This is a genomic window from Nocardiopsis salina YIM 90010 (assembly GCF_000341025.1).
GTDB classification, from domain to species: domain Bacteria; phylum Actinomycetota; class Actinomycetes; order Streptosporangiales; family Streptosporangiaceae; genus Nocardiopsis; species Nocardiopsis salina.
This window is the reverse complement of sequence record NZ_ANBF01000205.1, coordinates 1-57,671: the sequence shown is the minus strand read 5'-3', so window position 1 is coordinate 57,671 and position 57,671 is coordinate 1. Positions and strand designations below refer to the sequence as shown.

Genomic DNA, 57,671 nt, shown 5'->3' with positions numbered 1-57,671 from the left:
CCGGAGGCGCGGTCTGCTCCTCGTGGCCGTCCAGCCAGGCCCCGGGTACAGGCAGGCTGCGGGACAGCACGGCCCGGACCTGGTCTTCGCTAAAGTGCCCTTTGGGCAGCTCGCCCTCTGACGGGAGCCTCTCGGACAACGCGGAATCCAACCAGCACTCGCCATCGGAATCGGTGTAGCAGCACACCACCCGCGCTGAGTCGGCCCCGAATCGCGTGGCTACCTGTGCTTCATCGAGGTCGTGGTCGGTGAGTGCGTGGAGGCTGCGCGTCACACTGCCTGGACGAGGGATCGCTGCGTTGTCTCCGAGCTGGCGGTGTGCCATGTCCGTGGCCTGGCGATCCAGGTCTTGATCGGGTAGCTCAGGGTTCAGGTCAGCGTCGTCGATCATGCCGTCCACGAGTTCCTGGACGTCTTCGGGGACACGAACCGGTTGGCCTTCCCTTCGTCGCAACAGGTTATGGGTGCGTAGAAGCAGTGACGGGTGGTGGATGTAGCGCCACACACTGGGGAGGGCTTTCTCCGCGTCCACCTGGGCCGGGGCAAGCACCACCAGGCGCGGCACATCAGCCCACCGAGGGCGCTCGACAATGCCGCGGTGTTCGTGCCTCCAACACCGGCCGGCGCGCTGTAGTAGCAGGTGGACCGGGGCGAGATCGCTGATCATCAGATCGAGGTCGATGTCGATACTTTGTTCGATGATCGCCGTCGCCACGAGAATCGCGGACCGAGGACGGTCTCCTTCCCGGGCACCCTCCGCACCGAAACGCCGTATGACCCGCCGCGTGATACGTTCACGCTGGTCAGCGGGGAATCTGGCGTGCAGGAGGTGAATTTCCGGCGGCTCGACCCCGACCTCTTGCGCGTGACGTACGGACCATTCCGCCAGGTCCGAATAGGTGTGTTGGGCTTCTGCGACGGTCGTGCGAATAACCGCAGCGCACCCACCGTTCTCGACCAAGTCAGCAAGTTCTTCTCGGACTGCCGGATCAAGGCCTGAAGGCCCTTCAGCGACCAGTGGAACCTCACGGCACTGCACGGTGAGCGGTATGCGCGGTGTCGTCTCCAGCGGTTCGGGATTGAGGGTCACCGGATGAGGGGGCTCGGCGCCAGCGTAGACCCATCCCGGGTATCGCACGTGCGGGATAGGGTCACCGGATCTGCGCTTCCTCCCGGCCCCTTTGAGGTATGCCTCGGTGAGCACATGCGCCGTGCGGTGATGCAGTGTGGCCGACAGCAAGATCACCGGCACCTGGAGCCGACCGAGCCAGTTGAGCAACCTGGTGAGCAAGGCCAACATGTACGGGTCAGCGGCGTGGACCTCGTCGATGATGACGGTTTTTCCCGACAGACCGAGCAACCGGACCATGTTGTGCCGGCTGCGCAGCGCCGCCATGAGCGCTTGGTCAATGGTTCCTGCGCCGAAATCCGCGAACAGGCCGCGCTTGCGCCCCTGGAGCCACTCGCTGACCTCGACTGCACGGCGTGATTCCGTTGCGCCCTCTGTATGGGAGGCGCTCAGTTCTCCCGATGAGGTGCTGGCCGGCGACGCATAGTCCGGATTCATCCACGCCATGCCGTGTAGAAGAGTCATGGAGGAGGGCGCGGTGACACGGCGGTTCAGGTATTCGTTGACCCGGGTGTACATCTGGTCGGCCGTGGCCATGGTGGGAAGCGCCACGTAGAGCCCGGAGCGGCCCGCGGCTTCGCCCATGACTTCGGCAGCGTAGAGCGCGGCCTCGGTCTTTCCCTCACCGGTCGGGGCTGCTATGAGGAGCATGCCCGGGCCGTTGCACAATTCCGGCAGGTGCTTCACCAAGGATCGCTGCAGGCCGTTGGGGTGTTCGATCTGGGGAAAGGCGCGCGCGAACGAGGCGGGTCGCGGGGCCGGGCGACCGAGGCCGGCTTGCTGGAGCAGCCCGGGGGCCCGATCACGAGCACGATCCAAGAACCAGGGAAGATCTGCGCCCGTGGAAGGGATCCCTGCGGCGATCTGGCGTCCAACGAACGAGAGTTGGCTGGCCAACCAGTCCGCCTGGATCACTACGCCGCACACCAGTGCGGCCACGGCGCCATCGATGCGGCCTGGAGCGACGGGGGCGCCGAACAATTCGGTGAGCGTGGCCAGATGCAGCCCGCGCTGCTCTTCCCATGCGTCTTCTTCGTACCCCAGCGACCTCAAGGGTTGCGCATGAACGGTATCCGCGTGCTGATGAAAAATGCCGTGATGCCCGCCGAGCAGCTGGGAGACCATCGGAGCCGGTGCCCGAGCGCCTTCGGCTGCATATCCATAGTCAGGAAGAACGTGCTGGAGCCACTGTCCCGCCACGAGGTCATGTGCCCGGCGGAACCCCGATGACGGATATTCGCGTAGCGACGCAGCGGCATCCTGAGCCTGAAAACCATAAGTGAGCTTCCCGACGTCGTGGAGGGAAGCCCAGTATGGGATCAGTTTCCCCGCATGCTCGACCGTGGTGTCCAGGCCGTCAGCGATGGTCTGTCTGACACCGACTGCGACATGGTCCCGCCAGAGCACCTCGGCCACCGCGCCGACATCCAAAAGGTGACAAACCAGGGGGTAGCGCACTCCAGGGGGCAAACCTTCAGATTTGCCCCACAAGGACATATCCAAACCCTCGGGCACCTGGCCCTGCTCAGAAGGGTCTTCCATAGTCACCGTGAACCTCGCTGAACGGCTGTAGGTCGTTGATGCGGAAGCATATGATTCGCCTCTGACATTTTGAGATCTGGCACTGACCCACGCTTCAAGCTCAGGGAGCCCCAGCGCGATGCCGATGCGCGCGAGCATGCTCCGTCACAGGGTTTGCGGCACGCAGTGGACCGCCCCATCCCCACATGCGTAGGGATCGGCAATCGATTGTGCATCGTGAAGCACCCGCGGCCCCGCACGTGCGTGGGGCTCGGGGGTCATGCGTCTACCACGCCCGCCGGCCCGACGGCCCATCCCCACGTGCGTGGAGCTCGGTTCCACTCATGGGCGGGAACGCTCAGGTGCCCCGGTTCATCCCCACGTGCGTGGGGCTCGGGACGGTGGCGGGGTGGGGTATGCGGTGTCCGGCGGTTCATCCCCACGTGCGTGGGGCTCGGCCCAGACCGCAGCCTGGGATCCGACCGCAAGCCGGTTCATCCCCACGTGCGTGGGGCTCGGAGGACTCAGGCGTCGCCGCTGGTTATGGTCGGCGGTTCATCCCCACGTGCGTGGGGCTCGGGCCACGGCCCCCGACTCCGACAGCTGACACCCCCGGTTCATCCCCACGTGCGTGGGGCTCGGCCACGCGTGCAGAGCTTCAGGAACGGGCTCGCCGGTTCATCCCCACGTGCGTGGGGCTCGGGGGGTCACCGGCGAACCCGAGAGCGGTCAACGCGGTTCATCCCCACGTGCGTGGGGCTCGGCGTCCATGGTTGATGGCCACAAACGTTTCGCCCGGTTCATCCCCACGTGCGTGGGGCTCGGCTGCATGACGTGTGCGGATCCCTTGCTGAGCGCGGTTCATCCCCACGTGCGTGGGGCTCGGCCCCAGTCCCGGTGTGGTGAGAGCTTCGACAACGGTTCATCCCCACGTGCGTGGGGCTCGGACCAACATCCCCCGATTGCTGGAAGACGCGCCCGGTTCATCCCCACGTGCGTGGGGCTCGGCAAGCACTGGTCATGCGCATCGTGATGACGCTCGGTTCATCCACGTGCGTGGGGCTCGGGCAACCGACCTGGTGCGCACCGTGCGGGGGGCCGGTTCATCCCCACGTGCGTGGGGCTCGGCGCGAGGGCGAGCTGGTCGTCGTCGACCTCTGCGGTTCATCCCCACGTGCGTGGGGCTCGGGTCCTGCCTGGTGCAGGAGTACGGCGCCGACTCGGTTCATCCCCACGTGCGTGGGGCTCGGCACATCATCATCAACCAGGGGTTGCTGGAGTTCTGGTTCATCCCCACGTGCGTGGGGCTCGGCCGGCCATCTCAGCGCACACCCTGCGCCACACCGGTTCATCCCCACGTGCGTGGGGCTCGGCGGCGGAGCCATCGCGTTCAGCGCGGAGATGCCGGTTCATCCCCACGTGCGTGGGGCTCGGTCCACCGAGCTTGCAACACTCACTGCTATCTCCGGTTCATCCCCACGTGCGTGGGGCTCGGGAGCCCTTCCCCGGGGTGCCACACGAGGAGCACGGTTCATCCCCACGTGCGTGGGGCTCGGGGTGGAACGGCGAACAGTGGGAATTCCTCCTGAGGTTCATCCCCACGTGCGTGGGGCTCGGCCCGGTGCCTGATTCGAAGGGTGGTGACAACCCGGTTCATCCCCACGTGCGTGGGGCTCGGCTTCGCGTTTGTGGTGACTCTACGTGAGTAGACGGTTCATCCCCACGTGCGTGGGGCTCGGTCCACCCGCCGCTGCGCGTCCTCAGAACGGGCCGGTTCATCCCCACGTGCGTGGGGCTCGGGTCGGCCTCACGGCCACCAAGATTGAGGAGCGCGGTTCATCCCCACGTGCGTGGGGCTCGGACGTACAACGACAACCTGATGGAAGCGATCACCGGTTCATCCCCACGTGCGTGGGGCTCGGGCGCCGCAGCGTGCGCACCAACGGCGCAGGCAACGGTTCATCCCCACGTGCGTGGGGCTCGGGTCCCGAACTCCGTGGCAGTTCCCTCCCCGAGCGGTTCATCCCCACGTGCGTGGGGCTCGGTACGTGGCGGGCGAAATTCTGGAAGTCCATTACGGTTCATCCCCACGTGCGTGGGGCTCGGTTGCGTCACTGTTTTCCGGTGAGGCGTCGGCCCGGTTCATCCCCACGTGCGTGGGGCTCGGCGCGGGGTTGCATGTGCAACCCGGCGTTGCACCGGTTCATCCCCACGTGCGTGGGGCTCGGATGATGACGCCGACCGAGGTCTTGCAGCACTGCGGTTCATCCCCACGTGCGTGGGGCTCGGGCCCACCCCCTCGGTCTTGAACGAGCGCGGCTCGGTTCATCCCCACGTGCGTGGGGCTCGGCCAAGGGCGAGAGTGATCTGCTCTTCTCCCGGAGGTTCATCCCCACGTGCGTGGGGCTCGGCTCATGGACTACACCCTGCGGGTGGTCTCTGCCGGTTCATCCCCACGTGCGTGGGGCTCGGACTTCCCGACCTGCACAAACTTCCGCCGTTACCAATTCGAAATCGAAATTACCGCAGCAGCACGCTCGGCCGTAACAATATAAGCACACTCCGTGATCGACTCCCTGGCGGCAGATGCTCCTGCCCCGTACACGAGCCCCATGGTGCACCTCCCGCCAACTTGTCGTCCCGCACTGCTGAGCATCGCCGTGCTACTAAAACACGATCCGAACAAGGCTTCCAAACAACGCCAATTGCGAGGGCTCGAGAACCCAGCCAACGAGCGTAGAGGAATCCCTTTAGCAGTGTTCAGCAAGGGCATCGGCCTCGTGTTCAGCTGCACCCTTCCGTTGCCGGAGCCCTCGTTCCTTGACCAGTCGCCCCCAACGCTCCTTGCGCCCAAAGCACTCAGCGATCTGCGCGCCGGTCGGCAGCACTCCCACCTCACGCTCCTGGTCCACCGCCCACCGCCAGGCCTGATCCTGAAATGGGGTCAAGGGCTCCGCACGCGTGGTCCGAGTCCTGTCAGCGTCCTCAACGGCTCGCAGACCAGCGAACCGCTCGTCTTCCCGCGCAGCAGAGTCCGCAGGCCCATACGTCCCGGTCAAATCCTGCTCATCGTCCGCGAACGCAGTGCGTACGCACTGCGCAGAGCTACGGAACTCACGCATGAGCAACTCGTACGCACCGATCAGAGCGAAGCTGGGCCAGGCATGGATAATCCGCGACCACACGGTCGGATCGGCCACCGCGACGTTGGCCGCCAGGGAAGCGGCCGAGCCGATGATCAACAGCGCCCACGGCAACACCCCGCCCTTGGATCCCCGACGGGCGTCGCTGAGCAGCGTCATCGATGCGCCCACAATCATTCCGTCCACCGACAGCGGAAACAGCGACGCTCTCCACGCGGGCTCACCGTGGCGCAACGCGAGGTCGTACATGTGTGAGTAGGACACCACCGCGGCGATGCCGGCAAGCATGAGCACAGTGGCGATGGTCACCGCGCGTGACCTACGAGAAGGTTCCATCACGACCACGTCCTCCATGTCTGGTCGAGAGCCCTTCACCAGGCGGGTACCGGTGGTGGGAGACGGCCGTCTCCCACCACCCACTGGGAGATTTTTGGGAGATCCGAAGATCTCCCAACGGCTCCCAACCGCCGCGAAGGCCCCTCAACAGAACCCTCCGACCTGGTCGGATGCACTTTCGGCCAGGTCACCGGAGACCGGTGATAACCTTGACACGGTAGAGGTCACAGGTTCGAATCCTGTATCGCCCACCAGCATCACTGCAGGTCAGAGCCTTTCAGCTCTGGCCTGAGTCGTTTCCGGGCCCTTTCGGTGGGAGATTTCGGGAGATCATCTCCGAGCAGGGCTCCCCGGAACACCCCTGCCACATGCCCCGGAGCGCGGTCAGCGGCTCACCGCTCTCGAGAAACCCGTGGATCGGGAGCCCCGGGCTTCGGGCGCCCGGGTACCAGCCCTTCTCCTCAGACCGGGTCGAAGCCGAGGAGTTCAGGCATCACCACCGCTGACCAGCCGATCAGCACGATCACGAGCGTCGAGACCGCGGAAAGTGCGACGGGGCGACCTCCGACCTCGAGCAGAGCCTTGACGTGAACGTTCAGTCCCAGGGCGAACATCGCGGTGGAGAGTGCCAGCGTCTGCAGGAGGTGCGCGGCCTCCAACGCCGGTTCCGGCAGGACCCCGGTGCTCCTCAACGCCACACAGGCGATGAACCCCAGCACGAAGAGCGGGACGAGGGGCGGCCGTTTCTTCTGCTCCGCGCCTACGGCGGTGCCCGACGCAGCCTCACCCCTGCGTCGGCTCCAGGCGATCCCGGCCAGCACCGGAACCAAGAACAGCACGCGAGCCAGCTTCACCGTGACCGCCACCGCCAGCGCCCCGCTCCCCGCGATGCCCCCGGCTGCCACGACCTGTGCGACCTCGTGGGTGCTCAGCCCGATCAGGAGCCCGGTTTGCTCCGGCGTGAAGCCGGAGAGGGCCCCCAGCGCCGGCATCAGCGGGATCATGGCCGTGCCGAAGACGACGACCATGGCGACGGCCGTGGCCACTTCCCGCTCTTCGGAGTCCGTGACCGCGTCTGTGCCCGCGACCGCCGCGGCACCGCATATGGAGAACCCCGAGGCCACCAGAAGGCGCTGGTTCGGACTCAGTCCGAGTCGGCGCCCCACCGCCATCGTGGCCCAGAAGGTGAGGCCGACCGCAGCGGTCACCCCGACGATCACCCAGACGCCCAGCCCGCGAACGTCCCCGATCAACAGTTGCAGCCCCAACAGCACGATCCCGACGCGCAGCACCGGTTTGGCCGCCACTGCCACGCCCGGCGCCAGCGCCTGGGGCCACGGAGCGGAATTGCGCCACACGATCCCGACGACGATCGCGATGACGAGACCGCTCACTCCGTCGAACGGGACGGCGGCCGCCGTGCTGACTGCCCCGACGAGAAAACAGACGAGCAGCCCGGGGGCCAGCCGACCGAAAGCCTGACCTGGAGAAAGCGGGGGGTTCGACATGAGTCCCATGCTGTGACCGCTGCCGGACCTTCGGTAGTGAGCTATCGACCATGAGGGCATATGATGGTGATATGGATGAGCCATCGGCGGCAGCAGACTGGGTACAGATCCCCTCCCTACGGGTGCTCGCCGCTCTCGCCGAATCCGGATCCGTGGGAGCCGCGGCCCGACGTGTCGGCGTAGCCCAACCCAATGCCTCGCGCAGCATCGCCGTGTTGGAGCGGCGAACGGGGCTCAGGATGCTCGACCGTTCCCCCCGCGGCTCGACACTGACTCAGGAAGGGCGTCTGGCCGCTGCGTGGGCACAGGAGGTCCTGGATTCCCTCGAGCGATTCGCCGCAGGCACCCGTGCGCTGGCCCATGACGGAGCGGGGAAGCTCGCCGTCGGGGCCTCGCAGACCGTCGCGGAGCACCTCGCTCCCCTGTGGATCAGTCGGCTCAACCGCTCCCACCCCAGTACCAGCGTCGTGCTCGACATGCAGAACTCGGAACGGGTGATCGCCGGTGTGGCGTCCGGAGAGTACGGCATCGGTTTCGTCGAATCACCGACCGTTCCCGAGTACCTTCATCAGTCCGTCATCTGCGAGGACCCACTGGAGCTGGTCGTGGCACCGGACCATCCCTGGGCGGCGCACTCGGCCCGTGACGAGCCGGTCCACCTGCGGGAGTTGGCAAAGACACCCCTGGTCATCAGGGAGGCCGGATCAGGCACGCGGGCCTTGGTGGACGAGGTGCTGGAACCGTTCGGCCCGGTGCGCCCGGTCAGCGAGCTCAACAGCACGGCGGCCATCATCCGGGCGGTCCGGGCCGGGGCCGGCCCGGCGATCCTGAGCCGACTGGCGGCCGCGGACGAACTCGCCGACGGCCGCCTGGTCCCGGTCCCGGTCGCGGACGGCACACCACGACGCAAACTGCGGGCCGTCTGGACCGGTCCCGCCACGCCGGTCGGTTCCGCTGCCCGCATGTTGGAGACTGCGCTACGGACCGACCACTTCTGACCGCCGAACAGGAACGGCCGGTCGGGTCTGGGCCTGGACTGCGGTGATGAGCACCGTGTTGACGACGTCCTGCACGGTGCAGCCCCGGGAGAGATCGTTTATCGGCTGGTCCAGTCCTTGCAGGATCGGCCCGATGGCCACCGCGCCCGAACACTGCTGGACGGCCTTGTAACCGATGTTGCCCGCGTCCAGGCTGGGGAAGACCATCACGGTCGCCTCCCCTGCGACCTCGGATCCCGGGTACTTGCTCGCGGCGATGCCCGGGTTGACCGCCGCATCGTACTGCAGCGGGCCGTCCACGGTGAGTTCCGGGTGTTTCTCGCGCAGCAGTGCGACCGCCGTCCTGACCTTGTCCACACTCGCCCCCGCACCGGATGTTCCACTGGAGTAGGACAACAGGGCTACACGCTGTTCCACGCCGAACCTCCGAGCGGTGAGGGCCGAAGCGTAGGCGATGTCCACCAGGTGTTCGGCCGTCGGCTCGGGGTTGACAGCGCAGTCCCCGAAGACGAGCACCCGGTTGGCCACCAACATGAGGAACACGGACGAGACGATCGAGACCCCGGGATCGGTACGGACGACCTCCAAGGCCGGGCGTATCGTGTCGGCTGTGGTGTGTGCGGCCCCTGAGACCATCCCGTCGGCCTCCCCGAGATGGACCATCATGATGGTGCCGAAGTAGGCCCGGCGGCCCATGAGTTCCAGGCTGTGTTCGAGTCCCGCGCCCTTGTGGGCCCGGAGCACGGCATGGCGCCGGGCGTAGCGTTCCCTGCGCTCGCAATCCCCCGGGTCCACCACTTCGACCCCGTCGAGCTCCACCCCTTCTGCGGCAGCCAGCTGATGCACCTCGTTCCGGTTTCCCAGGAGCACCAGGTCACAGACGTCCATGCGACGCAGGGCGGACGTCGCACGCAGGATCCTCGGGTCCTCGCCTTCCGGGAGGACGATGCGGCGCCGACCGGACGCGGCCCGCGCAGCCAGGTCGTGGAGGAACCGCAGCGCTGTGGTTCCCGGCTGCTCACTCCCCAGCAGCGCTTCGACCGCACTCGCCAGGCCGGCGTCCGCACCGCGCACCGCCTTCTGCCCTGCTGCTCCATCCTCCGGAAGGACCGCTGGAAGCATCCGGACTGCTGCCAGTCCCCCGAGGGCGGGCGACGATCCGGCCTCGGCTTCCGAGAGCACCCCTGACGCACCTGTGAACAGCACCGCACCGACAACGGCACCGGCCCTGTGCAGATCCGAGACGACCGACTCCGCCCTGCTCAGCAACTCGTCGGGGCCACCGTCGGCATCTTCGACGTGCGCTGCGACGGAAAATCCCAGGTTCTGTGCCAGAGCGGCCGCAGTCTCCAGAGCCGTCGAGCCGACGCGGTCCTGCCTCCCCGGAACCTCGACGAGAACCACGGCCCCTTCCGCCACGAGGGGATCGACGAGGCGCATACACCTTCGCTGAACCTCGTCCTGAAAGCCCTCGGCGATGAGCCGGTCGGCCTCCGACACGCACAGCGCCGCCCGCGCTCGACGCGGGTCTCCCCCCAGGAGCTCCCGCATACGGCGCACCGCCGGATCGCTGTCCGGGTCGCTTCTCTCGAAGAACGGCCTGACGTAGGCGACCTTCCGTTCCTGCGCCAACATTGCGTGCGCCAGTTCGAGAACCGACTGCGACGGTCGGGGGTCCGACGCGGTGGTCGCCACCAGAATCCCTGCCACCATCGGTTCAGTCCCCCCGTCGCATGTGGGCGGGGCGCGGGCGGTTCAAAACGGCCCGGTCCATGTCCTCGTCGCGGACGGTCGTGCTGTGTCGGTAACGCATCAGATAGAAGACCAGCCCGACCATGATCCAGATGCCCATGGCGATCATGGAGGGGGTCGAGAGCTGGGCGGGTGAGCCCGGGGCGAGCAACAGGGCGATGAAGGCGACGGCGACGAGGACACCGGCCCCGGCCGTCAGCTTGCGCCAGGAGGAGCAGGACCCTTCGATTCCTTCGGGTTCCTCCTGGCCGCTCCAACGGAACGCCTTGTACGCACACAGGCAGGTGTACAGGAACGCGAAGGTGAAGCCGATCGAGGCCATGTCCACGATCCACTCCAGTGCGGTCCGGCCGGCCCAGGGGGCCACCAGGCAGAAGGCCAGGATGAACAGGATCCCCACATACGGGGTGCCGTGGCGAGGGTGCACGTACTGAAAGGCGCTCGGGACGATCTGCGCCCTCCCCATGGCCAGCAGCACCCGCGAACCCGCGACGAAGAAGCCGTTCAGGCCGGTTGCTATGCCCATGGACACGGCAACGCACAGCACGATCAGCCCGGTGATGCCCATCGAACCGGTGACGGCGTCCGCCGTCGCCCACACCCTGTTCTCACCCAGCAGTTCCTGCCAGGGCCGAGCCGATGCGGTGGCGAGGATCATCGCGCAGTACAGAGCCATCGCCGCGAGGAGCGACCAGATGATGAGGCGGCCGGCCTTCTTCTCCGGGAAATCGAACTCTTCGGCCGACTGCGGGATATTGTCGAACCCGATATAGGCCCAGGGGGCAATGGCCACGATCGCCAACACCCCTGCCACCGGAGCGGTTTCCGGCGCGAAGAGCGGATCGACGTTGCTCAACCCGCCTTGCGGGGACAGGAGAACCCCGATGAGGATGATCAGCACCGCCGAGACCATCACCACGCAGAAGACGAACTGGAAGCGCCCGGAGACGCTGGCCCCTCGAATATTGACAACTGCGAATACCAGCAGGGCGACCGAGGCCACGACGACCTCACCCAGATAGACACCCCAGCCGGCGACCTCGTAGAGATAGCCCTGTTCGACCACCCCGGGGAAGATCCGCCGTCCCAGGAGCGCCAGGGCCGAGGCGTTCAGAGCCACGATGGACGTGTATCCGAGGGTCATGAACCAGGCACAGACAAAGGCGTGGTTGCGTCCGAAACCGACCAGCGTGTAGGCGAAGGCACCCCCTGACACCGGGAACGTCCTGGTCAGGAATCCGTAGCTGACACCGATGAGGACCATCAGCAGGCCGCCGACGGCGAGCCCCAGCAGCGCTCCGAGCGGGCCCGCAGTGCCCATCCAGTCCACCGGGAGAACGAACGCACCCCAACCCACAGCGGATCCCAAGGCAATGGACATCACCCAGTGCGGTTTGAGGCTCTTCTGCAACCTGGCCGGTTCACCGGTGTTCCCGAATTTCGCCGGAGGGCGGTCAGTTGCGGACGGGGGACTGTTCACCGCGGAACGGGCCTCGAGATCTTGAGGATCCATCGGAACTCCCTGCTTCCAGCATGATGTGACGCAGATCATGTTCTTTCCGCGTCACGCTACTGACCCCACGCTGGGGATTGGAGATCCAGTTGATGTCTTGACGATGGGTCCACAATGCGCCCGGAAAGCACCGGTATTCATTGCTCAGCTCACACACCCCGAGAAGTCCGCTGGGCCAGTAAGGAGAGGACCGTCGAGAATCCCCGGCGCCCCCTCCGCTTCCACGTCGACCGTCCTGAAACGGCGGTAGAACGGACTCAGGTCGAGACCGAGACCGAGACCGAGGCCGGCGACCTCGAGCTCTCCCGTGGCGGACCAGCGGTCCACCTTCTGGCGCAGGTGCGCGCTCAAGTACTCCTCGTCGTTGGCTGCGGCCGTGGCGGACTCCGACGGCGAGCCGTCGGTCACCACCACGACCACACGCCGTCGAACGTCCTGCCGCGCAGCACGGGCACAGGCCCAGTCCAGTGCCTCCCCGTCCAGGCCTTCCCTGTACAGATCCCCCCTCAGCAGGGCCGCGAAGGAGCTGCGCCTGCTCCGATGGACCGCATCGAACGGCTTCACCACGATGTGCTCGCGCTCGGCGATCCGACCGACCCCCGGAGGCGAACCCGCGCTCTTCCACACCTTGCGCATCCAACCGCCGTTCCACGATCGGGTGGTGAAGCCGAGCACCTCGACCGGAACACCCACCAGGTCACACGATCGAGCGAACAGATCGGCGGCGCAGACCACCGGTACCTGGAAGCGGCGCATCGAACCGGAACAGTCCAGCAGCAACGTCAGAGCCAGGCTTGCCCGGGGGGAGTTCTCCTGAGAGCGAAAGATCGTGGCCGTCGACGCCGAGGTGACGAGTCGGGCCAAGCGTCCGGCGTCGACCACCCCCTCCTCCTGGTCCGGGCCCCAGTCGGCCGGCTTCGGTTCGGACACAAGACGTTCGAGCCGCCGGGCGAAGTTCCGGTGGTTCAGCCGGGCCTCCTGCTGCGCATCGTTGAGCTGGGCACGCAGCCCGCGCAGTTGGGAGGGACGGAACAGGTCCGCGGCCGCAACGGTCCGGTCCCATCCCGACAAGTACAGGATCCTCCTGATCTCGGACGAGGTGATCTGCTCCTTCGGGCGGCTGGGCCACTGGTTCGGCGAAGGCCTGACCGGCGTGGTGCCCGATCTGATCACCTTCGCCAAGGGCTCCACCTCGGGCTATGCGCCCCTGGGCGGCATGATCGCGAGGAGCCCGCTGGTAGAGGCCCTCTACGACTCCGAACAGGGCGGCGTCTTCACCCACGGAGCGACCTGGGGCGGGCATCCGGTCTCCACAGCCGTGGCGCATGCGAACATCTCCGCCATGCGGGACGAGGACGTCCTCGAAAACGTGCGGGAACGCGGCCCAGGTCTGAAGGCGGACCTGGAAGGGCTCATGGACACCCACAACTGTGTGAAGGACGTCCGGGGTACCGGCTACTTCTACGCCCTGGAGCTCATGGCAGACCGTGCCGACGCCCGGGAGCTCACCCGAGACCAGCACCTGAAGGTGCTCCGCGAGACCCTGCCCGCCGCGTTCGAAAGGACGGGGGTCTCTCTCCGCGGCGACGACCGCGGCGGCACCATGCTCATGGTCAGCCCGCCGCTCGTTGCGCAGGACGGCGAACTGCGCCACCTGGTCCAGGGGATCGACAGCATGCTGGAATGCGTCGAGAAGGAACTCCGCTGACCACGCCCGGCGGACCGCGTCTCATGTACCTGCGAACCCGGCCGGCGCGGATCGGTGCCCCTGCTCTGACCGGATGACCACTCCGGCGTGCACGTGTGGGTCGCGCAGGGCGAGCGCACACACGTGTGAGCAGGACACCACCGCGGCGATGCCGACGAGCATCAGCACATCGGCGATGGTCACCGGGCGTGACCCACGAGAAGGTTCCGTCACGACCACGTCCTCCGTGTGTGATCGAGCCCTTCACCAGGTGGGTACCGGTGGTGGCGGCTCCTCGACGGTCGGCCTGGCCGATGTTGTCTAACCCGGCCGCTCGCAGGGACGAGAGGTTTCGCCCGAGGAGGCGGCTACGCTGGAACACGCAGTTCGAAGGCGGGGAACGGACAGGTGGGCCACGGATGGTCGGCAGTGAATGGTCGGACGGGACGCCCCCGAGAAAGCAGGATCCCGCGGTGCACCAGGCGTGGGACAACGAACGGCGTGAGTTCTCGCTTTCCGCCCGCGAAGAAGACCTCTACGCACGTGAGGCGGATGCCGACGCGCGCGAGGCCGCGGCCGACGAACGTGAGGCCGAGGCGGACGCGTGGCTGGGCGCGAACGGCCTGATCGACGAGTCCGAGGCCGCTTCCCGGGAACAGCGCAGGGCAGAGCGCGCGTGTCTGCGCCGCGAGCGCGAGTCCGACCGCGCACGCCGGCTCTCCGAGCTCGCCGAGACCGTGCAGGAGATGTCGTCGGGGGGCAATTCCGATTATCCGCTCGCGTCCCGGTTCGCCGAGCTGTCGAGACAGCTGTTCACCACTGAGTCCCTCGGCGGGGTGCTCGACCATCTGATCCTGGCCTCAGGGGAAGTGATCCGGGGGGACGCTGTCAGCGTGACCCTCCGCCGCGGCGACGAGTTCACCACTGCGGCGTTCCGGGGAGACCTGGCCCACCGGCTCGACCACATGCAGTACGAGTACGGTGAGGGTCCTTGCTTGGACTCTGCGTCCGTCACGGGGAGTGCCTACGCCGCCAGCGCCGACCTGGGCACGGAAAAGCGGTGGCCGCGGTTCGCCCGGGCCGCGGCCGAGTTCGGCGGCCGGTCGGTCCTGTCGCTGGGGCTGTTCCCCGACACGGACGAAGCGCTGCCGCGGCTGGGATCGCTGACCTTCTACGCGCGCGGCCCGCACGCCTTCGAACCCGGCGACCGGGATCTCGGGATGCTCCTGGCGGCCCACGCGGGGGTGGCCCTCGCCTCGACGCGGATGCTCGCCGAGGCGGAACTGCGCAACACCAACCTGGAGCGGGCCCTGGAGAGCCGCGACGTCATCGGTCAGGCCAAGGGCATCCTCATGGCCCGCCAGAAGCTCACACCCGAGCAGGCCTTCGACAAGCTCCGCGAAGCCTCCAACCGCCTCAACACCAAACTCTCCGAGGTCGCCCGCCGCCTGGCCGAGACGGGCGAGTCCCCGCTGCCGCGATGAGCGCCCAACGGGTGCGGTGGGGGATCCAGAAATCCTCGACACGAACGAATATCGGGGCAGGCCCTCGGGTAGCAGCGCGAACAGGGCGCTTGATCGAACCTAGGTCGGCGAGCAACTCAGGTCGGGTGCGGTAAACCAACCCCCACTCGGCCGTCCCTTCATGTGCATGCCGCCCTGAATTCGCACACTTCGTGACTGTTTTGCACACGCTCGACCCGGGCAGCTTCTCCAGTAGGTCCAACAGCGGGCCCTCGATGACGGAACGTTCAGCCCCCCTGACTGCCTACGTTCCGGCGTTCCACCTTCACCGCGTGTATGCGAAGAAGGTTGGAGAGGACTTGTTGTGGTCGAAATGGCGCACCGAATCCACGCCTCGGCAATCGCACCGCATCAACACGAGGAGAGCGGCGAAGCAGAGGACCTGCTCCTCGAGTTGCGCGCGCTGCCGGTCGAGGACGAGACCTCGTGGCGACTGCGCGAAAGGCTCGTGCAGATCTACCGGCCGCTCGTGAACCGAGAAGCGGCCCGCTTCCGTAACCGCGGGGTCGACCACGAGGAATTGTGCCAGATCGCCCAACTAGGGTTGATGAAGGCGATCTCGGGGTTCGACCCCTCGTACAACAAGCGTTTTCTGTCCTATCTGCTGCCGACGGTGTCCGGGGAGATCAAACGCCACTTCCGGGACTCCGTGTGGGCCGTGCATGCCCCGCGTTCCGTCCGCGACCGCCGCGCGGAACTCAACCGCTTCGTCGGGGAGTTCACCCGCATCCATGCCCGTGCACCCCGCCAGTCCGAGATCGGCGCCCATTTCGGCCTGGACACCCAGGAGACGGGGGAACTGCTCAACGCCTCGGAGTCCTATTCGGCGGCGTCCATCGACACCCCTCGGGGCATGGACGGCGAAGGAGAGGAGGAGCCGCTCAGCAGCGGGCTGGGATCGAACGACCACGAGCTCGATTCCGTGGTCGACAAACAGGCGCTGAGGGCATCCCTGGCCGAGCTCTCCGACCGGCAGCGAAAGGTGGTCGTGCTGAGCTTCTTCACCGAGATGACCCAGACACAGATCGCCGAGGAGCTGGGCTGTTCGCAGATGCAGGTCTCCCGCGTCCTGCGGAGCACACTGGACCAGCTGCGTTCACAGCTTCTCGAGGAGGACGAGGAGGAGCCGGCACCGGCGTGAGTGCTCTCTGCTGAGCCGGACCGCTCAATGAGCAGGCCACCCAGTGGCCGCGCCCCCGGTTCCCCCGGGGGCGCGGCACGCCGAAGGCCGAGGGCTCAGGCCTTGTCCCCGTCGTCGGGCCGAAGGTTCTCGGAGACGCCACGGACGGTGTCCTTGACGTCCTCCTTCCCCTCACGGACCTTGCCCTTGGCCTGTTCGGCCCGGCCTTCGCCCTCCAGGCTCTCGTTACCGGTCACCTTGCCGGTGGTCTCCTTGAGCTTGCCCTTGGCCTGCTCGACCTTGCTCTGACCCTTCTCTTCCTTGCTCATGATCCCCCTCCTTCGTTTCCGGCCCCCATCGCGCTCTTCCACACGGCGACGGAGGCGACTGTTGCCCGTGGCCGCCCCCTGCCCCTGCGGCCGGAGCAGTTGCGCAACAGAGGCAGTGATGTGTATCACATGACTGGTACTCATGGCCGACCGTGCTCCGCGTTCCTATGCTGACGGGCTGACGACTCAGACGTGCACGTGTGGATCGACCAGTGCCGAAGAGGGTTTCATCGACGTCGCCCAGGGCGCGGTGCGCTGAGTGTCCGGCGACACCGAGAACGGCCTGCTCGGGTTCCCCCGGGCGCGGCGGCGACCGCTACCACCGGTTGCTTCAGTGCCCTGTGCTGTACCTGGTGCGGGGGTCTGGCACTGACCGCCCGGCGCGACATCCGGCCGTCGCTCCGGGGTCGCCCCTCAGTCCTCGTCGCCGTGCTTGGGCAGCACCACGACGGGGATCCGCGCGCGGTGCAGGACGCCCTGGCTCACCGAACCGAGGAACAGCCCCCGGATCGTGCCGCGCCCGCGGGAGCCGACGACGATCGCGTCCGCGCCCTCCGCAGCGCGCAGCACCCCGTCGACCGGGTTGGACTGCGTGTGCACCGAGTCGATCTCGATGTGCAGGTCGTCCCGCCCCTCTAGGACCCCGTCGAGCAGCTCGCTGATCAGGTCCTTGGAGCGTTTCTCGAACTCGTCCTCCATGGACCTGAACCCGCCGCCGGCCATCGCGACGGGGTCGTAGGGGTAGGGGACCTCCCAGCTGTTGACCACGACCAGCTCTCCCCCAGTCTCGGCGGTCAGCTCCACCGCCAGGCCCAGCGCACGGCGGCCGTTGCGGGAGCCGTCCACACCGACGACGAGGCGGTCCAGGGACGTCGTGGGCGCGCGCCCCTGCTCGTCGTGGGGCACGACGACGACCGGGCACGGTGCCTGTGCGGCCACACGCACGCTCACCGACCCCACGAACATCGCGGAGACCGTTCCCAGTCCGCGGGTCCCGAGCACGAGAAGGTCGTGCGGACGGCTCGCCCTGATCATCGCCTGCGGAGGGTCCACCATGCTCGCCACGGTCTCGGTCTCGAGTCCGGGTTGCAGTTCGACCGCGCGGTCCCGGGCCTCGGCGAGCACGCCGGTGGCCTGACCGCTGATCTCCTCGGTGGGTTGGAAACGCGGTGTGGAGCGGTCGGTGGGCACGACCATCGGCATCCCGAGGGCGTGCACGACACGCAGCACGGCGCCGCGGCGTACGGCCTCCGCGGCGGCCCACTCCAGTGCCGCCCACGAGTGCGCGGAGGCGTCGATACCGACGACGACCTTCGACGCGTGTTCCTGATCCGCCGACATGATCTCCTCCTCGGAGTGGGTGCTGGTGCACTCATCCCCGGAGTACCCGCTGGGGGCCGAGGAACGCCCCGTGTGCGGGGCCGGGCGGATCCGGGCCCGCCGCAGACACCGGGAGCGCAGGTCAGGCCCGGAGCACACCCCGGGCGAGCAGGCTGGAGACGTGGTCGCCCTGCAGGGCACGGGCGTGCACCTGCTCCACGGCGCACCGGACCGCCCCCGTGCGTACGGCGTCAGCGCCGAGTTCGGAGACCGTGATGTCGAGCCAGGGCGCGTAGAGGTACTCGGCGAATTTGGCGCGTGCCGCCTCGACCAGCCCCGAGAGCGCGGGTGCCACAGCACCGGAGAGCACGATGCGGTCGAGGTCCAACAGCCCGGCGAGCACCACGCAGATGCGGGCGAGCCGGTCGGCGAGGCGGTCGACGATGTCCAGGGCGAGCGGGTCGCCGTCGCGGGCGGCGCCGAAGACGTGCTCGGCCTGCACCTCGTCCTGCCCGTACTCGGCCAGCGCGCCGGTCCCGCCCGAGGCGAGGGCCTCCCTGGCGTGGTGGCGGGCCCAGTGCCCGAGGGCCTCCGGGGATTCCACTCCGTCGACCAGTTCGAGCATGCCCAGTTCTCCGGCCCCGCCTCGGGGCTGGCGCAGGAGTTCGCCGCGGAGCACGAGGCCGGCGCCGAAGCGCTCCCCCGACAGCAGTGCCGCGAAGGAGGAGTCGGCCTCGGCCGCACCGTTGTCGAGTTCGGCGAGAGCGGCGAGATTGGCGTCGTTCTCCACGACGCACTCCCAGCCGCGTTCGGCGCCGAGGGTGACCAGGTCGGGGTTGCTCTGCCCCCAGAAGCGGTTGAGGCCGACGGGTGAACGACCCTCGGCGTCGACGGGTGCGGGGACCCCGAGCACGACGGCACCCACGTCGCCGGAGGTCAGACCGGCGTCGTCGAGCGCGGCGTCGATCGCGGTGAGGACCTCCTTCCGCCGTTCCTGCCCGCTCTGGCGGTCGGGGTCGAACCGTCCGGGTTCGAAGGCGCGCTCCCCCTGGCCGATCTCCCGTCCGCCGAGGTCGGCCACCGAGGCGGAGATGCGGTGCTGGCCGGCGTCCACCCCGATGACGTGGCAGGCGTCCCGCCGGAAGGCGTACCGGAGCGCGGGGCGCCCCTTGGTGTAGGCGCCGGCTCGCCTGGAGTTCTCCAGGACCCCGAGCCATCCCTGGTCGGCGAGTTCGCGGCACAGCGCAAGGACGGTGGCCCGGGTCAGCCCGGTCTCCCGGATCAGTTCGCTGGCGGTCACAGGTTCGCCGTTCCACACGTGGTCGAGGACCCGCTGGGTGTTGAGCCGCCGCATCAGTTGCGGCGATCCCACCTGCCCGCCCTCGGCGCTGCCTCGCATGGCGCTCCCCTCCATCGGTGCGATCCCGGTTCGCCGGGATTATTGCAGTCTCTTAATTCAACGTCTATATTTAGGCCCGACATTAACGAGAGTGCCCCGGGTCACAGGAAGGAGTGTCGGTGATCTCAGAAGCACATGGAGCGGCCTCCCCGCGCGGGAGGGGCTCTCCCGGCGCGGTCGGGAGCCCTCGCCTCCCCCACCTCTCCAGGCGGGCCGCGCTCGGGACGGTCCTGGGCGGAGCACTGGCCTCAGGGCTGAGCGGGTGCGCCCCGGGCGGCGGGGCCTCCCGGATCTCCCTGCACCAGTCCAAGCCGGAAGCGATCCCCCACTTCCGGGACCTCCTCGAGCAGTTCAACGGCCGGCACCGCGGCAGTATCCACGTCGACCACGACATCTCCGCCAACCTCTCCAGCGCTTTCGCCCGCGGGAACCCGCCCGACCTGGCGTGCATGAACTACAACTTCGAGATGTTGCGCTTCCAGGAACGCGGCGCCCTCTCGGACCTGTCCGACCTCGCCGAGGAGGCGCGCATCGCCCCCACGGTCCAGGCGCTGGTCGACCAGTTCCCCACCTACCCGGGCCGCACAAGCGTGATCCCGTACTCGATGATGGCCGCCGCCGTGCTCTACAACGAGGAGATCTTCGCCGAGCACGACCTGGAGATCCCGACGACCTACAGCGCCTTCATCGAGGTGTGCGAGACCCTGGAGGAGGCCGGGGTCTCGCCGATCTACTCCACCTACGCCGAGCCGTGGACGGTCGCCCAGGGGCTGCTCGACTACAGCATCGGTGGCTCCATCGACGTCGCCGACTTCCTCGCACAGCTCTGGGAGCTGGGCCCCGACGCCGGCCCCGACGCCCCCGTGTCCTTCTCCAAGGACCTCCGGGAACCCCTGGAGAAGATGCAGCGGATCGCCGCGTTCTCCCAGCCGGGCGCAGACGCGCGCGAGTACGGGGACGGCAACCTCGCCTTCGCGCGGGGCGAGGCGGCGATGTACTTCCAAGGCCCGTGGGCGCTCACCGATATCGCGGTGGCCAACCCCGACGCCCGCATCGGCATCTTCCCCCTGCCGATGACGGAGGACCCGGACGACCGCAAGGTCCGCGTGCACCTGGACCTCGCGCTGTGGATCCCCGAGGACGCCTCGGACCCGGGTGCGGCGCGGGAGCTGTTGCGCTTCCTCATCACACCGGAGGTCGCGGACGCCTACAACCAGGAGCACCTCGGTTTCGGTGTCCGGGAGGACTCCCCCGACGTCACCGACGAGCGGCTCCAGGACCTGCAGTCGTACGTGGACCGTGCCGCGTTCTACCAGGGCATTTCCCAAGCCGTACCGAGGACCATCCCCTTCGAGAACTACGCCCAGGGCATCGTCACAGGCCAGAGCCTCGAAGGGACTCTGCGCACCCTCGACGAGGACTGGGCCCGACTCGCCCGCCGGTGACACACCGAGCTGAGGCTGCGAGGACCCCTATGGCCACCACCGTTGAGCGGAGCTCTCCGACGACGACGGCGGCGGAGCGCGCGCGGGCCGGCGGCGGAGCGCGCGCGGGCCGGCACCGGACCGCACCGTTCCAGCCGTGTCGACCGCACCCACTACCTGTTCCTGATCCCCGTCCTGGTCGTGTTCTCCCTGAGCATCACGCTGCCGGCGGTGATGGGGATCTTCTACAGCTTCACCGACTCCATCGGCTTCGGCGAATACGAGTTCGTGGGGCTCACCAACTACGCCGTGATGTTCTCCGACCCGGCGATCCTGTCGGCCTACGGGTTCACACTCGGAGTGGCCCTGTGCACCGTGGTCCTGGTCAACATCGCCGCCCTGGGGTTGGCGCTGGGACTGACCAGCCGGATCCGCGCCCGGACCACCCTGCGGACGGTCTTCGTCCTTCCGATGGTGGTCTCGGGGATCATCATCGCCTTCGTCTTCCAGTTCGTCTTCTCCCACACCCTCCCCGCCGCCGGGCAGGCGCTGGGGATCGGTGCTCTGGAACAGTCCATCCTGGCCGACCCGAACCTTGCCTGGATCGCCGTCGTACTGGTCACCGCCTGGCAGGCCACCCCTCAGGCCATGCTCATCTACATCGCCGGGCTCATGACCGTGCCCAAGGACGTCTACGAGGCCGCCGGTATCGACGGCGCCTCCGGGTGGCAGCAACTACGCAACATCACCCTGCCGCTGATCTCGGGGTTCGTCCTGATCAACGTGATCATCGGGTTCAAGGACTTCCTGAGCACCTACGAGATCATCGTCGGCCTCACCGACGGGGGTCCCGGAACGGCGACACGGTCGGTGGCCATGGCGATCTTCGCAGGCTTCGAGGACGGCGACTACGCCTACCAGATGGCGAACTCGACTATCTTCTTCCTGATCACGCTCGCGATCGCGCTCGTCCAACTGCGCCTGACCCGAGGAAACGCGAGGGTCTGATGACACTTCCCTCCACGAAGGCCGGCGGGGCCACGACGCCCGCCGGCAAGAACACCGCACGGCGAGTGCCTCCCGGTGCCGGGGACTCCGGCAGAGGCCGGTGGAGCACCACGCTGATCCTGGTGCTGTGCTCGGCCGTGGTGATCCTGCCCTTCTACGTCTCCGTCTCCATGGCGTTCAAGTCGGGCGAACAGGCCGTCGACGGCGAAGCCTTCACACCGCCCTCGCCCTGGAGCACCGAGGGGTTCGTGCAGGCTTGGGCGCTGACCGACTTCCCCCGGGCCTTCGCCGTCTCGATCCTGATCACCGCGGTGACCGTCACCGGAACCGTGCTGGTCAGCGCCATGGCCTCGTACGCGATCTCCCGGAACTGGGACAGGAAGTTCTTCCGCTGGTCGTTCTACTACCTGTTGTCCGCGATGTTCCTGCCGTTCCCGGTCCTGGCACTGTCCCAGGTCAAGCTGACCGGGATGGCGGGGCTGGCCAACCCCGCCGGCGTCGCACTGCTGCACATCATGTTCCAGCTCTCCTTCAGCACGCTCCTCTTCACCGCCTTCCTGCGTTCCCTGCCGCAGGAGCTGGAAGAATCGGCGCGGATGGACGGCGCCACGACCTCGTTCACGTTCTGGCGGATCGTCTTCCCCCTTATGGCACCGATGAGCGCGACGGTCGGGATCTTCGCGTTCCTCAAGTCCTGGAACGACTTCATGATGCCGTCGATGATCATCGAGGACCCGTCACTGCAGACCCTCCCGGTGATCCAGGAGATCTTCCAGACGCAGTTCAGCAACGACTACCACGTGTCCTTCGCCTCCTACCTGATGGCGATGGCCCCGGCGGTCATCGCCTACGTGATCTCCCAGAGATGGGTGATGTCCGGGCTTACCCAGGGCGCGGTCAAGTAACCCCCGGAAGAACCCCCGGCCGTTCCCCACGGGGACAGCGAACGGCCGCGGAACGCAATACCGACACCACACAGAAACAGAATGGAAAGGGACCACGTTGTCGCTTCATTCCATCGCAGACACGTCGGAGCTGCCGGCCGAGTACAGCGTCGACCCCGACTGGTGGCGCCAGGCCGTCGTCTACCAGATCTATCCGCGTTCCTTCGCCGACGCGGACGGCAACGGGATCGGCGACCTGAAGGGCATCACCTCGCGTGTGCCCTACCTCCGCGACCTGGGCATCGACGCCGTGTGGCTGAGCCCGTTCTACCCCTCGGCGCTGGCCGACGGCGGGTACGACGTCGACGACTACCGGGACGTCGATCCACGGATCGGCACGCTGGAGGACTTCGACGCCATGGTCGCGGCCCTGAACGGGGCCGGGATCAAGCTCATCGTCGACATCGTGCCCAACCACACCTCCGACCGGCACGAGTGGTTCCGCGAGGCGCTGGCCGCCCCGCCGCACTCGGCGGCCCGGGACCGCTACATCTTCCGGGACGGCCGCGGACCCGGCGGCTCGCAACCCCCGGCGGACTGGGTCTCCAACTTCGGCGGCCCCGCCTGGACCCGGGTTCCGGACGGGCAGTGGTACCTGCACCACTTCGCGAGCGAGCAGCCCGACCTGAACTGGAAGAACCCCGAGGTGCACGCGGACTTCCTCGAGACCCTGCGGTTCTGGTCGGACCGGGGTGTGCACGGGTTCCGCGTCGACGTCGCACACGGGCTCTCCAAGGACCTGCCGGAGAACCTGCCGAGCCAGGCCGAACTGGACGCCACCCCATCGGACGGCAACCACCCCACCTGGGACCGCGACGACGTGCACGAGATCTACGCGGAGTGGCGGAAGGTCTTCGACGAGTACGACCCGCCGCGCATCGGGGTCGCCGAGGCCTGGGTGGAGTCTGACCGGCGCCCGATGTACGCGAGCCCGCGGGGGCTGGGGCAGGCGTTCAACTTCGACCTCCTCGAAGCCGACTTCGACGCGGCGCAGTTCCGCCGGATCGTCGGTTTCAATCTCGAACTGGCCGAGCGCGGGGAGTCCTCCACCACCTGGGTCTTCTCCAACCACGACGTGGTGCGCCACGCGACCCGTTACGGCCTGCCGCCCGAACCCGACGGGGAGAAGACCGGGACCCGGTGGCTGCTCAACGGCGGGCGGGAACCGGAGCTCGACGCGGCCGCGGGCCTGCGGCGCGCGCGTGCGGCGACCCTGTTCAAGCTGGCCCTGCCCGGCAGCGCGTACCTGTACCAGGGTGAGGAGCTGGGCCTGCACGAGGTCGCGGAGATCCCGGACGAGCAGCGGCAGGACCCGTCGTTCTTCCGCAACCCCGGGGTGACCCGGGGCCGGGACGGGTGCCGGGTACCGATCCCCTGGTCGGCGGAGGGCCCCTCCCTCGGGTTCGGGCCCGCCGAGCCCCACCTGCCCCAGCCGGCGTGGTTCGCCGACCACGCGGCGCAGGTGCAGGAGGAGGATCCCGCCTCCACCCTGAACCTGTACCGGGAGGCCCTGGCGCTGCGGCGGCGGTTGCAGACCGAGGAGTCCCTGGAGTGGGTGGAGACCGGGGCGGAGCAGGTACTGGCCCTGCGCCGCCCGGGCGGATGGCTGTGTGTGACCAACTTCGGCGAGGAGCCCGTCGACGTCCCGGCGGGCGAGGTGCTGCTGTCGAGCGCGCCCCTGGAGGACGGTCGCCTGCCCGGTGCCACGACGGTGTGGGTGCAGCAGTAGGGCCGCATTCGGAGCAGGGCCCCGCCCCGCGGAATGCGGCCAGTGGGGCGGGGCCCGTGTCCGGACCGGGTCCTCGGGCGTCGGCGCCTCACTCGTACTCGGTGCCGCCCTTGCGGGTGAGGTAGGCGTCGGAGACGAACTTGACGATCGCACGGCCCACGAGCACCTTCGAGAAGCGCTCACGGGCCGGCCGCACCACGACACCCTCACGCAGGTGCAGGCCTGCGCCGCTCCAGGTCTCCTCGCCCTGCGCGGCCGCGAGCAGCTCGACCTCGTCGTAGGGGCCCTCGTGGACCGTCGGGGCCTGCGGCAGGTCGAGGTCCTCCAGCAGCTCGGGCAGGTCGGCGGCGTCGATCCAGGTGTGTGCTCCGCCGGCGTCGACACGCACGTCGAAGACCGCGTAACCGGGGTGGTCGCTGCGGCCGGTCTCGCCGTAGGCCAGGTCCTGCACACCGGTTCCGAAGACCTCGCCGAACACCCCCACCCGGTCGGCGCCGAACCGCTCGGCCGCCTTTCGTGCAGCCTCGGGCACACCGTGGGCGATCACCGCCTTCCAGTACAGGTTGTCCTCGGAGCGGGCGAGCGCGAGGTTCTTGGCGCCCTGGCCCTTGGAGGAGACGAAACCCTCGCCGGTGGCGGCGACATAGGTGTACAGGCACGCGCTGCCGTGGATCTTCTCGGTGGCGACGACCGGCTCTCCCGGTTCGAAGACGTCCGGATAGCGTTTGACGTTCTCGATCTCGATCCACTTCAGCAGGTCGGGCGCAGCGACGGCCTCTCCGCTCATGTGCAGCGGCACCTCCGGCACCCACTTGGTGATGCCCAGCTCGCCGGAGAAGTCGGTGCCGGCCTCGTGCTCGGCCGCCAGGTCGCGGTCGGCCAGCTGCGCGGGCCGGCACACGATGCCCTGGGAGAGTTCGCCCCGCAGCCGGATCGCCTTGACCCGGTTGCGCTTGGAACCCGCGAGCTTGCCCGTCAGCCCGATCTCCTCGACGAGGCCCTCCGGGAGTAGGGCGTTCTCGGGGATGTAGACCGCCCAGTCCCCGGTGCGGTAGGCGCCCTTGGCGACCACGGCGTGGAAGAGGCCGACCTGCGCGAGCTCGAGCGCATCGGCGTCGGGGTGGGGGTGGATGGTGAGCTGCTCGGCGGTGACCCGCAGCGTGGACATGGGCTTCCTTTCGCATTCGGAGGACGCGGGGGCGCGAGGGAGGGGACCTCGCGCGCCTCACTGTGGCGCGGGTGTTCGCCGGGCAGCAACAGTTTTCCTGCCCGCTGCGGGCGCGGGTGAGCCCTGGACGCGAGCGTCCGGNNNGGACCGGCGTGCTGCCGGTCCGCCGCGCCCGCAGCCCGACCGCGCGCCCCTCAGGTCCCGGGCGGTCGGCACCACAGGGCCGCGGCAGGCGGGCTCAGTCCAGTTCGGGGTCTTCCGGCTGTTCCCGTTCCAGGCCCGGTCGGGCGTCCTTCCAGTGGCCCCGGGTGAAGTCGGGGACCGGCACGGTGCCACCGCTCTCGAGCGACCGTTCCGACAACGGCACCACCGAGGAGAGCGAGGCCGAGTCGTAGACGTCGATGTCCGGTGTGAGACCCAGCCGCATCAACTGGATGGTCCTCCACTGGAGGATGTAGTCCATCCCGCCGTGGCCGCCGCCCTCGTCGCCGATCTCCTTCCACAGCCAGTGGTCGTACTTCTCGTAGGCCTCGTCGAAGTCCCGCCAGGCGTGGTCGTCGTGGCCGAGGGACTCCAGGTAGATCCGCTGCGGGTCGCTCATCCACACCCCGCGCGTGCCGGCCAGGGTGTTGGCCCGGGTCTGGGGGTGCGGCGTGTTCACGTCGTGGTCGACCCGGATCATCCTCCCCGCAGCGGTGCTGAGCAGGCAGACGTTGCGGTCCCCGGAGATGTAGTCGTCCTACCAAGCGGGGTGGTCGCTGTCCAGGTTCTCGGCGCGGTACTCGGTCAGGCTGAGCGCCGGGGAGGCGAACGAGACCAGCCGGTCCAGGCGGTCTCCCCGGTTGATGTCCATGGCTGCGGTGATCGGGGCCAGCCCGTGCATCGGGTAATGGCTCGCGTCCATCGTGGTCTGCCAGGTGCGGCGCCAGTCCTCCGGGTGGTAGGCGCCGTGGAACAGGAAGGGGTCCCGGAGGTCGTGGACGTAACCGCCGGAGCCGTGCAGCAGGTCCCCGAACAGTCCTTCCTTGGCCATCATGAGGACGCGGAGCTCCTCCTGGCCGTAGTTGACATTCTCCATCAGCATGCAGTGCTTGCGGGTGCGCTCGGAGGTGCGCACCAGATCCCAGATGTCGTCCAGGGTGACGGCGATGGGCAGTTCGACCGCTGTGTGCATGCCGTGTTCCATCGCGTCCTTGGCCTGGGAATGGTGCCATTCCCAGGGTGTGGCGATGAAGCACAGGTCGACGTCGTCGCGCGCGGTGAGCTCCTCCCACGCATCTTCGGAGCCGGCGTGGACGGCGGGGCGTTCGCCGCCGGCCTCCTCCACGGCGTCGGCGGCGGTCTCGGCCCGGTCCTGTTCGAGGTCGCACACGGCGGTCACACGGACCCTGTTGATCTGCAGGAAGCGGTCGAGCATGTCGGCGCCGCGATTCCCGGTGCCGATCACCGCGAGGCGGACTTCGTCGTGGGGTTCGAAGGGGACATCGGTCATCGGGGACTCGTCGGCGCCGCGCTCGGGCGCCTCTCCGGCGGAGGCGGGTCGNCCCCCCCCAGCCGCTCCGGAACGGAAGAGGTCGCGGCGGGTGGGGGGACGGATCACGTCGGTTCCTCCTTGGGGGTCTGAGGAGTACTGCCCGCGGGGACCCGCGGACGGGTGTTGCGTCCGAGGGAGTGGGATCGGGAGTCAGGGGTTCATCGTCCGGTGCGTTCGGTCCTGGTCGAGGGGGTGTCCCATCGGGCTCCGTTGGCCCAGTAGCGGGCGATCTCGTCCAGGTCCCTGTCCTTGGTCTCGGGCGCGAGGTACCAGATGAAGACGAAGGCGATCGCCGCCAGGACGCCGAAGATCCCGAACACCCCGGCCCCTCCGACGGAGTCCAGAAGGGGCGGGAAGGCCTGCGCGACGATGGCGTTGGCGGTCAGGTTGGCGGTCAGCATCAGGGAGGCGCCCAGCGCCCGGTACTTGGCCGGGAAGGTCTCACCGGCGTAGACCCACACGAGAGCGCCGAACCCGAAGGTGTAACCCATCGTGAAGAGCACGATCGCGGCGAAGCCCACGACGGATGTCCACCCTCCCAACCCGTCGCTGAGAGCGAATACGGCGACCAGGACGGCATTGGCGAGGATCATGGTGCCGACACCGGTGAGCAGTACGGGGCGGCGCCCGGCGTTGTCGACGATGAACATGGACACGATCACCGCGAGCAGAGCGCAGAACTGCACGATCGCCGGCAACCCGAGGAGGGCCGCGTACCCGGAGAACCCGAGGTCCTCGAAGATGTGGGGCGAGTAGTAGATGGTGGCGTTGATACCGGTGATCTGGATGAAGAACCCGAGGCCGATGGCGAAGACGCTCGCCCGCAGCAGGTGCCCGCGGAACATGTCCCGGAGACGACCGGTCTCCTGCTCCAGGTCCGATTGGATGCGGGTGATCAGAGGCTCGGGATCGCGTCCCGGGTCGACGTGTTCGAGCGATGCCCGGGCGGCCCCGGCCCTGCCCTTCATCAGGTACCAGTGCGGCGTCTCCACCACACGCAGCAGCAGGAAGAAGACCAGGGCCGCGGGCACCGCGGCCAGGCCCAGGATCGCCCGCCACGACTCGGTCGAGGCCAGCCCCCAGGCCACGAGGTAGCCGGCGATGATGCCCGCCACGGTGGTCACCTGGTAGGCGACCGTCAGCCCTCCGCGCACGCGGCTCGGCGAGGACTCGGCGATGAAGACGGGCACGACGATCAGCGAGATGCCGATCGTGATCCCCAGGCCGAACCGGGCAGCGAGGAGCGACCAGTACTCGGGGGCGACGGCGCAGAGCACGGAGAAGGCGACGTATCCGACCGCGATGAGCTGCATGCTCAGCTTTCGCCCGATCGCGTTCGAGATCCACCCGCCGTTGAGGGCCCCGACGATCTGGCCGACGACGACGGCGGTCGCCAACCCGGCCAGTTCGCCCGAGGACAGGCCGAGATCGGGCTCGAGGAAGAGCAGTGCCCCGGCGATGTTGGAGATGTCGTAGCCGTAGGTGATCCCCAGCGCGACGGCGCTGAGGGCGACCACGACCACCAATCGCGACGAGTTCCGGATGTCGTGGATGAAGCTCATGAATACCTCTCTCAGGTGAGCACGGGGCTCAGGTCTCGGTCTCCTCACTCACGGCGTGGACCGTGTATCCGGCTCCCTCCAGGGCGGCACGCGCCTCGTCGGGGAGCCGGTCGTCGGTGATCAGGGACTGGAAGGTGTCGGCGCCGCCCACGACGCCGAAGGAACGCCGGCCGTACTTCGAGGAGTCGGCGACGATGGCGGCCCGGTCGGACCGGCTCGCCATGAGCCGGTTGACGCTCGCCTCGTACTCGTTGGCCGTTGCGGCGCCGATGTCGGCGGAAAAGGAGTTGACCCCGATGAACGATCGGTCCAGCCACAGGTGCTTCATCATGAGTTCGGCGAACGTGCCGACGAGCTCGTAACTCTTGCTGTTGAGCCGACCGCCGGTGACCAGGATCGAGATCTCGGGATGCACGGCCAGTCGGCTGGAGATCTCCACCGAGTTGGTGACCACCGTCAGTCCGCTGTGCAGGTCCTCGCGATTGCCCAGGGCGTCTGCGATCGCGTAGGTGGTGGTGCCCCCGGACAGGCCGACGGACTGGCCCGGTTCGAGGGTCGACAGTGCGTGCTCTGCGATGAGCTCTTTCGAACGCCGGTTCTGCTGGGTCTCGCCACGGAGGGTCAGCGAGTAGGCCACCGAGCGGCGCCGTGCTCCGCCGCGCCGGCGTTCGATGAGGTTGTTCGCCGCCAAGTGGTCGAGGTCGCGCCTGGCGGTCGCTTCCGAGACGGCGAGGTCGGCGACGATGTCGGTGATGGAGATCGTGCCCGACTCCTCGATGTTCTCGAGGATGTAGTGGATGCGCTGCTGGCGGCTCATGGACCTGTGCTCCTGTGGTGACGGCGGGACACTTCGACCGGAACAGTGTCCCGTCGCACGTGTGCCTGCGCCACGAGCTCCCGGTGGCGGGGGTGCAGCCGGCCGGCACAGGGGGCCAGCACCGCGGCAGCGCCGTATCCGGCCGCACGGCGCAGTGTCACGGTGAGCGGTTCCGGCTCGTCAGCGGCCAGCCCCAGGGCCAGAGCCGCGGTGACCGCGTCACCCGCACCGGTGGTGTTGCCCCGCAGGGGTCCCGGGGTCCCCGCCCTCGTCAGAGCGGGTGCGCCGCCGTCGGTACCGGTGGCGGCGATGATGCCCTCGGCCCCGGCGGTCACAAGGACGTTCGCGGCACCGAACCGTCCGAGCCCGGTGATGCCGTCGTCGACACTGCCCGGAAAACCCTCGGCGAGCTCGTCGACGTTGCACTTGACCCACGTGGCTCCGGCTCGGGCAGCTTCTTCCAGGGCCTGCCCCTTCGCGTCGACGATGGTGGGCACGGAACGCCGGTGCGCTGCGGCGAGGATCTCCGCGATCACCGTCGCGGGTGTGTGCGGGGGCAGGCTCCCGGACACGACCAACGCCCCGACACCGCCTGCCTGACATCGGGCCTCGATGTCGTGCAGCAGCTGTGCCCACACGTGGTCCGGGTGGGGCTGCCCCGTCTCGTTCAGCAGTGTGGTGCGACCGTCGTCCTCGACCACGGTCAGGGTCCGGCGAAGGCCGGTCGGGGACGCGGTGAACGCCCACCACGAGCGTTCGTCCCGGTCCACCGGCCCGACCGTCCGGTCGAGGGGGCCCATCGCGAGGGCGGGAACTCCGGTGTCGTGCACGATGCGTGCGACATTGACACCTTTGCCGCCGAGCCTGACCGAGCCGTGGTCGACGCGGGACACGGTTCCCGGGTCGAGCCTCGGGGCACGCCAGGTCCAGTCGTGGGCGAGGTTCGGGGTGACGCAGACTATGCCGATTCCGGGCCCCTCTCTCCGTGCCGAGCGCGTTGCGGAGGTTCCGTGCACACGTGCACCGACGGGTCGTGCCTGGTGAGCATCGCGGCGCCGATCAACCCGGCGGCCGAGCCGAGCCGGGCTCGTGACAGCGCCGGGTTCCTGTGGAAGGTCAGCGTGCTTGCCAGCCGTTCGGAGATCGCGGCGCCGATGCTCGTCTCCTCGCTCAGTCCCCCGCCGAGGATGATCGCCTCGGGGGCCAGAAGGGTGACGATCTGGTGGCACGCCTGATGCATGGCCTCCAGCGCCTCGTCCCAGACCTGTGCGGCGACGCGGTCGCCCTCACCGATCCTCGCCAGCACGTCGGCCGAGCCGTGCACGGCGCGGCCGGTGCGGCGGGTGTAGGCCTCGGCGATCGCCCTGGTCGAGGCGATGTTCTCCAACGGGCCTGCGAAGGGGCCTTCCGGTGTGTCCACCCGCACCTCGAGGAACCCGACCTCACCCGCGTAACCCCCGGAGGAGTACGACCGCCCGTCGATCCTCAGGGCGGCCGCGATCCCGGTGCCGATGGTGATCATCACGGCGTTGTGCGCGGCTTCGGCATCGGAGAACTCCGCCAGACCCGCAGCACGCACGTCGTGGGACATCGTGGTCTGCAGCCCGGTCCGTTCACGGACCTTCTCCGCGAAGGCCACGTCCCGCCAGCCGAGGTTGGCGGAGTGCACGGCCCGGCCCCGGGCCTCGTCGACGATCCCGGGCACCACCATGGAGACCGCGGCGACGGCAGAGCTCCCGCGCCGGTGGCGGAACTCCTCGACAGCGGCGGCGACGAGGCCGACGATCCGGTCCTCGACGCCGGCCCCGTTCCCGGGGGTGGGAGCCGTGAGTCCGTCGGTGATCACTCCCCGGCGGTCCACGAGACCGATCTTGAGGGCCGTGCCGCCGACGTCCACGGCCAGGGCCTCATCGCCGGGGCCGACAGCGCGCCCGTGCGCGGCGGTGGTCAGCGCGTCACACTGTTCCATTGGTGCCCTCGGGGGTCTGATCGTCCAGGATCACCGAACGGCTCAGCGAACGCGGGTGGTCGGGGTCCAGGCCGTGGCGCCCGGCCCGGATCAGGGCGGCCGCGTGGACCCGCACCAGCTCGGCCAGCGGATGCCGGTCGCAGTTCTCGAAGCGGGCACCGGTCCCGCGAACCTGCTCGGCGAGTCCGGCCGGGGCCGCGCCGAACTGCCACGTGACCCGGTCCGGGCCCGCGATCGCGATCGGGCCGTGCCGGTACTCCATCGAGGGATAGGACTCCGTCCACGCCTGGCAGCTCTCCCGCATCTTCAGTGCCGCCTCGTGTGCAGGTCCCAGGCACCAGCCGGACCCGAGGAAGGTGAACTGCTCCGCCGTGAGGAGCTGTTCGTCCAGGGGTTTGCCCGCGGGGCCGCCCGCGATGCCGGCGTCGGGGTCGAGCTCCTCCAGCAGGTCCCGGGTGTCGGCGACGGCCCGGTCCAGCCCGAGGCGATCGGCCCCGAGCGAGCCCAGCAGGAGGAAGAGAGCCGCCGTCGCGAACCGCGTCTGGACCACGCTGCGTTCGTCGGCGAACGGCAGAGGGACCGCGTGCGCGACACGGCGGGCCAGATGCGAGTCGGGGTCGCCCACGACCGCGACCGTCGGGACTCCTTCGGGCAGAGACCGCAGCACGTCGACCGCCTCGCTGGTCGTGCCGGACCGCGAGATCAGCACGACCCGGTCGTAGCTGCGGGACCGGGGCGCTTCGGTGGGGGTGAAGGCGTCGGTCTCACCCAGCCCCTCCTGTTCACGCGCCGCAGCGTAGGCCTGCGCCATGAACCACGAGGATCCGCACCCGAGGACCTGGACCCGCTCACCCGGGGCGGGCAACAGGCCGGCGTACTCGGGCAACACCTCCGACAGCACGCGCCTCCACACCGCCGGTTGTGACTGGAGTTCCTCGAGCATGTGGCGTCCGATCATGGACTCCCCTCCGACCGCACATTTTTGTGATGCTTGTCACGAAGCTAGCACCGCCTTCATGATCGGTCCAGGGATGTTTCCGTCATAAATATGAGCGATGTAAGGCGAACCCCTGCACCCCCGAGCAGGGGCACGAAGGAGGATGGTCGGGATGCCGCTTGTTTCTCTCACCGAGGTCGGAAACCGCTGCAGGGCGGAGAACACGGGGCTGGGCGCGTTCAACGTGGTGCAGCTGGAGACGGCAGCCACGCTGGTGGAAGCGGCGGAGGCCGTCGGTGCACCCGTGGTGCTGCAGATCAGCCAGAACGCGGTGAAATACCACCGGGGCCGCCTCGAACCGCTCGGGCTCGCGGTCCTGCAGATCGCCGGCGACGCACGCGTCCCGACCGTGGTCCACCTCGACCACGCCACCGACGCCTCCTTGGTCGAAAGAGCCGTCGAGCTGGGCTTCAGCTCCGTCATGTACGACGGTTCCGCCCTCCCCCACGAGGAGAACGTCTCCACCACGCGTGGGATCGTGGAGTTCTGCCACGCGCGCGGTGTCGCGGTCGAGGCCGAACTCGGCGAGGTCGGCGGCAAGGACGGGGTCCACGCCCCGAGTGCACGCACCGACCCCCGGGAGGCCGCCTCCTTCGTCCGCCGCACGGGTGTCGACCTGCTCGCGGTGGCCGTGGGCTCCTCCCATGCGATGACCGAGCGCACCGCCGAGTTGGACAACGGCCTCATCGGCGACCTCGCCTCGGCCCTGGAGGTCCCGCTGGTCCTGCACGGCTCCTCGGGCGTGAGCGACGACAGCATGAAGCAGGCGATCCGGGCGGGGATCACCAAGGTCAACGTCGCGACCCACCTCAACGTCTGCTTCACCGCTGCCGTGCGTGCAGCCCTCGACGACCGCCCGGAGGGGGTGGACCCCCGCCGATACCTCGGCGCCGGCCACGCGGCGGTCGGGCCGGAGGCCGAGAGACTGCTTTCCCTCTACACCGGCTGAGGGGCTCCGCCGGCCGTGGGCCGTGCCCATCGGAGCGTGCGGACCGATACAGGGGGCCTTGTTCCGGGCGACAGGATTCCGGAGGGGGCTGACCAAAAGGGCAGGAAAGCGTTCCTTCGCCTGTGCGACTCTTCACACCGGGGAGCAAGCGGGAAAGACGTGCATTTTACCGAGTCCCAGTTGAAGGTGAACACGTGTTATTTTTGACTGGCGATAGCAACGTACTTCAGGGGGACCCATGGCACAGAAGGTGGAAGTTCTTCTCGTCGACGATCTCGACGGCGGAGAAGCGGACGAGACGGTGACGTTCGGGCTGGACGGGTCCACTTATGAGGTCGACCTGAGCAGCGACAACGCGGCGAAACTCCGCGAGTCCCTGGGCTCTTTCATCGAGGCGGGCCGGAAGAAGGCCCGTAAAGCCGCGAAGGGCAAGGCGAAAACGTCCCGCTCGTCCTCGAACCAGCAGCGCGCCGCCGAGATCCGCGCCTGGGCCAAGGAGTCCGGGCTCGAGGTGAACGAGCGCGGCCGCATCCCTCAGTCCGTGGTCGACAAATACGAGGCCGCCCAGAAAGGCTGAGACCGGCACACGGTACCCACGGCTCCCGGTCCCATGAACCGGCGCCACGGGAACCGGCGGTTCCGACGGGCCCCTTCGGGGGCCCGTCCTTTGTGTGTGCGGACTGCTCAGGAATGAACTCTTCGAGGAGGAGCGTGAGCACCGCGCCGCCCCGAGGGCGGCAGGTGGCGGGCCGTTCGGTCCCGAGGCACTGCTGAGCACGCCCTTGCGGCGGCGCGGGACCGCGCGCAGGAGAACGGACACGGACCGCCCTCACACGAGGACCACTGTGCCCGTGCCGTTGGACAGCACCCGCCGCTCGCAGTGCCAGCGCACTGCGCGGGAGAGGGCGAGCGCCTCGGCGTCGCGCCCGACCCTCTGCAGCGCGGCCGGGTCGTAGGTGTGGTCGATCCGGATCACCTCCTGCTCGATGATCGGGCCCTCGTCGAGGTCGGAGGTGACGTAGTGGGCGGTGGCGCCCACGAGTTTGACCCCGCGCTCGTAGGCCTGGTGGTAGGGCTTGGCGCCCTTGAAACCCGGCAGGAACGAGTGGTGGATGTTGATGGCTCGGCCCTCCAAAGCCTTGCACGCCTGGTCCGAGAGCACCTGCATGTAGCGGGCGAGCACCACGAGCTCGGCACCGAACTCCTCGACCAGCTCCAGGAGCCGCGCCTCCGCCTCGGGTTTGGTCCCGGCGGTGACCGGGACGTGCACGAACGGCAGTCCGGCGTTCTCCGCCATGGGCCGCAGGTCCTCGTGGTTGGACACGACCGCGACGAGGTCGGCACCGAGACTGCCCGTGCGCCAGCGGAAGATCAGGTCGTTGAGGCAGTGCCCCGCCCTGGACACCATCACCAGGACCCGGACCGCGCTGCGGTCGGAGAAGGTGAAGGCCATCCCGAAGTCGGCGGCCACCGGCTCGAACCGGCGCTCCATCAGGCCGAGGTCGGTCTCCTCGGGCGCATCGACCTGCGCGCGCAGGAAGTACCGCCCCTGCACGGGGTCGTCGAACTGCTGGTACTCGCCGATGTCGCACCCGTGCTCGACGAGGAAGGAACTGACCGCGTGCACGATGCCGGTGCGGTTGGGGCAGCTCAGGGTGAGGACGAACGATCGGGTCATGGGGGCCTCCTCAGCACTCCACGATGTTGAGAGCCAACCCGCCGCGGGCGGTCTCCTTGTACTTGTCCTTCATGTCGGCGCCCGTCTCGCGCATGGTCTTGACGGCCTTGTCGAGGGAGACGTGGTGCTGCCCGTCGCCACGCAGGGCCATGCGCGCGGCGGTGACGGCCTTGACCGAGGCGACGGCGTTGCGCTCGATGCAGGGGATCTGGACGAGCCCGCCGACGGGGTCGCAGGTCAGGCCGAGATTGTGTTCGATGCCGATCTCGGCGGCGTTCTCCACCTGTTCGGGCGTGCCGCCGAGCGCCTCGGCGAGCGCACCCGCCGCCATGGAGCACGCCGACCCGACCTCGCCCTGGCAGCCGACCTCGGCCCCGGAGATGGACGCGTTCTCCTTGAACACGAGCCCGATCGCCCCGGCGGTGAGCAGGAAGCGCACCGCCGCGTCCTCGTCGAACCCGGGCAGGAAACGCTCGGCGTAGAGCAGGACGGCGGGAACGATGCCGGCGGCGCCGTTGGTGGGCGCGGTCACCACACGGCCGCCCGCCGCGTTCTCCTCGTTGACGGCGAGCGCGTAGAGCGTGATCCACTCCATGGGGTCGGCCCCGCCCGCGGCCGGTTCGCTCTCCAGGCGGGCACGGAGTTCCCGGGCTCGGCGCCTCACCTTGAGGCCGCCGGGCAGGGAACCCTCCGCGCGGGTGCCGTTGTCGACGCACTCGTGCATGACCGCACGGATCTGCAGCAGGCCCTCGCGGATCTCCCGGTCGCCGCGGTGGGCACGCTCGTTGGCGAGCATGACTCCGCTGAACGGCAGACCGCTCTCCCGGGTGCGGGCGAGCAGCCCGTCGCCGGTGGTGAAGGGATGGGGGACGGGGGTGGTGTCCTGGACGAGGACGGGGCTTCCGGTCTCGTCCTCGTCGAGCACGAACCCGCCGCCGACGGAGTAGTACTCGCGGCGCTCGAGCAGCTCCCCCTCGGTGTCCCGGGCTCGGAAGACCATGCCGTTGCTGTGGAAGTCCAGGCGCCGATTGCGGTGCAGGACCACGTCCTCGCCGACGTCGAACCGGATCCTGTGGCGGCCGTGGAGGGCGATCCCCCCCTCTTCCCGCACGGCGCGCACGGCGGGTTCGGCCCCGATCGGGTCCACGAGGTGCGGTTGCTCCCCCATCAGGCCGAGCACCACGGCCCCGACACTGCCGTGCCCGTGTCCGGTGGCCCCGAGTGAGCCGAAGAGTTCACAGCACACGGTCGCGGTGTCTGCCAGGGTCGCGTTCTCGGCCAGCCGTGAGACGAAGAGCTGGGCCGCTTTCATCGGACCGACCGTGTGAGAACTGGACGGGCCGATTCCTACCTTGAACAGGTCGAACACGGAGATAGTCACTTTTGCCCCTGAAATATTAGTTGTATCGCTTTGATGTCGACTTGTTCTGGGGCTGCGGCGCCAGGTCCTAGGATGGGCGCATGATCGCGACCCCCAAGGAGCTCGAACCGCCGTCCATGTCGCTGGCCGACCGCGCCTACGCCGAGATCCAGGAGCGACTGATCATGCTGGAGATCCCGCCGATGGCACCCATCGACGACGGGGTCCTGAGCGAGTCGCTGGGCATCGGCCGCACCCCGGTCCGCGAAGCCCTCAAGCGGCTGCAGACCGAGCGGCTGGTGGTCTCCTATCCCCGCCGCGGCACGTTCGCGACCGGGGTGGACATCAGCGACCTGGCCTACATCAGCGAGATCCGGGTGAACCTGGAACCCGTGGCCGCACGCCGGGCCGCCGAAGTGGCCGGGCGCGGTACCGGGCAGCAGCTCTCCGAGCTCGCCGACCGGATCGAGGCCTTGGACGTGGAGAACACCGACCGCAGCGAGCTCATGCGCTGGGACCTGCGGGTGCACCGGAGCATCTACCGGGCCGCGGCCAACCCGCACCTGGAGGACACGCTCCTGCGCTACCACAACCTGGCGACGCGGCTCTTCTGCCTGTTCATCGACCGGCTCAGCAGGCTGGACCGGCACATCAGCGAGCATGTGGCCCTCCTGCGCGGCATCGCCGACGGCGAGGGCGACATGGTCTCCGAGCTCGCGCGCGAGCACGTCATCGGTTTCGAGAAGGCCATCCGCGCAGTCACCTGAACGGGGGCGGCCCGTCCCGCCGCCCCCGCCAGGCACCCGCAGCCGGGCTCTCACCCGCGTCCACCCAGCGCGGCTGCGCTGCGCACCGTGTGCCGGAGCAGCTGCGCGGTGGTGACCGGGCCGACGCCGCCCGGGACCGGGCTCAGGACACGGACCCGCCCGTCGACGTCGGCGTGGTCGACGTCGCCGGCCAGGCCTCCGTCGGGGGTGGGCGTGGTCCCGACGTCGATGACGACGGCGTCCCGGTCGACGTGGTCGGCGGTGATGAGCCCGGGCCTTCCCACTGCCACGACCAGGACGTCGGCGGTGCGTGTGTAGCCCTCCAGATTCTCGGTGTGGCGGTGGCATACCGTCACGGTGGCGTCGCGGCGCAACAGCAGCTGCGCCACGGGCCTGCCGACCACGTCCGAGTGCCCCACGACCACACACGAGCGTCCGAGCACGGGGATCTCGCAGTGGTCGAGCAGGGCCAGCACCGCGGCGGCGGTGGCCGGCGGATGCGCGGGGAGCCCTGCCGCCAGGCGCCCCTGGGAGACGGGGTTGGCCCCGTCGACGTCCTTTGCCGGGTCGATGGCGCCCGCCAGGTCACCGAAGTCGGCGTCGGCGGGCAAGGGTGTCTGCAGCATGACCCCGTGCACGGCGGGGTCGGCGCTGAGCCGGGCCAGGGCGGTCCGGATCTGTTCCGGGCCCGCGGCCGGGCCGAGATCGACCACGTCGCACAGGAGTCCCGCGGCCGAGGCGGCCCGGGCGATCTGGCGCACGTACCAGGCGCTGGAACCGTGGTCGGTGGCGACCACGAGGGCCAGCCTCGGTGTGAGACCGGTCAGGTTGAGTTCGACGGCGGCGGCGGCGACCTCGGCGCGGATCCCGCGGGCCACCCCGGTGCCGTCGAGGGACTTCATCGCTGGGGAGGGAAGTGTGGTCATCGGAGGATCTGCTCCCTGACTGCTTCGGTGGTCTCGTCGGCCCTGCGGAGCACGTCGTCGGTGGCCGCCACCGCGCCGGCCAGCTCGTCCCGGTTCGGGATCTCCGCACCCGAACACAGGTTGATCTCGACGTTGACCCGTGAGGTGGCTGCAGCTGCCCGGGCGGCCTCCGCGGCAGCGGCGATGTCGGAGACGAGGTTCGGATTGCACAGCGGACGCAGGTGCTCGGCCAGGTCGGCGACGCGGGCGGCGACCTCGACGACCTCGGCCGGGACTCGGCCGGCCTCGGACAGGGAACCGGCGATCGCCCGGCTGCGGGCCCCCTTCTCCTCGGGTGTGGACCTCGGCATCCGGTAGGCCCGGCTCACACCGCGGAACGCCGAGACGTCCTGTTCGGCCAGGACGAGCGCGCGCTCGCGCAGGGTGTCCGCGCTCTCGCGCACCCGCTCGACGGTGGTGGCCTCCTCGGGCCGGGTGGACCCGTTGCTGTAGCGGGCGACCATTCCGACCAGTGCCGCCCCCTGGGCGGCGTGCAGCGCACCGGCCGCCCCTCCGCCCGGTGCGGGCACACGTGCAGCGAGCTCGTTGAGGTAGGTGTCGACGGTGTCGGACCGCATGGCGTCCTTCGGTGGTGGGGGGCAGGGTCGGGCGCCGGTCAGCGGCGGATCCGCTTCATCTCCGGGTCGAGCAGGGGTTCGGCGGCGACCGTGGCCCTGACCCTGCGGTCGAAGTACTGGATCTCCACGGGTGTGCCGGGTACGGCCGAGGAGGGCAGCCACGCGTAGGCGACCGGCATGCCGAGCGTGTGGGCGAAGGCCGCGGAGGTGACGTGGCCGGCCGGCTCGCCACCGAGCAGCACGGGCTCGGAACCCATCAGGACACTGCGGCCGTCGTCCACGGTCAGGCAGGTCAGCCGCCTGGACACCGCGTCGGGGTCGATGGCCTCCACTGCCTCGCGCCCGATGAAGTCGCCCTTCTTACCCATGCGCACGGCGAAACCGATCCCGGCCTCGTAGGGGTTGTGCTCGGTGTTCATGTCCGCCCCCCAGGCGCGGTAGCCCTTCTCCAGGCGCAGGCTGTTGAACGCGGCCCGGCCGGCGGGGGCGACGCCGAGCTCCCGCCCGGCCCCGTAGAGCACGTCCCAGAGCTTCTGGCCGTACTCGGCGCTGGTGTAGATCTCCCAGCCCAGTTCACCGACGTAGGACACCCGCAGCACCGTGACGGGGATGCCGCCGACGTGGGCACGCATGCACCGGAAGAACTTCAGGCCCTCGTCGGAGAAGTCGTCGCGGCTCAGTGGCTGGACGAGGTCGCGGGCGAGCGGGCCCCAGACGCCGATGCCANCCACGGGCCCCGCCGGTGACGTCGCGGATCTGCACACTGCCGTCGGCGGGCAGCTCGCGGCGCAGACGGTCCAGGTCGAGATTGCCGTTGACGCCGACCTGGAACGTGTGCGCGTCGAGCCGGGCGACGGTGATGTCGCTGCGCACGCCTCCGGCCTGGTCGAGCAGGAGCGTGTAGGCGACGTAGCCGGGCACGCGGTCCATCTTGCTGGTGGTGAGGCGGTCGAGGAAGGCGGTCGCCCCGGGTCCGGTGACCTCCAGGCGCTTGAGCGGGGTCATGTCGTACATCGCGACGGCGTTGCGCGTCTTCCACGCCTCGGCGGCCGCGATGGGCGAGTGGTACATCGCCGACCAGGGATCGCGGGGGCGCGGATACCAATGGTTGGGCAGTTCCTTGACCAGTGGGGCGTTGGCCTCGTACCACTGCGGGCGCTCCCAGCCGTGGCTCTCCAGGAAGAACGCGCCGAGCTCGCGCTGGCGTGCGTGGAAGGGGCTCACGCGCAGGTCCCTCGGTGACAGCTTGGGCTGGGAGGGGTGCGTGACGTCGTAGATCTCGATGAAGTTCTGCTTGGACGTCTCCTCGACGTAGTCGTCGACGGTCTCGATCTCGTCGAACCGGTGCACGTCGCACCCGTGCAGGTCGACCTCGCTCCGGCCGTCGACGAGCAGCTGGGCCACGGATCGGGCCACACCGGAGGAGTGTGTGACCCAGACGGCCTCGGCGATCCAGAACCCGGCGACGTCGGGGGACTCCCCGATCAGGGGCCCGCCGTCGGGGGTGAAGGAGAAGACCCCGTTGAAACCGTCCTCGACCTTGGCCGTGCTCAGGGAGGGCAGCAGGCGCTTGCTCTGTTCCCAGGAGGGCGCGAAGTCGTCGTCGGTGAAGGGGAGCATGGACGGCATGGCCTCCTCCGAGGTCGAACCGTCCTCGGTCTCGGGCAGGTCGGCGAGGGAGACCGGGATGGGGCGGTGCGCATAAGTACCGATCCCGATGCGGTCGTTGTGTTCGCGGTAGTAGAGGTCGTGGTCCTGGTGGCGCAGGATCGGCAGGCGGGCCTCGGAGAGCTCGTCGTTGTGTCCGACCAGTTCGGGGATCTGGTCGGTGCGGGCGTACTGGTGCGCCATGGGCAGCAGCGGCACCTTCATGCCGACCATGTCGCCCACCCGGCGGCCCCAGAAGCCGGCGCAGGAGACCACGATGTCGGCGGGGATGTCGCCCTGGTCGGTGCGCACTCCGGTGACCCGGCCGCCCTGTTGGTCGACGCCGAGCACACGGGTGGAGCCGCGGAACTCCGCACCCGCGGCCTGGGCCCGGCGGGCCAGGGCGATCACGGCGCGTGAAGACTTGCCGAGCCCGTCCGTGGGGGTGTGGAACCCGCCCAGCACCTCGTCGGGATCGAGGAGCGGGTGCAGCCGGGCGCACTCCTCGGGGCCGACCACGGTCCCCGGCACACCCCAGGAGGTGGCCCAGCCCTGCTTGCGGTGCAGGTCGGCGAGGCGCTCGGGGGTCGTGGCGATCTCCAGGCCGCCGACCTGGTTGAAACACCAGGCGCCGTCCACGTCCAGCCCCCGGAGCTTCTCGACCGTGTACTGGGCGAACGCGGTCATCGTCTTGGAGGGGCCGGTCTGGTAGACGAGGCCGGGCGCGTGCGAGGTCGAGCCGCCGGTGAGGGGCAGCGGCCCCTGGTCGACCACGGTGACGCGGTTCCAGCCGCGCGTGGTGAGTTCGTCCGCGAGGTTGGCGCCGACGATGCCGGCCCCGACGATGACGACGCGGGGGGTGGGACTCATGGGGGTCTCCTAACTCGTGGTCACCCGTGGATGCCCTGGGTGATCGTGCGCGGGCGCGAGGGGACCCGGCCCGGAGTGAGAGGCGTGAGAGCGGGAGCAGGGACGGTTCGGGCGGGCTCTCGGTGGAGAGGAGCGCGGGCGGGCGGTTCCGCCGTGGGCCCTCGGAGGTTCGCGGTGGCCCTCCGAGGTGCCGGCAGGTCGTCAGCAGACTGATATATCAGATGGACGGCACATTAGGCTCCGGAAAATCCCGGGGTCAAGAGCCCACCGAAAAATCGACCGGACGAAAAATCGACCCTTGCGCTGCCTCGGGACGCCTCCTTATGCTGAGCGCCAACTGATATGTCAGATCAGTTTCTGTTGCTCACCAGGTCGTCCGGCCTTCTCCCCTCCCCGGTTCCCCGCGTGGAAGGAAACCCCATGACCCCCTCATCCGAGACCGCTGTCGCCGGCCTCCCCCATGGCCGACTGTCGGCGGTCGACCCCGAGGTCGCCGCCGCGGTCGACGCCGAGATGGACCGGCAACGCTCCACGCTGGAGATGATCGCCTCGGAGAACTTCGCCCCGGAGGCGGTCCTCGAGGCGCAGGGCTCGGTGCTGACCAACAAGTACGCCGAGGGCCGCCCGGGCAAGCGCTACTACGGCGGCTGCGAGAACGTCGACGTCGTCGAGCAGCTGGCCATCGACCGTGCCAAGGCCCTGTTCGGTGCCGCCTACGTCAACGTGCAGCCCCACTCGGGCGCGCAGGCCAACGCCGCCGCGATGTCGGCCCTGCTCGCCCCGGGCGACACCATCATGGGTCTGGACCTGGCCCACGGCGGCCACCTCACCCACGGCATGCGCATCAACTTCTCCGGCAAGCTCTACGACGTGGTGCCCTACCACGTCGGCCCGGACCACCGGGTCGACATGGACGAGGTCGCCCGTCTGGCCCGCGAGAAGCGTCCGCGGCTGATCGTCGCGGGCTGGTCGGCCCACCCCCGGCAGCTGGACTTCGCCCGGTTCCGGGAGATCGCCGACGAGGTCGGGGCCTACCTGATGGTGGACATGGCCCACTTCGCCGGACTCGTGGCAGCCGGCCTGCACCCCGATCCGCTCCCCCACGCCCACGTGGTCACCACGACCACACACAAGACCCTGGGCGGGCCCCGCGGCGGGGCCGTGATGTCGGCCTACGAGGCCCTGGCCAAGAAGTTCGACTCCGCGGTCTTCCCCGGCCAGCAGGGCGGTCCGCTCGAACACGTCATCGCCGGCAAGGCGGTGCTGTTCAAGCTCGCCGCCGAACCCGAGTTCGCCGAACGCCAGCACCGCACGGTCGAGGGTGCCCGGATCCTGGCCGACCGGCTCTCGGCCGAGGACTGCACACGGAGGGGTGTGCGCCTGGTCTCCGGCGGCACCGACGTACACCTGGTCCTGGTCGACCTGCGCGACTCCGAACTCGACGGCAGGGAGGCCGAGGACCGCCTCCACCGGATCGGGATCACCGTCAACCGCAACGCGGTGCCCGACGACCCGCGCCCGCCGATGGTCACGTCGGGTCTGCGCATCGGCACCCCGGCCCTGGCCTCACGCGGCTTCGGCGCCACCGAGTTCACCGAGGTCGCCGACGTCATCGCCGAGGCCCTCGACCCGGCTCTGGACGAGGCCGCGGCGAGTGCCCTGCGCACGCGCGTGGAGAAGCTCGCCGCCGACTTCCCCCTCTACCCGCACACGGACGGAGCTTTCTGATGGCGCCGCGCACCCCCGGAGCCGACCTGCCCGAACACCCCGACTGGTTGTGGAGTTCCCCCGATCCCAAGGGCTCCTACGACGCGGTGGTCGTGGGCGGCGGCGGGCACGGACTGGCCACCGCCTACTACCTGGCCAAGAACCACGGGATGACCGACATCGCCGTGCTCGAGAAGGGCTGGCTCGCGGGCGGCAACATGGCCCGCAACACCACCATCATCCGGTCCAACTACCTGTGGGACCAGAGCGCCGGGCTCTACGAGCACTCCCTGAAGCTGTGGGAAGGTCTCGAGGACGAGCTCGACTACCCGCTCCTGTTCTCCCAGCGGGGCGTGCTCAACCTTGCACACTCCCTGCAGGACGTGCGCGACAGCGTGCGCCGGGTCAACGCCAACCGCCTCAACGGCATCGACGCCGAGTGGCTCGACCCCGGCCAGGTCGCCGAGATCTGTCCGATCATCGACACCTCCGAGAACCTGCGGTACCCGGTCATGGGCGCCACGTGGCAACCGCGGGCCGGGATCGCCAAGCACGACCACGTGGCCTGGGGTTTCGCCCGCGCGCTCGACCGTATGGGCGTCGACATCATCCAGAACTGCGAAGTCACCGGGTTCGAGCGGGTCGGCGATCGGGTCATCGGGGTCGAGACCACCCGCGGCCCGATCCGGGCGGGCAAGGTCGCGATGGCGGCCGCGGGCCACTCGTCCGTGCTCGCCGACACCCTCGGCCTGCGCCTGCCGGTGCAGAGCCACCCGTTGCAGGCTCTGGTCTCGGAGCTGCTGGAGCCGGTGCACCCCACCGTGGTGATGTCCAACGCCGTGCACGTCTACGTCTCCCAGGCCCACAAGGGAGAGCTCGTGCTCGGCGCCGGCATCGACACCTACAACTCCTACTCGCAGCGGGGTGCCTTCCACACGATCGAACGGCAGATGGCCGCCGCGGTCGAGCTGTTCCCGATGTTCGCCCGGGCGCACGTGCTGCGCACCTGGGGAGGCGTCGTCGACGTCACCCCCGATGCCTCGGCGATCGTCGGCCTGACGCCCTTCGAAGGCCTCTACGTCAACTGCGGTTGGGGCACCGGCGGGTTCAAGGCGACACCGGGCGTGGGCTGGTGCTTCGCCCACACCATCGCCAACGACAGCCCCCACCCCCTCAACGCCCCCTTCTCCCTCGACCGCTTCACCACGGGCGCGCTCGTCGACGAGCACGGCGCCTCCGGTGTCGCCCACTAGGAGTCCAGATGATGCTCATCCCCTGCCCGTGGTGCGGGCTGCGCGACGAGATCGAGTTCCACTACGGCGGGCAGGCCGGCGTGGCCTACCCGCAGGACCCGCAGGCCGTCTCCGACCAGGACTGGGCGGAGTTCCTGTTCTTCCGCGACAACCCCCGGGGCGAGTTCGCCGAGCGCTGGCTCCACGCGGCCGGGTGCCGCCGTTGGTTCGGCCTCCGGCGCGACACCGTCACCAACCGGGTTCTCGACCGCGACGACACGAGGACGGTGGCCCAGTGAGCAACGGGTTCAGGCTGCAGGCCGGGGGACGGATCGACCGCGACCGTCCGCTGCGCTTCACCTTCGACGACCGCGAGTACCAGGGGTACGAGGGCGACACCCTCGCCTCGGCCCTGCTGGCCAGCGGGGTACACAAGGTCGCCACCAGCATCGAACACGGGCGCCCGCGGGGGATCATGGCCGCGGGGGTCGAAGAACCGAACGCGCTCGTGCAGATCGACGAGCCCTTCCCCGAACCGATGCAGATCGCGACCACGGTCCGGCTCACCGACGGTCTGGCCGCCACCGGGCTGCCCGGACAGGGGCGCCTGGCCACCGGACCGGACCCCGCACGGTACGACCACATGCACGCCCACTGCGACGTACTCGTTGTCGGGGCCGGGCCCGCCGGTCTGGCCGCGGCGCTGACAGCGGCACGCAGCGGGGCCCGGGTGATCGTCGCCGACGCGGACACCGGGTTCGGCGGCGCACTGCTCGGAAGCTCGGAGCAGTTGGACGGCGCGCCCGCCGACACCTGGGTGCGGCAGGCCGTGGCCGAACTGGACCGCTACCCCGAGGTCCGGCAGCTTCACCGCACCACCGTCTTCGGGCACTACGAGGACAACTACCTCGTCGCCCTCGAGCACCGGGGCGAGCACGCCCACACCCGTCAGCGCGTGTGGCGCATCCGCGCCCGCGAGGTCGTGCACGCCACGGGCGCGCACGAGCGGCCGCTGGTCTTCTCCGGCAACGACCGGCCCGGGATCCTGCTCGCCGGCGCCGCGCGCACGTACCTGCACCGGTACGGGGTCGTACCGGGCGAGCGGGTGGCCGTGTTCACCACCGACGACAGTGCGTACGCGGCCGCCGTGGACCTGCACGACGCAGGCGTGGAGATCGCGGCGGTCGTGGATGCCCGCGGGTCCGTGCCCCCGCCCTGGGAGTCGCTGTGCACCGAACGCGGGATCACGCTCATGCCCGGGTCGGCGGTCGTGACCACCTCCGGCCGGGAGCGCATCGACCAGGCCCGTGTGGCGCCGTGGTGGCAGGACGAGGCGGCACCCGGCGCGGAGCACACGCGCCTCGCATGCGACACCCTCCTGGTCTCGGGCGGCTGGAACCCCGCGGTGCACCTGCACAGCCAGGCGCGCGGGAGCCTGCGCTTCTCCGAGGACCTGGGCGCGTTCGTGCCCGACGAGTTCCCTCCTTCGGTGCGGTCGGCCGGTTCCGCGGCCGGGGAACCCGCCACCGACGCGTGCCTGGACAGCGGCGCGGACGCGGGCGCCAGGGCCGCCGTGGCCTGCGGGCTGACTGCCGGGCCGGCCGAACTCCCCCGNCCGCACCGTGTGGCTGGTGCCCTCCCCCACCGACTCCACCGGGGACACGCAGTACGTGGACCTGGCCCGGGACACCACTGTCGCCGACATCCGGCGGGCGATCGGGGCCGGCATGGAATCGGTCGAGCACATCAAGCGGTACACGACCTTGAGCACCGCGCACGACCAGGGCAAGACCTCGGGAACCCTGGCGAGCGGGGTCATCACCGAGCTCCTGGGGCGCAGCACGGGCGAGATCGGCACGACCACGTTCCGGGCGCCCTACACCCCCGTGGCCTTCGCCGCTCTGGCCGGGCGCGAGCGGGGCGAACTGTACGACCCGGTACGGGTCACCTCGATCCACGACTGGCACGTCGAGCAGGGCGCACCGTTCGAGGACGTGGGCCAGTGGAAGCGCCCCTGGTACTACCCGCGCGGGGGCGAGGACATGGAGGCCGCGGTCCTGCGCGAGTGCGGCGCGGTGCGTGGGGGCGTGGGCATCCAGGACGTGTCGACGCTGGGCAAGATCGATGTGCAGGGCCCGGACGCCGCCGAGTTCCTCGACCTCGTCTACACCAACAGGATGAGCACGCTGAAGGTCGGGCGCGTGCGCTACGGCCTGATGTGCCACGCGGACGGCATGGTCTTCGACGACGGCACGGTGGCGCGTACCGGGGAGCACCGGTACCTGATCACGACCACGTCGGGCGGCGCGGCCGGGGTCCTGCAGTGGTTGGAGGACTGGCTGCAGACCGAGTGGCCCCACTTGCGGGTGCATCTGACGTCGGTGACCGAGCACTGGGCCACCATCGCGCTCGCGGGCCCGCGCTCGCGCGAGGTCCTGTCGCGGGTGGCGCCCGGTATGGAGCTGGACAGGGACGAGTTCCCGTTCATGTCCTGGAAGGACGGCACGGTCGCCGGACACGGGGCCAGGGTCTTCCGGATCAGCTTCTCGGGTGAGCTCGCCTTCGAGGTGAGCGTGCCGTGGTGGAACGGGCGCGAGGTCTGGGAGGCGCTCGTCGAGGCGGGCGAGCCCCTGGGTATCACGCCCTACGGCACCGAGACGATGCACGTCCTTCGTGCGGAGAAGGGCCTGCCGATCGTCGGCCAGGACACCGACGGCACCGTGACCCCGTACGACCTGGGCATGGGCTGGGCCGTCTCGAAGAAGAAGGACGACTTCCTGGGCAAGCGCTCCTTCACCCGTGCCGACACCGCACGCACCGACCGCAAGCAGCTGGTGGGCCTGCTGCCCGCCGACCCGGGCCTGGTACTGGCCGAGGGGGCCCAGGTCGTGGAGCACGCCGAGCTGCCGGCGCCCCCGGTCCCGATGCTGGGCCACGTCACCTCCAGTTACCGCAGTGCGGTGCTGGAGCGCGGGTTCGCCCTGGCCCTGGTCGAGTCCGGGCGCGACCGGATCGGCGACACGGTGCACGCCACGGCCGGCGACCGGCTCGTCGCGGCCGAGATCACCGACCACGTCTTCTACGACAAGGAAGGAGCACGCCGCGATGGCTGATTTCACCGGCGAATCGCCCCTGGCATCCCGGGCGGGACTGTTGGCCGGGACCTCCGTTCCGGGGGCCCTGGACATCGGGGAGATCCCCTTCCTGACGCAGATCGCCCTGCGCGTCGAGCCGGAGGGTGCAGCTGCCGCACGGGTCGGTGACGCCCTGGGCTCGCCCCTTCCGGGTCCCGGCGCGTCCGCCGTCGCCGGGGACCTCCTGGTGCTGTGGATGGGGCCGGACGAGTGGCTCGTGGTGGGTGAGCAGGGACGTGCCCCGGACGTGGAAGAGGCGCTGCACAAGGCCCTGGACGGCGATCACGGCGCGGTCGTGGACGTGTCCGGGCAGCGCACGGTGGTGGAGATCGCCGGACCCCGTTCCGAGGAGTTCCTGAACAAGGGCTGCTCGCTCGACCTGCACCCGTCCTCCTTCGGCCCGGGCAGGTGCGCGCAGACGCTGCTGGCGCGCACGGAGGTGACCCTGATCCGGCGCCACGGGTCGACCCCGGTCTTCTGGGTCCTGGTCCGTTCGTCCTTCGCCCGCCACCTCGCGGACTGGTCGGCCGACGCGGCCGCCGAGTACGGGGGCCGCGCGGCTCTCGCGTGAGAGCGATCCCTTCGCAAGACCCGAACACCGAGTCCCCGAAAGAAGAGGGAGTACACCATGACCGTCGTGCGTGGCGTGGTCGCCCGCGGCAAGGGCGAACCCGTCGAGGTCGTCGACATCAACGTGCCCGACCCGGGCCCGGGTGAGGCCGTGGTCCGGATCCAGGCCTGCGGGGTCTGCCACACCGACCTGCACTACAGGGAGGGCGGGATCAGCGACGAGTACCCGTTCCTCCTCGGGCACGAGGCCGCCGGGATCGTCGACGCCGTGGGCGAGGGTGTCCCCGACGTCGCGCCCGGGGACTTCGTCGTCCTGAACTGGCGCGCGGTGTGCGGGAACTGCCGCGCCTGCGCCCGCGGCAGGCCGCAGTACTGTTTCGAGACCCACAACGCGGCACAGCCCATGACCCTCGAGGACGGCACCCCGTTGTCCCCAGCTCTGGGCATCGGCGCCTTCGCCGAGAAGACGCTCGTGCACTCGGGCCAGTGCACCAAGGTCGACCCCTCGGCCCGCCCCGCGGTGGCCGGGCTGCTGGGCTGCGGTGTGATGGCGGGCATCGGCGCGACCGTCAACACCGGGCAGGCCGGCCCGGGCGACTCCGTGGCCGTCATCGGGTGCGGCGGGGTCGGCAACGGCTCCGTGGCCGGGGCGCAGCTGGCCGGTGCCCGGCGCATCATCGCCGTGGACACCGACCCGGCGAAGCTGGAGTGGGCCCGCACGTTCGGTGCCACCCACACCGTCAACGCGGGCGAGACCGACACGGTGGAGGCGGTCCGGGAGCTCACCGGCGGGCACGGCGCCGACGTCGTGGTCGACGCGGTCGGGGTGCCCGAGACCTACAAGCAGGCGTTCTACGCCCGCGACCTGGCCGGAACGGTCGTGCTGGTGGGCGTCCCGACCCCGGAGATGACGTTGGAGCTGCCGTTGCTCGACGTCTTCGGGCGCGGCGGCGCACTCAAGTCCAGCTGGTACGGCGACTGCCTGCCGAGCAGGGACTTCCCGATGCTGGTGGAGATGTACCAGCAGGGCCGGCTGCCCCTGGAGGAGTTCGTGACCGAGGAGATCGCGCTGGACCGGGTCGAGCATGCCTTCGACCGCATGCACCGCGGCGAGGTGCTGCGTTCGGTGGTGACGCTCTGATGGCGGCCCGGATCCAACACACGGTCACCTCGGGCACGTTCACCCTGGACGGGGCGACCCACGACGTCGACAACAACGTGTGGGTGGTGGGAGACGACCGGGAGTGCCTGGTCGTCGACGCGCCGCACGAGGTCGACACCATCCTCGACCTGGTGGACGGGCGCAGCGTGCGCGCGGTGCTGTGCACCCACGCCCATGACGACCACGTGCGCCGGGCCCCGGAGCTGGCCGACGAGACCGGTGCGCCGGTACTGCTGCACCCCGATGACCGGGTGCTGTGGGACCTCACACACCCGGAACGATCCCCGGACGGCAAGCTCACCCACGACCAGGAGCTCCGGGCGGGCGGGGCACAGTTCCGGATCATCCACACCCCGGGGCACGCGCCGGGATCGGTGTGCGCGTACTCCCCCACCCTCGGCACGGTCTTCACCGGCGACACCCTCTTCGCCGGCGGCCCCGGGGCGACCGGGCGTTCGTACTCGGACTTCGGCGTGATCGTGGAGTCCATCCGCCACCATCTCCTCCCGTTGCCGGACGAGACGGTGGTGCATCCGGGCCACGGTGAATCGACCACGATCGGCGCGGTCCGGGCCGAGTTCGACGCCTGGGTCGAACGCGGCTGGTGAACCCGGGCCCCGGCACGCCGGGGCCCACGTCCCGCACGGCGCGGCCCGGAACGGCCGCGCCGTGCGTTTCTGCCGTGCGATGTGTGCCGCGGGCACGTTCCCACCCCGGGGCCGGTCCCGACCGGGTGCTCAGACGCAAGCACGGCGCGGCCCCGAGGGGGACCGCGCCGTGTGCTGCTCCTGTGCCGGTCTCCGGTCAGGTGCGGCCGGGGGCGATGGCCGCCTCGACCCAGGTGTGGAACTCCCCGATGTGGTGTTCGGAGGGGACGAGGACCCCTCCCCCGGCGTACTGGCGCGACGACATCGCCGGCTGGCACCGCTCACACGCGTCGAAGTCCTGCTGGTTGACGCGGTGGAAGATCTCCACCGACCGCGACAGGTCCTTGCCGCTGTCGACGACCTCCTGCGTGTAGAGCCAGTCGCACTCGACGATGGTGCGGTCGACGGCCACCGGGTACATGCGGTGGAAGATGACGTGGTCGGGCACCAGGTTGACGAACACCTGCGGGCGCACCGTGATCGCGTAGTAGCTGCGGTCCTGTTCCTCGCTCACCCCGTCGAGCCGGCCGAACCCCTCGCTGCCGTCGACGGTGAAGCCCTCGACGTCCTCACCGAAGGACGCACCGTGCCCCACGTAGTACTGGGCGGCGTAACCGTCGGCGAACTCGGGCAGCACCTCGGTCAGTTCCGGGTGGATCGTGGCGCAGTGGTAGCACTCCATGAAGTTCTCGATGATGAGCTTCCAGTTGGCCTGCACGTCGTAGGTGATGCGTTTGCCCACCGTGAGCCCGTCGATGCCGTAGTTGTCGATGGCGGCGGTGCTGCCCAGGCGTGCGACGACGTCGGCGACGACGGTCTCCTCGAACGAGGGCGGGTCGTCGGCCAGGCACACCCACACGTAACCGAGCCATTCGGTCAGGTTCAGGGGCTGCAGCCCGTAGGCGGTGCGGTCGATGTCGGGCATCGAGGTGAGGTTGGGTGCGGCGACGAGCTTGCCGTCGAGCCCGTAGGTCCAGGCGTGGTAGGGGCACTGGAAGGAGCGCTTGACCGCGCCCGATTCCTCCATGCACAGGCGGGCGCCGCGGTGCCGGCACACGTTGAGGAAGGCTCGGGGTTTCCCGTCACGGGCGCGGGTGACGATCACGCTCTCCCGGCCGATCTGCACGGTGCGGAACGCGCCCGGTTTGTCCAGGTCGGAGCTACGCACCGCGCAGAACCATTGGGCCTCGAAGATGTGCTCCTGTTCGAGCCGGAAGGTTCCGGGGTCGGTGTAGTCGGTGCCGGGCAGGGTCGGGACGAGGCTGTCGGCGGGGGCCTCGTCGGCGGCCGGGGTATGCACGGACGTGCCTTCGGTCAACGGGGGGCTCCTTGCGCGGTGTTCGGAACTCCGGAACTCGGTGGCACCGGCCGGGTCAGGGGCCGGGGGTCGGCAGGGCGGGTGCAGGAGGGCAGGGGACGGTGGGGCAGGTGCAGGAGGGGCGGAGCGCGGGCGGGCCGGGCCATGCAGCGGGTCAGGCGCGGGTGGTCTCGGTGACGGGCCGGGGGTCGGCGGCCACGGTGGCCTTCACCCGCTCCCCCAGGTGTGTGATCCCCACGCCCTGTCCCGGGGCTGCCAGGGACGTGGGCAGCCAGGCGTGGGCGATGCCGGTGCCGACCGTGTATCCGATGTCGGCACGGGTCACGTGTCCGACCACAGCACCGTCGGCGTGGACCGGGTCGGCCCCTCCGACACTCGCGCGGGGGTCGTCGATCATCAGCCGGGTGAGCTGCCGGGCGGCAGGGGTTCCGGCGCGTTCCTCCAGGGCCTCCTTGCCGCGGAAGTACCCCTTGCCCATGCGCACGAGGTGGCCCAGGCCGGCCTCGTGGGGATCGTGTTCGGTGGTCACGTCCCTGCCCCAGGAGCGGTGGCCCTCCTCCAGGCGCAGGCTGTCGAAGGCCGCGCGCCCGGCGGCGATGAGGCCTTGGTCGCGGCCGGCCTCCCACAGGGTGTCCCACAGGAGCCGCCCGAGATCGGCACTGGTGTGCAGTTCCCATTCGGGTTCGCCGATGCCGGCGGTGTGCAGTGCGACGACCGGCGCAGCACCCAGGTGCAGGCGCAGCGCCCGGGGCAGCCCGGGGCTGTGATCGGACAGGTCGTGTGCGCAGAGCTGCTGCATCAGGGCCTGCGCCTGCGGCCCCCACAGCCCGAGGCAACAGGTGCCCGCGGTGAGGTCGCGCAGGTGCACGCTGCCGTTGCGGGGCAGGTGCCTGCGCAGCCAGTCGACGCCGGTGGTGCCGTCCGCCCCGACGAGGAACCGTGCCTCGTCCCGGCGCACGACGGCCAGTTCACCGCGGACTCTGCCGTCGTCGTCGAGCATGAGGGTGTACACGACAGCGCCCGGTTCACGGTCGACCTCGTTGGTGGTCATCGTCTGCAGGAAACTCAGGGCCTCGGGGCCGCTGATCTCCACCCGGGTGCGCGGGGTCAGGTCGAACAGGGCCGCACGTGCGCGGGCCACCAACGCCTCGGCGCCCACGACGGGCGAACGGTCGCGATCGGGCCACCCGTGGCGTTCGACGACCCTTTCGACCTCGGGCAGGGCTGCGTTGGCGTCGTACCACTGCGGGCACTCCCAGCCGGCGGACTCAACGGAGCGGGCACCCAGTTCCAGCTGGCGTTCGTGGAAGGGCGAGGTCCGCAGGGGGCGGTCCCCGTCGGTCGGGCGCGGGACACGCACCCCGGTGTGCAGAGCGGTGCGGGCGAGCCGGCTGTGCCGGTGCACGTAGACGGGGGAACTCTGGACCTCGTCGAACCGGTCGAGTTCGCAGCAGTGCAGGTCGTCCCGGGGCCTGCCGTCGACGATCCATTCGGCCACCGACGCGGCCACCCCCGCGGCGTGGGAGGCGCCCACCGCCTGGACGACCCAGAAACCGCCGAGGGCGGGGTGCTCTCCGAGCAGGGGGTGGCCGTCGGCGGTGGCCAGGGCCTCGCCGGGCACGGTGTGGGCGTCCGTCCGCCCCGCGAGCCCGGGCACCAGGTCGGCGACGGGGCCCCAGCCGGGGACCGCGGCCCCGGTGTCCCCGTCGGGCTCGGTCCGGTACCCGTGGGCCCACAGATGCGGGGAACCGGCGCGGCGGCCGGTACTGAGGGCGGTGTCCCCGTGCCGCAGGATCGGCCCGCGCGCGTCGAACCCTTCACCCTCCTCGGGCCACGGGGCGGTGTGCAGGTACCGGTGCGGCAGGTCGGTGACGGGCAGCGGGAGGCCCACGGTCGCGGCGATGGCCGGGCCCGAGGCGCCCGCGCAGGAGACGACGGCGTCGGCGCGGAAACTGCCGTGTTCGGTGGTGACGGCGCGTACGCGGTCGACCCGGCGTTCGATGCCGGTCACCCGGTGGAACGGCAGGAACCGCACCCCGCGTTCGACCGCGCGTTCGACCTGGGCGCGGGCGGCTCCGTCCAGGTCGACGGTGCCGTCGCCGGGGGTGTACAGACCGCCGAGGAGCGGGGCCGCCCCGAGCTCCGGGTGGAGGCCGGCGCACTGTCCGGGGGTGAGCAGCGACGCTTCCACGCCCCAGGACGTGGCCCACCCGTGTCGGTGTTTGAGGCCGTCCCACCGTTGCGGGGTGGTCGCCAGTTCCAGCCCTCCCAGGTTCCGGAACAGGGGGCGCCCGTCGACGGTGAGACCCGCGTAGGTCTCGGCACTGCGTACCGCACACGCGGACAGGGTCTTGCACGGGCCGCCCCGGAAGAGGAAGGCGGGACCTCGGGGGTGTTCGGGGGAGGCGCGGGCCGTGGGCAGCGGCCCCTGTTCCAGGACGGTGACCCTGGTCCACCCGCGAAGACTCAGCTCGTCCGCGAGGGCGCAACCGACGGTTCCCGCGCCGATGACGACGACATGGGGCTGCGTGGCCATGACGGCCCTCCTGTGCCTCCGGTGTTGCTGTATATACAACACGATGCGGGATGCGCAACGACGTAGGAACCAATGTGATGTACACGAGAAGGCGCTGTCAACCCCCGCAGAAAAGGTTCGGAGACCCCGCTTTTCATGCCCCGGACACAACCGAAAAAGGGTGGGGACCGGAACCCGGCCCCCACCCTCTGAAGAGGAAAAACGACAATTCGGGTCAGCGTTCCACGTGGCCGAGTCTTCCGGAGAATTCCCGCGCGGCCGAGTCCAGCTCCCGGGCCAGCTGCCGCACGCGCCGGTTGGAGAGCCGGTAGGAGGGACCGGACACGCTGATGGCCGCGATGACCGACTCACCCGGACCGCGCACCGGGACCGCGCACGCGTGCAGGCCGGGCTCGAGCTCCTCGAAGCTGGTGGAGTACCCGTCCTCGCCCACCGCCTGCAGCACGGGCCGCAGTTCGTCGGGGTCGGTGATGGTGCGCGCGGTGTAGGAGGGCAGGTCGCCGCCGAGGAACTCCTCCCGCTCGTCCTCGGTCATGGACGCCAGCAGGATCTTGCCGCTGGAGGTGGCGTGCAGTGCGGTGCGCTGCCCCGTCCAGTTCTGGGCCGCGATCGCCGACGATCCCCGCGCCTGACTGACGTTGACGGCGCTCATGCCGTCCAGGACGGCGATGTTGACGGTCTCACCGAGGCGCTGCGCGAGCTCCTCACAGAGCGGAGTACCCAGGCGCCCGACGTCGATCTGCCTGGTCACGGCCCCGGCGAACCGAAGCATGGCGAAGCCGATGGTGAACCGGCCGCGTTCGCCGTCCTGCTCGACGAGCCCCTTCGACTGGAGCGTGTACACCAGCCGTGAGGCCGTGGACTTGTGCACGCCCAGCTCGGCAGCGATCTCGGTGATGCCCGCCTCCCCCTGACGCAGGAGGAATTCGAGGACAGCGACCGCACGGTCGACCGATTGCACGATCATCGAATCTTTGCGCTCGGAGTTTCCCATAGAGAAACAGTAAGCACGCAGAACGGACATCAGCAATTCCCACCGAACCCCTTGACGCGTTCTCGAGCGGAACCGCACGATGATGTTGCGCATTACACAGAGCGTTCCTCATTACGCAACGGAGGGTTCCGATGCTGCTTGCCGCATGCGCCGTGGAGGACCTGCCCATGGGCGAGTCGGTCCGCATCGACGCCGACGTCCCGATCGCGGTGTTCAACGCCGACGGCCACCTGTACGCGATCGACGACACCTGCTCCCACCAGGACGCCTCGCTCTCCGAAGGCTGGCTGGAGGACTGCTTCGTCGAGTGCCCCCTGCACGAAGCGATGTTCGACCTCCGTACGGGGATGCCGAGCTGCCTGCCCGCGAAGAAACCCGTCCGCACCCACCCGGTCGTGGTCGACGGCGGCCACATCTACGTGCAGCTCGTGGAGCAGGAGGCGGTCGCATGAGGACGGTCACCGTGGTCGGCGCCTCACTCGCCGGCATGCGTTCGGCAGAGCACCTGCGGGCGCAGGGGTTCGAGGGACGGCTCGTCGTCGTCGGCGAGGAACCCCACCTGCCCTACGACCGCCCCCCGCTCTCGAAGCAGTTCCTCGCCGGGACCGCCGACACCGCGTCCCTGGCCCTGGGCGAGCAGTCCGACTTCGACGACCTGGACGCACAGTGGCGCCTGGGCGTACGGGCCACCGGCCTGGACACCACCGCGGGCACGGTCGCACTGTCGGACGGGACCGAAGTCGCCACGGACGGTGTGGTCGTGGCCACCGGCGGTCGGGCCAGGACCGTACCGGGCACCGACGGGATCGAAGGGGTGCACACGGTCCGCACCATCGAGGACACCCTCGCCCTGCGCTCGGACCTGGCCGAGAACCCCGGCCCGGTCGCGGTCGTCGGTGCGGGCTGGATCGGGACCGAGGCCGCCTCCACCTGCCGGGCGCTCGGGCTGGAGGTCACCGTGGTCGAGGCGGCGCGCGAGCCCCTGGTGCGTGCGCTGGGGCCGCGCATGGCGGGGATGTGCACCGGCCTGCACGCCGAACACGGGGTCACGCTCCGGTGCGGCGCGGGGGTGCAGGAGTTCACCAGCGCCCCGAGCGGGTCGGGGCGACGGGTGACGGGGCTGGTCCTGGCCGACGGCACCCGGGTTCCGGCGAGCGTGGTCGTGCTCGGGGTCGGAATGCGTCCGGCCACTGAATGGCTGGCCGGTTCGGGTCTGGAGGTGGACGACGGCCTGGTGTGCGACGCCGGGCTGGTGGCCTCGGCCCCGAACGTGGTCGCCGTGGGGGACGTGGCCCGGTACCGGTCGGCCTCCGGCCAGGTGGTGCGCCACGAACACTGGACCAATGCATCGGAACAGCCCGGTACGGCAGTGCGCAACCTGCTGGCCGGCGCGACGGTGGCCGAGTACCGGCCCTCCCGGTACGTGTGGTCGGACCAGTACGGGTGCCGCCTGCAGGTCGCCGGACACACCGAGGACGCCGACGAGGTCGAGGTGGTCGAAGGCTCGGAGGAGAGCCGCTCCTTCGTGGCCGCCTACCGGCGCGCGGGTAGCACCACCGGGGTCTTCGCCATGAACAACCCGAAGCTCTTCACACGCATGCGGCGGCAGCTGCTCAGGCCTGCGCCCGTCTGAGCGCGCACCGCGCGTACCCCACTCATCCGTGCGCCGGCGCACGAGAGGCGCCCGGATCCGGGAGGACCTCGGATCCGGGCGCTTCCTGCTGCACCGCCGGCCGTGCAGAGTCCCCGTCAGGGCGCCCGGCGCGCGGCGAGCACGTGCCGGCGCAGGCCCTCCAGTGCGAGCACGACCACGGTGCCGGAGATCAGGTGCATCAGGGTGAGCGAGGTGATCGTCGCCGCGTCGGCCCCGTAGGCGAACACGCTCCAGAGCGTGCCCACGGCCATCAGGGCACCCAGCACCTGGGCGAGCCGGAGGACGCCGGTCCACCAGCGTGCGATCACCGAGGCCAGGACGATGCCGAGCACCATGGGCGCGATCGACGAGGAGACCACGGAGCCGGCCTGGATGACGTAGTCCGGCTCTCCGGGCTCCACCAGGGCGAGCGTGGCCCCTGAGGCTTGCGCCGCACCCCACACGAGCAGGTTGAGCACGGTCGCGGCGCCGGCCCCGAAGAGGACGGCCTGCCACCAGTTCAGCGCGGTGCGGCGAGTGTTCCCCGGTGCCGGGCGACTGGTGCGGGTGGGTTCGGTGGATGTCATGTCGGACTCCCGGTGTGCGTGTTCTCGATCTGACACCCACAGCCTCTTACCTGAAGCTTTGTTGAGGTCAAGGGTCGATTTCCGCCTCACCTGCACGGGAAGAATGCCGGGCCCGGGTGCGTTGCAAGCCCCCTCGCCCACCCGTGGCCCAACCGCCTCCCTCCACCACCCTCAATGGAGACCTCCCGTCCGGTACGCGCACGGGTGCGCGCCGACCTGGCCCTTTCGGACGTGACCTGGCCGGAGTACCGGGGCTGGGTCCAGCGGCCCCGCAGCACCCTTGAGTTCGGGGAGGTGCGGGGTGTTGTGTGTTCTGTGGTGTTGCCTCGGGGGTGGTGGTCCGTCGGGGCCGGGATCGTAGCCCGGCCGGGCCCTCACGCAACCCTTCGGCACCGCCCCGATCCTTGATCTTGGCGTGGATGTGGACGCGTTGTGATGGGTTGGGCACGGCGCCTCGGGGTGTGCGTTCCGGCCCTGTCCGCCGGGCTGACCCGACCCGCATCGACGAACCACCCGCTCCCCCGAGGCCCCTGGCAGCCCAAAGGAACGGGATCAAGGGCAACTACAACTACCCACCCCCTGGGGTGCCTCATTGCGACCAACGGTCGAGGCGTGTGCGCGGCTGCTCGCTCCTGCCGCGGGCGCAGGCGCGGCATGCCCCGCACACTCCCGGCAGGGCATTGAGTCTCAGGGGTGGCAGGTGTGTGCACATCCTCCGGGCCCCGGCACTCCCGGCAGGGCATTGAGCCTCAAAGGTGACAGGTGTGCGGTCGGCCTCCGAGTGGCGCTTACGCGCTGCTTCTCATGGGGCCAGTGGGACCGGTGTCCGGCTTCAGGCCGAGGATCTTGCTACTGGAGCCGGGTTCAGCGCCGATATTGGCTCTGGTAGCAAGATCTACTGGGGATC

The 57,671-nt window shown here is 69.6% G+C and carries 45 protein-coding genes, 2 pseudogenes and 2 CRISPR repeat arrays (1 of these 49 running past the window's edge); of the genes and pseudogenes, 20 read left to right on the top strand and 27 right to left on the bottom strand.

The window, feature by feature from the left end; translation table 11 throughout:
- The 3 genes from D474_RS0123630 to D474_RS0123620 all read right to left on the bottom strand — a co-directional run.
- Positions 1–2,809, bottom strand: partial view of a CRISPR-associated helicase/endonuclease Cas3 gene (locus D474_RS0123630; protein ID WP_083931956.1) — the 5' portion only. Its footprint begins 143 nt before the window's first position; only the first 2,809 of its 2,952 coding nucleotides appear in the window; the start codon lies at positions 2,807–2,809; its stop codon lies beyond the left edge, outside the window.
- Positions 2,810–2,957: 148 nt separating this feature from the next.
- Positions 2,958–3,658: direct repeats of the CRISPR family, unit length 29 nt; unit sequence CGGTTCATCCCCACGTGCGTGGGGCTCGG.
- A gap of 90 nt (positions 3,659–3,748) precedes the next feature.
- Positions 3,749–5,122: direct repeats of the CRISPR family, unit length 29 nt; unit sequence CGGTTCATCCCCACGTGCGTGGGGCTCGG.
- A 278-nt stretch (positions 5,123–5,400) separates the two neighbouring features.
- Positions 5,401–6,147 (bottom strand): DUF2637 domain-containing protein, encoded by a 747-nt coding sequence (locus D474_RS0123625; RefSeq protein WP_239647161.1) that lies wholly within the window; start codon positions 6,145–6,147, stop codon positions 5,401–5,403.
- A 443-nt stretch (positions 6,148–6,590) separates the two neighbouring features.
- Positions 6,591–7,637, bottom strand: coding sequence for a YeiH family protein (locus D474_RS0123620; protein WP_026118748.1), 1,047 nt, complete (start codon positions 7,635–7,637; stop codon positions 6,591–6,593).
- Between the two features lie 71 nt (positions 7,638–7,708).
- On the opposite strand from D474_RS0123620, the gene D474_RS0123615 reads away from it, so the two are divergent.
- Positions 7,709–8,635, top strand: coding sequence for a LysR family transcriptional regulator (locus tag D474_RS0123615; RefSeq protein ID WP_040704307.1), 927 nt, complete (start codon positions 7,709–7,711; stop codon positions 8,633–8,635).
- On the opposite strand, the gene pta is transcribed toward D474_RS0123615, so the two are convergent.
- The 3 genes from pta to D474_RS33675 all read right to left on the bottom strand — a co-directional run bounded on the left by pta (position 8,615) and on the right by D474_RS33675 (position 12,971).
- Positions 8,615–10,330 carry a phosphate acetyltransferase gene (gene pta, locus D474_RS30625; protein WP_239647160.1) on the bottom strand — a complete coding sequence of 572 codons (1,716 nt, stop codon included), beginning with the start codon at positions 10,328–10,330 and terminating at the stop codon, positions 8,615–8,617. The genes D474_RS0123615 and pta overlap by 21 nt on opposite strands.
- A 22-nt stretch (positions 10,331–10,352) precedes the next feature.
- A complete protein-coding gene (locus D474_RS0123605) occupies positions 10,353–11,768 on the bottom strand; it encodes an APC family permease (RefSeq protein ID WP_083931963.1) in 1,416 nt (471 codons plus the stop codon).
- Between the two features lie 276 nt (positions 11,769–12,044).
- Positions 12,045–12,971: a cobaltochelatase CobT-related protein gene (locus tag D474_RS33675; protein ID WP_017615950.1), complete on the bottom strand. Its 927-nt coding sequence runs from the start codon at positions 12,969–12,971 to the stop codon at positions 12,045–12,047.
- Positions 12,972–12,999: 28 nt separating this feature from the next.
- On the opposite strand from D474_RS33675, the gene D474_RS29820 reads away from it, so the two are divergent.
- Positions 13,000–13,608, top strand: a complete 609-nt coding sequence (locus D474_RS29820; protein ID WP_017615949.1) for an aminotransferase class III-fold pyridoxal phosphate-dependent enzyme — start codon at positions 13,000–13,002, stop codon at positions 13,606–13,608.
- 21 nt (positions 13,609–13,629) lie between these two features.
- Here the strand turns inward: D474_RS29820 and D474_RS32865 are convergent, their stop codons facing one another.
- Positions 13,630–13,821 (bottom strand): hypothetical protein, encoded by a 192-nt coding sequence (locus D474_RS32865; protein ID WP_193374049.1) that lies wholly within the window; start codon positions 13,819–13,821, stop codon positions 13,630–13,632.
- 239 nt (positions 13,822–14,060) lie between these two features.
- Here D474_RS32865 and D474_RS0123585 point away from each other — a divergent pair, with 239 nt between their 5' ends.
- On the top strand, positions 14,061–15,071 hold the full coding sequence (locus D474_RS0123585) for an ANTAR domain-containing protein (RefSeq protein ID WP_017615947.1): 1,011 nt from the start codon (positions 14,061–14,063) through the stop codon (positions 15,069–15,071).
- Between the two features lie 352 nt (positions 15,072–15,423).
- The gene (locus tag D474_RS0123580; RefSeq protein ID WP_017615946.1) at positions 15,424–16,251 is read left to right on the top strand and encodes a SigB/SigF/SigG family RNA polymerase sigma factor; all 828 of its coding nucleotides are present in this window, start codon (positions 15,424–15,426) and stop codon (positions 16,249–16,251) included.
- A gap of 95 nt (positions 16,252–16,346) precedes the next feature.
- Here the strand turns inward: D474_RS0123580 and D474_RS0123575 are convergent, their stop codons facing one another.
- From D474_RS0123575 to D474_RS0123565, 3 genes are all read right to left on the bottom strand, one after another.
- A complete protein-coding gene (locus tag D474_RS0123575; protein WP_017615945.1) occupies positions 16,347–16,559 on the bottom strand; it encodes a CsbD family protein in 213 nt (70 codons plus the stop codon).
- 414 nt (positions 16,560–16,973) lie between these two features.
- Complete coding sequence (locus D474_RS0123570; RefSeq protein WP_017615944.1) at positions 16,974–17,900, bottom strand: universal stress protein; 927 nt, start codon at positions 17,898–17,900, stop codon at positions 16,974–16,976.
- Between the two features lie 121 nt (positions 17,901–18,021).
- Positions 18,022–19,278: an ROK family transcriptional regulator gene (locus D474_RS0123565; RefSeq protein ID WP_017615943.1), complete on the bottom strand. Its 1,257-nt coding sequence runs from the start codon at positions 19,276–19,278 to the stop codon at positions 18,022–18,024.
- A gap of 119 nt (positions 19,279–19,397) precedes the next feature.
- Between D474_RS0123565 and D474_RS0123560 the strand changes: the two genes are divergently transcribed.
- The 4 genes from D474_RS0123560 (at position 19,398) to D474_RS0123545 (ending at position 24,383) form a co-directional block, all read left to right on the top strand.
- Positions 19,398–20,723 (top strand): ABC transporter substrate-binding protein, encoded by a 1,326-nt coding sequence (locus tag D474_RS0123560; protein WP_017615942.1) that lies wholly within the window; start codon positions 19,398–19,400, stop codon positions 20,721–20,723.
- A gap of 42 nt (positions 20,724–20,765) precedes the next feature.
- A complete protein-coding gene (locus D474_RS0123555; protein WP_017615941.1) occupies positions 20,766–21,710 on the top strand; it encodes a carbohydrate ABC transporter permease in 945 nt (314 codons plus the stop codon).
- On the top strand, positions 21,710–22,615 hold the full coding sequence (locus D474_RS0123550; RefSeq protein ID WP_017615940.1) for a carbohydrate ABC transporter permease: 906 nt from the start codon (positions 21,710–21,712) through the stop codon (positions 22,613–22,615). Before D474_RS0123555 ends, D474_RS0123550 begins: the two co-directional genes overlap by 1 nt.
- Before the next feature lie 97 nt (positions 22,616–22,712).
- Positions 22,713–24,383, top strand: a complete 1,671-nt coding sequence (locus D474_RS0123545) for a glycoside hydrolase family 13 protein (protein WP_017615939.1) — start codon at positions 22,713–22,715, stop codon at positions 24,381–24,383.
- Between the two features lie 88 nt (positions 24,384–24,471).
- Here the strand turns inward: D474_RS0123545 and D474_RS0123540 are convergent, their stop codons facing one another.
- From D474_RS0123540 to D474_RS29805, 7 genes and pseudogenes are all read right to left on the bottom strand, one after another.
- Positions 24,472–25,551, bottom strand: a complete 1,080-nt coding sequence (locus tag D474_RS0123540) for an RNA ligase (ATP) (protein ID WP_017615938.1) — start codon at positions 25,549–25,551, stop codon at positions 24,472–24,474.
- A gap of 238 nt (positions 25,552–25,789) precedes the next feature.
- Positions 25,790–27,043 (bottom strand): annotated as a pseudogene (locus D474_RS34135) (Gfo/Idh/MocA family protein).
- 200 nt (positions 27,044–27,243) lie between these two features.
- Positions 27,244–28,647, bottom strand: coding sequence for a sugar porter family MFS transporter (locus tag D474_RS0123530; RefSeq protein WP_017615935.1), 1,404 nt, complete (start codon positions 28,645–28,647; stop codon positions 27,244–27,246).
- A 28-nt stretch (positions 28,648–28,675) separates the two neighbouring features.
- Complete coding sequence (locus tag D474_RS0123525) at positions 28,676–29,464, bottom strand: DeoR/GlpR family DNA-binding transcription regulator (protein ID WP_017615934.1); 789 nt, start codon at positions 29,462–29,464, stop codon at positions 28,676–28,678.
- Positions 29,461–30,357, bottom strand: coding sequence for a PfkB family carbohydrate kinase (locus D474_RS29810; protein WP_017615933.1), 897 nt, complete (start codon positions 30,355–30,357; stop codon positions 29,461–29,463). The genes D474_RS0123525 and D474_RS29810 overlap by 4 nt, the downstream gene beginning before the upstream one ends.
- A 65-nt stretch (positions 30,358–30,422) precedes the next feature.
- Complete coding sequence (locus tag D474_RS0123515) at positions 30,423–31,433, bottom strand: ROK family protein (RefSeq protein WP_017615932.1); 1,011 nt, start codon at positions 31,431–31,433, stop codon at positions 30,423–30,425.
- Positions 31,420–32,391 carry an SIS domain-containing protein gene (locus D474_RS29805; protein WP_017615931.1) on the bottom strand — a complete coding sequence of 324 codons (972 nt, stop codon included), beginning with the start codon at positions 32,389–32,391 and terminating at the stop codon, positions 31,420–31,422. Before D474_RS29805 ends, D474_RS0123515 begins: the two co-directional genes overlap by 14 nt.
- 151 nt (positions 32,392–32,542) lie before the next feature.
- Between D474_RS29805 and D474_RS0123505 the strand changes: the two genes are divergently transcribed.
- Both D474_RS0123505 and D474_RS0123500 read left to right on the top strand, forming a co-directional pair.
- Entirely contained in the window at positions 32,543–33,379 is an 837-nt protein-coding gene (locus D474_RS0123505) for a class II fructose-bisphosphate aldolase (RefSeq protein WP_026118744.1), read from the top strand.
- Between the two features lie 238 nt (positions 33,380–33,617).
- Positions 33,618–33,956 (top strand): histone-like nucleoid-structuring protein Lsr2, encoded by a 339-nt coding sequence (locus D474_RS0123500; protein ID WP_017615929.1) that lies wholly within the window; start codon positions 33,618–33,620, stop codon positions 33,954–33,956.
- 252 nt (positions 33,957–34,208) lie between these two features.
- Here D474_RS0123500 and purU read toward each other — a convergent pair whose 3' ends face one another.
- Positions 34,209–35,057, bottom strand: a complete 849-nt coding sequence (purU, locus tag D474_RS0123495) for a formyltetrahydrofolate deformylase (protein WP_017615928.1) — start codon at positions 35,055–35,057, stop codon at positions 34,209–34,211.
- Between the two features lie 10 nt (positions 35,058–35,067).
- Positions 35,068–36,438: an L-serine ammonia-lyase gene (locus D474_RS0123490; protein WP_026118743.1), complete on the bottom strand. Its 1,371-nt coding sequence runs from the start codon at positions 36,436–36,438 to the stop codon at positions 35,068–35,070.
- An 80-nt stretch (positions 36,439–36,518) separates the two neighbouring features.
- Between D474_RS0123490 and D474_RS0123485 the strand changes: the two genes are divergently transcribed.
- Entirely contained in the window at positions 36,519–37,184 is a 666-nt protein-coding gene (locus tag D474_RS0123485) for a GntR family transcriptional regulator (protein ID WP_017615926.1), read from the top strand.
- Between the two features lie 50 nt (positions 37,185–37,234).
- Here D474_RS0123485 and D474_RS0123480 read toward each other — a convergent pair whose 3' ends face one another.
- Genes D474_RS0123480 through D474_RS29800 form a run of 4 tightly spaced genes read right to left on the bottom strand, consistent with a single transcriptional unit; the run spans position 37,235 to position 41,244 of the window.
- Entirely contained in the window at positions 37,235–38,110 is an 876-nt protein-coding gene (locus tag D474_RS0123480) for a bifunctional 5,10-methylenetetrahydrofolate dehydrogenase/5,10-methenyltetrahydrofolate cyclohydrolase (RefSeq protein WP_026118742.1), read from the bottom strand.
- Positions 38,107–38,727: a cyclodeaminase/cyclohydrolase family protein gene (locus D474_RS0123475; RefSeq protein WP_017615924.1), complete on the bottom strand. Its 621-nt coding sequence runs from the start codon at positions 38,725–38,727 to the stop codon at positions 38,107–38,109. The genes D474_RS0123480 and D474_RS0123475 overlap by 4 nt, the downstream gene beginning before the upstream one ends.
- Before the next feature lie 38 nt (positions 38,728–38,765).
- Positions 38,766–39,407, bottom strand: a complete 642-nt coding sequence (locus D474_RS34475) for an aminomethyltransferase family protein (RefSeq protein WP_449289372.1) — start codon at positions 39,405–39,407, stop codon at positions 38,766–38,768.
- Positions 39,301–41,244, bottom strand: coding sequence for an FAD-dependent oxidoreductase (locus D474_RS29800; RefSeq protein WP_449289371.1), 1,944 nt, complete (start codon positions 41,242–41,244; stop codon positions 39,301–39,303). Before D474_RS29800 ends, D474_RS34475 begins: the two co-directional genes overlap by 107 nt.
- Before the next feature lie 420 nt (positions 41,245–41,664).
- Here D474_RS29800 and glyA point away from each other — a divergent pair, with 420 nt between their 5' ends.
- The 7 genes and pseudogenes from glyA to D474_RS0123430 all read left to right on the top strand — a co-directional run bounded on the left by glyA (position 41,665) and on the right by D474_RS0123430 (position 49,657).
- A complete protein-coding gene (gene glyA, locus D474_RS0123465) occupies positions 41,665–42,972 on the top strand; it encodes a serine hydroxymethyltransferase (protein WP_017615923.1) in 1,308 nt (435 codons plus the stop codon).
- On the top strand, positions 42,972–44,204 hold the full coding sequence (locus D474_RS0123460; protein ID WP_017615922.1) for a sarcosine oxidase subunit beta family protein: 1,233 nt from the start codon (positions 42,972–42,974) through the stop codon (positions 44,202–44,204). Before glyA ends, D474_RS0123460 begins: the two co-directional genes overlap by 1 nt.
- Before the next feature lie 8 nt (positions 44,205–44,212).
- Positions 44,213–44,482, top strand: a complete 270-nt coding sequence (locus tag D474_RS0123455) for a sarcosine oxidase subunit delta (RefSeq protein ID WP_017615921.1) — start codon at positions 44,213–44,215, stop codon at positions 44,480–44,482.
- A pseudogene (locus tag D474_RS34365) lies at positions 44,479–47,296 on the top strand (2Fe-2S iron-sulfur cluster-binding protein). The gene D474_RS0123455 and the pseudogene D474_RS34365 overlap by 4 nt, the downstream one beginning before the upstream one ends.
- Complete coding sequence (locus D474_RS0123440; RefSeq protein ID WP_017615918.1) at positions 47,289–47,888, top strand: sarcosine oxidase subunit gamma; 600 nt, start codon at positions 47,289–47,291, stop codon at positions 47,886–47,888. The pseudogene D474_RS34365 and the gene D474_RS0123440 overlap by 8 nt, the downstream one beginning before the upstream one ends.
- Positions 47,889–47,945: 57 nt before the next feature.
- A complete protein-coding gene (locus tag D474_RS0123435; RefSeq protein WP_017615917.1) occupies positions 47,946–49,028 on the top strand; it encodes an S-(hydroxymethyl)mycothiol dehydrogenase in 1,083 nt (360 codons plus the stop codon).
- Positions 49,028–49,657, top strand: a complete 630-nt coding sequence (locus tag D474_RS0123430) for an MBL fold metallo-hydrolase (RefSeq protein ID WP_017615916.1) — start codon at positions 49,028–49,030, stop codon at positions 49,655–49,657. The genes D474_RS0123435 and D474_RS0123430 overlap by 1 nt, the downstream gene beginning before the upstream one ends.
- Positions 49,658–49,853: 196 nt before the next feature.
- Here D474_RS0123430 and D474_RS0123425 read toward each other — a convergent pair whose 3' ends face one another.
- From D474_RS0123425 to D474_RS0123415, 3 genes are all read right to left on the bottom strand, one after another.
- Positions 49,854–51,014: an aromatic ring-hydroxylating oxygenase subunit alpha gene (locus D474_RS0123425; RefSeq protein ID WP_017615915.1), complete on the bottom strand. Its 1,161-nt coding sequence runs from the start codon at positions 51,012–51,014 to the stop codon at positions 49,854–49,856.
- Positions 51,015–51,168: 154 nt separating this feature from the next.
- Positions 51,169–53,550 (bottom strand): FAD-dependent oxidoreductase, encoded by a 2,382-nt coding sequence (locus D474_RS0123420; protein ID WP_017615914.1) that lies wholly within the window; start codon positions 53,548–53,550, stop codon positions 51,169–51,171.
- Positions 53,551–53,764: 214 nt separating this feature from the next.
- The gene (locus D474_RS0123415; RefSeq protein ID WP_017615913.1) at positions 53,765–54,517 is read right to left on the bottom strand and encodes an IclR family transcriptional regulator; all 753 of its coding nucleotides are present in this window, start codon (positions 54,515–54,517) and stop codon (positions 53,765–53,767) included.
- A gap of 158 nt (positions 54,518–54,675) precedes the next feature.
- Here D474_RS0123415 and D474_RS0123410 point away from each other — a divergent pair, with 158 nt between their 5' ends.
- Both D474_RS0123410 and D474_RS0123405 read left to right on the top strand, forming a co-directional pair.
- On the top strand, positions 54,676–54,996 hold the full coding sequence (locus D474_RS0123410) for a bifunctional 3-phenylpropionate/cinnamic acid dioxygenase ferredoxin subunit (protein ID WP_017615912.1): 321 nt from the start codon (positions 54,676–54,678) through the stop codon (positions 54,994–54,996).
- Positions 54,993–56,177 carry an NAD(P)/FAD-dependent oxidoreductase gene (locus D474_RS0123405; RefSeq protein WP_017615911.1) on the top strand — a complete coding sequence of 395 codons (1,185 nt, stop codon included), beginning with the start codon at positions 54,993–54,995 and terminating at the stop codon, positions 56,175–56,177. Before D474_RS0123410 ends, D474_RS0123405 begins: the two co-directional genes overlap by 4 nt.
- 116 nt (positions 56,178–56,293) lie before the next feature.
- Here D474_RS0123405 and D474_RS0123400 read toward each other — a convergent pair whose 3' ends face one another.
- Positions 56,294–56,764 (bottom strand): DUF6069 family protein, encoded by a 471-nt coding sequence (locus D474_RS0123400; protein WP_017615910.1) that lies wholly within the window; start codon positions 56,762–56,764, stop codon positions 56,294–56,296.
- Positions 56,765–57,671: the final 907 nt, after the last annotated feature.

Coding starts and splice junctions, on each gene's coding strand:
- D474_RS0123625 (WP_239647161.1), bottom strand. CDS start 6,147: ATGGAGGACGTGGTCGTGATGGAACCTTCTCGTAGGTCACGCGCGGTG.
- D474_RS0123620 (WP_026118748.1), bottom strand. CDS start 7,637: ATGTCGAACCCCCCGCTTTCTCCAGGTCAGGCTTTCGGTCGGCTGGCC.
- D474_RS0123615 (WP_040704307.1), top strand. CDS start 7,709: ATGGATGAGCCATCGGCGGCAGCAGACTGGGTACAGATCCCCTCCCTA.
- D474_RS0123605 (WP_083931963.1), bottom strand. CDS start 11,768: ATGTCCATTGCCTTGGGATCCGCTGTGGGTTGGGGTGCGTTCGTTCTC.
- D474_RS0123580 (WP_017615946.1), top strand. CDS start 15,424: ATGGCGCACCGAATCCACGCCTCGGCAATCGCACCGCATCAACACGAG.
- D474_RS0123575 (WP_017615945.1), bottom strand. CDS start 16,559: ATGAGCAAGGAAGAGAAGGGTCAGAGCAAGGTCGAGCAGGCCAAGGGC.
- D474_RS0123570 (WP_017615944.1), bottom strand. CDS start 17,900: ATGTCGGCGGATCAGGAACACGCGTCGAAGGTCGTCGTCGGTATCGAC.
- D474_RS0123565 (WP_017615943.1), bottom strand. CDS start 19,278: ATGCGAGGCAGCGCCGAGGGCGGGCAGGTGGGATCGCCGCAACTGATG.
- D474_RS0123550 (WP_017615940.1), top strand. CDS start 21,710: ATGACACTTCCCTCCACGAAGGCCGGCGGGGCCACGACGCCCGCCGGC.
- D474_RS0123540 (WP_017615938.1), bottom strand. CDS start 25,551: ATGTCCACGCTGCGGGTCACCGCCGAGCAGCTCACCATCCACCCCCAC.
- D474_RS0123530 (WP_017615935.1), bottom strand. CDS start 28,647: ATGAGCTTCATCCACGACATCCGGAACTCGTCGCGATTGGTGGTCGTG.
- D474_RS0123525 (WP_017615934.1), bottom strand. CDS start 29,464: ATGAGCCGCCAGCAGCGCATCCACTACATCCTCGAGAACATCGAGGAG.
- D474_RS0123515 (WP_017615932.1), bottom strand. CDS start 31,433: ATGGAACAGTGTGACGCGCTGACCACCGCCGCGCACGGGCGCGCTGTC.
- D474_RS29805 (WP_017615931.1), bottom strand. CDS start 32,391: ATGATCGGACGCCACATGCTCGAGGAACTCCAGTCACAACCGGCGGTG.
- D474_RS0123505 (WP_026118744.1), top strand. CDS start 32,543: ATGCCGCTTGTTTCTCTCACCGAGGTCGGAAACCGCTGCAGGGCGGAG.
- D474_RS0123500 (WP_017615929.1), top strand. CDS start 33,618: ATGGCACAGAAGGTGGAAGTTCTTCTCGTCGACGATCTCGACGGCGGA.
- purU (WP_017615928.1), bottom strand. CDS start 35,057: ATGACCCGATCGTTCGTCCTCACCCTGAGCTGCCCCAACCGCACCGGC.
- D474_RS0123485 (WP_017615926.1), top strand. CDS start 36,519: ATGATCGCGACCCCCAAGGAGCTCGAACCGCCGTCCATGTCGCTGGCC.
- D474_RS0123480 (WP_026118742.1), bottom strand. CDS start 38,110: ATGACCACACTTCCCTCCCCAGCGATGAAGTCCCTCGACGGCACCGGG.
- D474_RS0123475 (WP_017615924.1), bottom strand. CDS start 38,727: ATGCGGTCCGACACCGTCGACACCTACCTCAACGAGCTCGCTGCACGT.
- glyA (WP_017615923.1), top strand. CDS start 41,665: ATGACCCCCTCATCCGAGACCGCTGTCGCCGGCCTCCCCCATGGCCGA.
- D474_RS0123460 (WP_017615922.1), top strand. CDS start 42,972: ATGGCGCCGCGCACCCCCGGAGCCGACCTGCCCGAACACCCCGACTGG.
- D474_RS0123455 (WP_017615921.1), top strand. CDS start 44,213: ATGATGCTCATCCCCTGCCCGTGGTGCGGGCTGCGCGACGAGATCGAG.
- D474_RS0123440 (WP_017615918.1), top strand. CDS start 47,289: ATGGCTGATTTCACCGGCGAATCGCCCCTGGCATCCCGGGCGGGACTG.
- D474_RS0123435 (WP_017615917.1), top strand. CDS start 47,946: ATGACCGTCGTGCGTGGCGTGGTCGCCCGCGGCAAGGGCGAACCCGTC.
- D474_RS0123430 (WP_017615916.1), top strand. CDS start 49,028: ATGGCGGCCCGGATCCAACACACGGTCACCTCGGGCACGTTCACCCTG.
- D474_RS0123420 (WP_017615914.1), bottom strand. CDS start 53,550: ATGGCCACGCAGCCCCATGTCGTCGTCATCGGCGCGGGAACCGTCGGT.
- D474_RS0123415 (WP_017615913.1), bottom strand. CDS start 54,517: ATGATCGTGCAATCGGTCGACCGTGCGGTCGCTGTCCTCGAATTCCTC.
- D474_RS0123410 (WP_017615912.1), top strand. CDS start 54,676: ATGCTGCTTGCCGCATGCGCCGTGGAGGACCTGCCCATGGGCGAGTCG.
- D474_RS0123405 (WP_017615911.1), top strand. CDS start 54,993: ATGAGGACGGTCACCGTGGTCGGCGCCTCACTCGCCGGCATGCGTTCG.
- D474_RS0123400 (WP_017615910.1), bottom strand. CDS start 56,764: ATGACATCCACCGAACCCACCCGCACCAGTCGCCCGGCACCGGGGAAC.